Raw genomic sequence first — 56182 nt, forward strand, 5'->3', positions numbered from 1 at the left:
AAAATCGTCTGCGCGGTGCCCTCGGTGGTCGCGATCGCGGCGAATGTTGGGCATGACCAGGTCGAGTGGCGCGATGGCCGCCAGGCATTCGCGATCGCCGGCGAGAACGGTCACGTGTGTCGCATCGATCGGATCATGGCGCCCGCGGTCGACCGAGCGAACGACGACGACGCTGAGCGCTACATCGATGCGCGTGCCGCGACCGCGATGCGGCCGAATGGGCCGTTGTGTTGGCGGCCGGCAGTCGATGCGAGTCGTGCGCACTGGCGCACGCGACTTCGCCTCGGCCTCGAAAGTGTTTGCCTTGCCGCTGCCGGACTCTTCGCGCTCGCGGGTCGCGGCTATCGCGCCGAACGATTCGCCCGTCACGCGCGCGTGGAGCTCGCCCGCGCAGAAGATCGGCGCTCGGCGCTGGCGCGCGATCAGGCGGAGCTCAGACGAATCACGCAAACGCTGGCGCGTATCGAGGCGTTTCGCGGGGAGCGTGGCCGGGTGAGCAGCGTGTTGGGTGAGCTGAGCGAAGCGATTCCGGAGTCGACGGCGGTCCTGACGTTTCACGTGGATTCCGTGGATGGAAGCTTCGCTGCGATCGCCGCACAGGTCGCGGATGTGCTGCCCGAGCTGCAGGGCATGAGTGAGATCGTGGCGCCACGCATCGTGGGCTCGGTGACGCGTGAGGTGATTGGCGGCGTACGTGTCGAGCGCGCCTCGTTTCGGTTTCGGCGGCCGGGAAGGCGGACCGTTTCGCTGGCGCGAGCGGAACGGAGAGCACCGTGAGCACCGTGAGCACCGTGAGCACCGTGGGCGCGGTGAGCGTCGATCTCGGAATGTCGCGGCGCGATCGGCGAACATTGCTCGGCGGCGCGGTATCCGTGACTCTGCTGGTCGCGATCGCGCGCGGCGTGCCGGCGTTGCAGCGCTGGCAATCCGATCGTGTCACCGACGCGCAGGCCGCCGCGCAAGAGCTCGCGACCTATCAACAGGCGTTGATGTCCAGCGGCGCGGTTCGCGACAGCCTCGCCGCGCGTCGTGCGCGGCTCGCGGAAGTCGACTCGGCCATTCTGTCCGGACCGTCGCCGGCAGCGATCGCGGCCTTGCTCGCGTCCTCGGTCGAAGACCTGGCCGATGAGAATTCCATAAAACTCACCGCGCTTCAGCTTCGCGCCGATTCCGCCGCGACCGCGGGCCTCGCGCAAGTCGAGGTGCGGCTTACGGGACTCACGGATGTCACCGGCCTCGCTGGATTTCTGCACGCGATCGAGGGCGGCGGCGCGACGCTCGTCGTGCGCGAGTTGAGCGTGTCGCAGCCCGAGCCGGTCTCGAGTGCGCTGAAGGTCGAGACGCTGCGCATCGACGTGTTGGTGGCTGGGATCGGCGCGATCGTGCGAGATACCGGCCGATGAGTGCGTGGCGCGGGTGGCGCGCGTGGCGCGCGTGGCGCGCGTGGCGCGCGTGGCGCGGGTCAGCGTTTGGCGGTTTGGCGTTCGCGGCCCTCATGACGATCGGCGTCGTTCGGTGGCGTGACGCCGTGCCGGCGCTTCCGGTTGCATCGCTGAACCTGGACGTGGTGGCTCGCCCCAACACCGACTCGCTCGAGGCACATCTCGCCGAATCGGAGGCGCTCATCGTCTCCAACGATCCGTTTCGGATCGCGAACGAGCCGGCGGGCGTGCGATTCGACGCCACCGTGGAGACGAGTGCGGGCGCGAATCCAATCGTTGCGCCGCCGCCGCTCCGTCCAGTCATGACGTTGAAAGCGGTCATCGGGGGACCGCCATGGCAGGCCGTGATCGACGGGATTCCCGGACAGGCGCAGGGCACGCTCGTTCGGACCGGAAGCGCGTTCGACAAGCTCGTCATGCGCACGGTGACGCGCGACAGCGTCGTGGTGCAGGGCCCGGACACGACGTGGATCCTGAGCTTTCGGCGGCGGCAATGAGGCGCGCGATCCCAGCGCTCGCGTGCATCCTGAGCGCGAGCTCGGCGCCGCTGAGCGCGCAAACGCATCCGGACAGCGTGACGATTCGCATCGTGAACACCGATCTTCGCACCGCGGTGCAGGTCATTCAACAGTATCTCGATAAACCCGTGATCTTCAGCGGTTCGGGCCCCGGTCCGCAGGTGACGCTCGAGCCGCCGAGAGCGATTCCGCGCGCCGACGTGCCGCGTCTTCTGCGCGGGTTGCTCGACGCGCAGGGATATGAGTTCGTGGAAGACACCGCGAGTGGCGCGTATCGCGCACGGCCGAGGGAGGCGCCGCGTGCCTCATCGGCTTCGCCGGTCTCGTCCATGATGACGACCGCGCCCGGCGCCAGCGCAAAACAGCAGGTCGCGAGCCCCGAGTTGTTCGTGGTGCCGCTGAGTCATGCGCGCGCATCGGATGTCGCGTCCACGGTCAACGCGCTGTTCGGACGCGGCACACCGCAACAATCCGCCGCATTCGGCGGCAGTCACACGCCGACGCTCGCCGACGAGTTGCGCACCAACCAGGTGCCGCCGGTCGATGCGCCGCTTCCGCAGTCGATGCCCGGCACGATCGGCCGAACCGCCGCGTTGACGGGCGATGTGACGATCGTTTCGGATGCGCACGCAAACAGCCTGCTGATTCGCGCCAATCGCGCGGACTTCGAGCTCATTCGCGCGGCCGTGGAGCAGATCGACGTCCGACCCGCGCAGGTGCTCATCGAAGTTCTCATCGTCGAAGCGCGGCGCGATCGGAACTTCAGCCTTGGCGTCGCGGCGACGATCGGCCAGCAGCATGTCGCGGGAACCGAGAACACGACGATCGGCGGCGCCTTCACGCCGGCATCCGCCGGACTCGCCGATTTCACGCTGCACGTCATGGGCGTTGGCGGCTTCGACCTCGACGCTACGATCCAGGCGGCGGCCAGTCGCGGCGACGTGCGGATCGTGAGCCGGCCGATCGTGCTGACCGCGAACGACCAGCAAGCGGAAGTAAACGTGGGAAGCCAGCGGCCGTTCGTTCAGGTGTCGCGATCGCTGCCGACGGATGCGGCGGTCCGCGATCAAATCGTCGAATATCGCGACGTGGGCACGAAGCTGAGCGTGCGTCCGACGATCAGCGTCGACGGCACGGTCGCGATGTCGGTGACGCAGGAGGTGAGCAGCGCGACGACGGAAACCGCGTTCAACGCGCCCGTCATCTCGACGCGATCGGTGAAGACCGATCTGCTCGTGCGCGACAGCCAGACGGTGGTGCTCGGTGGCTTGAGCGACAAGGAGCGCGACGTGCAGGTGAGTGGAATTCCAATTCTATCGAGCATTCCGTTGATCGGGGGCTTGTTCGGCAGCCACACGCGGTCGGGAAACGAGACAGAGCTGTTCATCTTTCTCACGCCGCACGTCATTCGAAATGACGCAGACCTCGAGCGATTGACGGCGCCGATGCGAAAGCGGGCGACCAAGGTGATGCCGTGACTGCGCGACCTTCATCCTCACCACGAGAACGTCAGCGGCTCTGGTACTGGCGGTCCTTCCACTCGACCCGACGGCCGCGTCTCACGGCGCCCGCGGCGATGTACAAGAGCATCGCGAATCCCAACGGGTAGATGAGCGCGTATGCGACTGGTTCGCCCATGAAACGGTAGATCGCGCCCCAGAACACGAGCATCGCCCCAACGGCCATGGCCGACCAGATCAGCCACGCCGCCGACAACATCCCGAACAGAGCGGCGATCAATATGAAAACTGGAATGAGCCCAACGAGCGGAATGCCGAGCAGCATCGCGGGATAGAAGAATCGGCCGACGGCGCCGCCGAGGACGGCGTTGCGACCGCCGGCGAAGATGTTCTTGCGCCATCCGCCGATCAGCTCGCGCAGCGACGCGTACATGTGCGTGGAGAGTTGCTCGATCGCCGCCAGCATCGCGATCCGCCGCCCGGCGCGTACGAACTCCTGCGCGAGTCCGAGATCCTCCGCCACGCGATCGCGCACGATGGCGTGGCCCCCCATCGCGACGTACGCGTGACGCCGGACGAGAATGAACTGCCCGTTCGCGATTGCATTCTCCGGATGCCGCGTTCGGCTCACGTCCTCGCCGCCGCCGTAGCGCAGCGAGAGCAACCCAAACATCTGAGGCTGAATCACGCGTTCCCAGAAGCTGTGCATCTCCTGATGCCCCGCGACGCTGAGCAAGTCAACATCGCGCGCGTGAAGTGCGTTCACGGCGCGCGGCAACAAGTCCGGCGCATGTGCGGTGTCGGCGTCGGTGAACAACAACAAATCCCCGCGCGCGGCGCCCGCGCCGCTGGCGCACGCCCACTGCTTTCCGAACCAACCGGCGGGTAGTGGCGGCGCTTCGATCACGCGTACGCGACCGTCCGCCTCGGCGATCGCACGCGCGGCGTCGCCGGTGCCGTCAGTCGAGTGATCGTCGATCACCAGCACCTCGAACGCGGGATAGCTCGCCGTCAGAATCGACCGGACGCAACGCTCGATGTTGCGGCGCTCGTTGCGCGCCGGCACGATCACCGACACGACCGGCGCGTTCGCGCCGATCGCCACGTCGTACGCGGCGAGGGACGTGGTGCGCCGAGCTCTGAGCAGCGAGACGATGGGCGGCAGCGTCCACGGTAACGACCACAACACCGGTGCCGCGATGTTCATCAATTCATCGGTTGAACATCATCGACACGCGCGACGCTCCGCGGCTGTCCGCGCGCCACGATCGTTGCCGCCGCGAGTTGTCCCGTGACGTTCGCCGTCGTGCGAAACATGTCGGGAATGGTATCGACACCGAGCAGAATGCCGATGCCCTCGACCGGAAGCCCGGCCGCGGTCAGCACCGGCACCATCGCGATGATCGATCCGCCGGGAATGCCAGGAATGCTGAAGCTGGTCACGATCGCCGTCGCGACGACCGTCGCGAGCTGCATGCTACTTACCGGCGCGCCATAGATGCGCGCGAGAAACACCGCGCCCGTCGTGAGCCCCAGCGCCGCACCGACGCGAAACACGACGGTGGCCAGCGGCAGGAAGAATCCACTGATCTCTTCGGGCAGATGCAGCCGATTGCGCGATGCGTCGATGAGCGCGGGCAGCGCGGCGAGAGACGAGCGCGACGAGAACGCGACGGCCTGCGCGGGGAGTGCGGCGCGCGCGAACTCGCGAAGGCCAATCGCTCCGAGCCATGCGCCCGCCGGATACAACACCAGGAGAATGAAAACGCCGGCCGCGATCGACACGAGCGCGACATAGGCGGCCAGCGCGCCGATGGCCGCGAGCCCGAGTCGCGCGACGAGCGGCACCGCCAGCGCGAACACGCCGATCGGCGCGACGACGAGCATCCATCGCACCAGCACGAGCATCGCGTCGGCGATGCCGCGGAACAATGTCACGACGCGATCGCGAAGCGGCGCACTCACGCGGAGCAGCGCGAGACCGAGGAAGAGGGAGAACACGATGAGGGGGAGCATCGCGCCATCGACGGCGGCGCCCATTGCGTTCGGCGGCACGAGCGACACGAGCCATTGCGACGGAGTTTGAATCGATGCCGCGCCACGCGCGGGGTCGATCGAAGCCGATGCGGCGCGCACGCTCGCGATCGCCGCGGGCTCGAGCGTGACGTGCGACAAGACCGGCGGCGCCACGAGCGCGCCAACCAATCCGGACGCGACGAGCAGCGCCACGAAAATCACGAACCCGCGCCCGCCGACGCGTGCGACGATGGCCCCGCTCCCCGACGTCGCGATGCCGACGATCAGGCTCGCGACGACGAGCGGCACGACCGTCATGCGAATGCCGTTGACGAACAGCGTGCCGACGGGTTCGACGAGCGCGACGGCAATGCGTCGCGAGTCCGGCGCTAGAAACGTCAGCGCAAGCCCGGTCAAGAGGCCGAGGACGAGCGCGATCAGCACACGCGTCGAGAGAGACACGCCGCAAAGCTACGCCACTCGGGCAAAAAAGAAACGCGGAGTGCGTCGATGACGCACCCCGCGTTCACACGAGAGCCGCGGTGCTTCGCGGTGTACCGCGAGGTTTCGCGATACGACGCGCTGCTAGCGGTTGCCCGTGTTCCCGGTGTTTCCGGTATTGCCAGACGTGCCGGTGTTGCCGGTGTTGCCGGTGTTGCCGGTGTTGCCGGTCTTCCCCATGTCACCGGTCTTGCCGGTCGTACCGGTGTTTCCCTGCGAGCCGCTCGACGACCCGCTCATGCCGCCCTTGGTGCTCGAGCTGCCGATGCCTTCGTCGCCCTGGTTGCCGCGATCCGTGCGGCTGCCCGAGGTGCCGGTGCTTCCGGTGTTGCCCGTGCTGCCGGTCTGACCGGGGTTGTTGCCCGATGCACCGTAGCCGCTCTCGTTGCTGGACGAGCTGCCGCTGCTCGCTCCACGCGACGAGCTCGAGCCGCTCGACGACGAGCCGCTGAGTCCACCACTCCGCGAGCTGGAGCCCGACGAGCCGCTCAAGCCGCTCGACTGCGAGCTGCTCGACGAGCCGCTCATGCCGCTGTCGCGCGAGCTGCTCGATGAGTCACCCATTCCATCACCCTGGTTGTTCTGGCGATCCGCCATAAATCAGTTCCTCCGAAAGCGTCGAAAAAGTCTGGCGCCGGCGTCCTTCCCTCCGTCCCCGCCGGCTAGCGGTGGCTAAAGCGCAGCATCGGTGCCACGCCGCGTTGAAAACATCGAGTTGACGATGCGCGCGCGATGTCATTATCTCCGCAGATGCGATTTCCGCCCCCGCTTCACGTGGGATCACGCGTTGCCCTGGTTGCGCCCGCCGGCCCGCTCCGCGGTGAAGCCGATCTCGAGCGTTCGGTCGCCAACGCGCGCTCGCTCGGCTGGCAACCCGTCGCGGGCGATTACGTGCTCGAGCGTGACGGCTATCTCGCGGGCAGCGACGCCAACCGTGCCGCTGACCTCAACCGATTCGCCCGTGATCCCGACATCGAGGCGATCTGGTGCATTCGCGGCGGATACGGCGCCATGAGAATTCTCGAACAAATCGACTATGGCGCGTGGCGCGCTCAGCCGAAAACACTGATCGGCTACTCGGACGTCACGGCGTTACACGCAGCGATCGGACAACGTGCCGAGCTCGTCACATTTCACGGGCCGACGGCGCGCGCGGAGCTGAGCGAGATGACACGTCGATCCTTTCTCGACGCCGTGGCGCGGGAGAACGGCGATGCGCCGCCGCTCGGCATCCATGCCGAGGGCGCGACGACGTTGCGTGCGGGTGCGGCGCACGGCCGTCTCGTCGGGGGGAATCTGGCACTCGTCGCCGCGTTGGCCGGCACCCCCTACGCGTGGAATCTCGACGGTGCGATCGTGGTGCTCGAGGACGTGACCGAGTCGGTGTATCGCATCGACCGGATGTTGATGCAATTGTGGCTGAGCGGCGGGCTGCGGCGGTTGGCGGGGCTGGTGTTCGGGCAGTTCACGGAGATTCCGGACGACAGCGCAAACGCGGAGTGGCCGCTCGAACGGGTCCTTCGCGAAACAGCCGAGCGATGCGGCGTTCCGACGATTGCCAATTTCCCACTCGGCCATATCCATGATCAAGTCACGCTGCCGTTCGGTGCACCGGCGCACCTCGACGCCGACCGGCGAACGCTCACCATTTCTAATATTATAACACAGTGAAAACAGCCGCCGACATGATCGCCGCCGCGAAGGCGAAGATCCGCGAAGTCACGCCGCGAGAGCTGCGCGAGATGCAGGCCCGAAACGAGCCGGTCGTGCTCCTCGACTGCCGCGACCTGAACGAGGTCAACCTCGGGAAGGTGCCGGGCGCTGTCCACATCTCGCGCGGCAACCTCGAGACGAAGGTCGAGGCGCTGATTCCGCGCGACGCCAACCTCGTGATCTACTGTGCCAGCGGCAACCGCTCGGCCTTCGCGGCCGCGACGTTGCAGGAGATGGGATACCAGCACGTCGCGTCGCTGGCGACCGGGTTTCGCGGTTGGGTCGAATCCGGCGGAGAGGTGGACTAGCGGAGTCCGAGGAGTTTGCAGTCGATGCCTCTCGATGCACTGCTCGCGCACCCCGACGTCGCGCGCCTTGCGCGACGTCTCGCCCTGTCGCCGGGCAAGCCCATTCACGCCGAGGGCGCGATGCGCTACGCGGCGATCGCGCTGGTGCTGCGCGCGTCACCCGCGGGCGAGCCCGAGCTGCTGATGATTCGCCGCGCGGAATACGAGAACGATCCGTGGAGTGGCCACGTCGCGTGCCCGGGCGGCCGCATGGATCCGACCGATCGCGATCTGGAGCACACCGCCGTGCGCGAGACATGGGAAGAAACCGGCATCGACCTCGCGCGCGACGGCCGGATACTCGGCACGCTCGATGACATCACGCCGCGTACACCGTCCCTGCCGCCGCTCGTGATCAGGCCGTTCGTGGCGGTGGTGCGTCCCGACGTCGCGCTGATCGAGAGCGAAGAAGTCGCCGAAGTGTTCTGGGTGCCGATCGGCGCGATTCAGGAGACGGCGCGTTGGGGAAAGGCGTTCGTGCCGATTCGCGGCGTAGGCGAGCGCGAGGTGGATGTCTTCCGGCACGGTGAGCACACGGTGTGGGGGCTCACGCATCGGGCACTGTCGCAGTTCCTGGACCTGCTTACCGACAGCGGCGGAGAACTACCGTAGAACAACTGGAACAACTAGAACAACGACAAGGTCTGACAAGATCTGAGAAAAACAACAGAAGAGCCCAGCTGCCCAAGGAACGACCGGTGTCGCGGCAACCACCAAATTGTTTTTGTTTGCCGCAGTTTTCAGATGTTGTCAGATCTGGTCAGAACTTGTCGTAGTACCAGTTGTCGCCACCTCGAGCCTAGTCCGCCCGCAGAGCCTCGACCGGATCCACCCGCGCCGCCCGCACCGCCGGCCGGATGCACCCGATCAACGTGGTCGCGGCGCACAGAAACACCGCCAGCCCAAACGTGGCCGGATCGCTCGGGCTCACACCGACCAGCAACGAGCTCATCGCCCGCGCCGCCCAGTACGCGACGATCACACCCGGCAGAATCGCCAACAGCGAGAGCACGAGTCCCTCACGCAACACCATGCGCAGCACTTCGTCCGAGCGCGCGCCGAGCGCGACGCGAACGCCGATCTCGCGCGTGCGGCGAGCGACGGTGAACGACAGCAGGCCGTGAATGCCGATGCCCGACAGGAGCAGCGCGATCGCCGCGAGAATCATCAGCACGCGAAGCTGTGCGACGCGCGGCGCGGTTTCACCCGCGACGATGTCGGCCAGCATGCGCACGTCCGAGACGGGCTGCAGCGGATCGGCATCGTGCACGATGCGACGGATTTCACCCGCGATCGCGGTCGTGGCGCAACGGCATCGAATGGCGAGATTCTGCGGTACGTACCCGATCAGGTTGCCCTTCTCGACTTGCCTCGCCGGTATGTACATCTGCGGCTCACTCGTCTGCTCCAGACCGCGCACGCGCACGTCGGCGACGACACCCACGACCATGCGGTCGTGAAATGCCGAGAAGAAGTGCTTGCCGATCGGCGTTTCGTGCGGCCACATCCGCTCCGCGAACGACTTGCTGACGACGGCGGCATATGGCTTGTCGGGCGTGTCGGTGGCGTCGACGTCGCGGCCTTGCAGGAGCGGAATGCCCAGCGTCGAGAAGAAGCCCGGCGTCACGAAACGGAGGCTCGCGGTCTTCGACGCGTCGCGAATCTGCTGCTCCTGCTCGTTGTACGACACGGCCCAGATGCCACCCTTGCGCTCGATCGGCAGACCGCTGATGTACGCCGCGCTCGATACGCCGGGCAGCGCGCGTACGCGATCGAGCACGCTCGTGTAGAATCGCCAGCGGACTTCGGGATCACCGTAGCGTCTAAACGACAGTGCGGTCGTCGCGGTCAGCACATTCTCCGTGCGGAAGCCGACGTCTTCGGATTGCAATCGCCAGATTGCGCGAACCAGTAGCCCGCTCGAGATCAGCAGCACGACCGACGCGCCGATCTCGATCATCACGAGCGCGCCGCGCATGCGCCGCCGCGCACCGCCGCCCGACCGGCTATCCTCGCGCAACGCGCTGATCGCGTTAGCGCCCGCGCTTTGCCACGCGGGAATGATGCTGAACGCCAAACCGGTGACCAGCACCAGCAGACACGCGAACGCGCCGACGCGCAGATCGATCTTGGGTTGGCTCGCGATCGGCAACGTGAACGGCACGAGCGCCGTGAGTGCCGGCACCGCGACAATGGCCACGAGCACGCCGGCGACGCCGCCGATGAGCGCCAGCACGAAGCTCTCGGTGAGAATTTGCCGAATCAATCGTTCGCGCCCGGCGCCGAGCGCCGTGCGCACCGCCAGCTCACGCTCGCGCGACGCGGCGCGCGCCAACAACAGATTCGCGAGATTCGCGCACGCGAGCAGCAGGATGCACAGCGCCGCCCCGCACAAGGCGAGCAGCAGCGCGCGCGAGCGCGTCGACAGCTCGTCACGCAAGCGGATGACGTGCGCGCCCGTTCCCTGATTCGCCTTCGGAAACTGTTGCGCCAATCTCTCCGCAATCAGTCCCGTCTCGGCGCGCGCCTGCTCGAACGTCGCCCCCGGCTTGAGACGGCCGACGCCGGTGATGTAGTTGTCCGCGCGATCCGCAAGCTGGTCAGTCGAGAAGGCGAACGTCGTCCACATCGTCTCGTCGCGCGACGGAAAGTGAAAGTCCGCCGGCATGACGCCGATTACGACATGCGGCTGGTCGTCGAGCACGATGCTGCGCCCGATCACCGCCGGGTCGCCGCCGAAGTGGGACTGCCACAGCGCGTAGCTCAACATCACCGACTGATTCGCCACGGTGTCGCTCGCCGTAAATACGCGGCCGATCACCGGCTTCACGCCGAGGACGTCGAACAAATCCCAGGTGACGAGGCCGCGGCCAAGGCGCATCGGCTCACCGCTGCCGGTGAGATTCACCGGGATGTCGCTATACGCGCCCATCGATTCGAACGAACGCGCCTGCGCTTTCCAATCCTTATAATTGCCCGGGGACAGCTCCATGTAGCCGTAGCCCGGCGTGCTCTCGTACAGCTTGATCAACCGCTCTGCCTGCGGAAACGGCAGCGGCCGGATGAGCACGAAGTCCGCGACTGAAAACGCCGCGGTGTTCGCGCCGACGCCCAGGGCGACGACGAGCGCCGCCGTGATGGCGAAGCCAGGTGAGCGGCGCAGCACACGCGCCGTGTGCCGGAGATCGGCGCGCAGAATGTCCCAATGCGCGGCGGCGGCGTTCGGAACGACGTCGGTCAGCGCCGCGATCGCGACTCCTACTGCGCTCGCGTTCCGCATTCTCGCCTTGAATGCCGCCGCCATCTCGCCCGCATACTCGGCGCGGAACGACCGTGGATAGAGATGCAGCAGGAATTTGTAGAAGCGCATCACGGGATCTCCGGCGTGAGTCCGCGCGCCCGCGCCATTTTCACGAGCTGCGTCAACCGCCGCATTTCGGCGCGCGCGACCGCACGACCGAACGACGTGATCGAGTAGTAGCGGCGGCGCTCGTCATCGAGCGCGGGGGCGGGGCGCTTGTTCGCCTCGACGATCAGCCCCTGCTCCTGCATGCGCTGAATGGAGCGATACAGCGTTCCGGCGCTCAGCCGCAGCTCGTTGTCGGTGCGCGCGGCGACGTCCTGAATGATGGCGTAGCCGTGTCGATCCTCGTCCGCGAGCGCCAGCAGAATGTGAAACGTGGCCGGCGGCAGGGGCAGCAGTCCTTCGATCTCGTCTCGGGTCATGCGTCCAAACTATATCCACACTGGATATATTCGCAATGGATATACGCAGGCCGGACTGAGTCAGGGATGAAATGGAAAGGGAGCCGGCGACCGGTCGGTCGCCAGCTCCCGTCTGCGTTGTCGGACCCGAACCTCGACTTAGAAGCGCGCCGCTTCCACGCCAACCCGGAAGGTTCTCGGCAGACCCTGCGTGACGACCGTCGGATTCGCCGCCGTGCCCGCGCCGCCGATGTTGATCATGTACTGCTTGTTCGTGAGGTTCTCCACCGACACGAAGCCGCTGACGCCCCGCACGAGCTCGCGCTGCACGTTGGCGTCGACCACGGTATAGGGGTCGAGCCCAACACCCTGGAGCGTCGTCGTGCGGCCCTCGTGGCGCCAGACCGCCGTCCAGTCACCCAGCTTCGACGACGTCCACGTGCCGCGAATGGTCTGCTTCGGCGACGGCACGCGGTTCACGTGCGGCTTGTGATCGTTCGGTGTGCTCGCCGGCAACGCCGACTGCTGACGCGCGTCATCGTAGTTCACGCCGGCGCTCAGGTAGAGCTGCTGGATTGGCCGCACCGCGACCGACGCTTCGCCGCCCTGGCTGCGCACCTTCGTGACGTTGAGTCGCGTACGGCACGTCGCGACCGTTCCGCATTCCGCGGGACGCGGGGGCGTCGACGTCGGCGAGAGATTCGTCGGAACGTTGAAGTTGTTGTAATCGGCCACGTACCATGTGCCCTTCGCCTGCATCCAGTCGAGCGGCTGCCAGTCGAAGCCCGCTTCGCGACCGACCGCCGTTTCCGCATCGAGTGACGGGTTCGGAATCGTGATCGACGACGCGCTCACCTGCTTGCGATACAACTCGGCGAGATTCGGCGCGCGGAACGCCTTGTACACCGCGCCGCGCACGGAGAACGTCGACGTCAACGCGTAGCGGGCGCCGAGTCGCGGCGAGAAGGCGCTGGCCGTCTTGTTCGCGTACGTCGCGTCGCTGCGCACGCCGGCCGCACTCGTCGTGAACGAATGCCCGTCGTTGTTGTTCCACTGATCGACGCGACCGCTCAGCTCGATGCGCAGCGGCTGAAACGGTGCCGCGATCGCCTGCGCGAACGCGCCGCTCAACGCCTGATCGCCGCCCGACGACACGTGCTGCGTGACCGAGTGACAGGCCGCACCGTTCGCGGCACAGGCCGCAGTATTGAAATCAACTTCGTTGAAGTCGCCTTGATAGTGCCGGAGATCGGCGCCGAGGCTGAACGACTCGAGGTGCCACGCGTTGCTGCGCGTCCATTGCGCGGATGCGCCCCAATCATGGCTCGGGATCTGAGCGGTGAGCGAAGAGTCCTCGATCGCGCGCGCGGCGGCGGACCGGAACGCGCTCGACCGCTGCTGCTCGATCAGACGGCCATCCCAGCCGCGAACGGCCAGTGCCCCATTGAGAACTGCGTTATGAGTAAATCCGAAATCCAGGTTGCGCTGATCGCGATTGTCGAACGTGAGCGGGGTGCCGAGGCTTCGGCTGTCGCCGAACAGGTGTCCGGTCGCGAACATCGACCAGTCGGACGACGGAGCGTAGTTCAGCCGAAGAAACGCGTTGCGCTGAATGACGTTCGACTCGACGTCGCTCGGACCGGCCACGCACGGACACACGGCGGTGCCGAAACCGTTGGGGCTGATCAAGCGATAGCCGCCGCCGGACTGATAGTCGCCGTTGACGTTGGCCGTGAGGGCGCCGACGAGCGGAACCCCCGCCGCGACATAGGCGTGCTGCGCGCTGCGGCTGCCGCCATCGAGCTGAAAATCGACGGCGCCCGGCGCGAGCGGCCGCGAGAAGAACGAGATCAGACCACCCATCGCCCCGTTGCCGTACAGACTGGACGTGCCGCCTTCGACGACCTCGACGTGATCGAGCATCGACTTGGGTACGCGACCCCAATCGATCCACTCACCCCACGCGTCGTTGATCGGCACGCCGTCGAAGAGCACCGCGGTGCGGCCCTCGTCGACGCCGCGAATCGAGACGATCTGCGCCGTTCCGCCAACCAGGCTGCTCTGCCGCGGCAGCTCGACGGACGGCAACTCGCGCAAGAGATCCTGCGCTTCACGCGTGGGACTTTGCTTCACCTGCTCGGGCGTCAGCACGTCGACCGTCGCGGCGACCTTCGATGCCTCGACCGGCGTGCGCGTGGCGGAGACAATGACGCTCGACAACATCAGCGAGCCCTGCTTGAGTGCGATGTCGAGCGTCGCGCTGTTTGGCGCCGTGACGGTGACGGTAGCGCTGTCGGGCGAGCGTCCGATCGCGGAAACGAACACTTTGTACGTGCCCGCGGGAACGTCTCGCAGCAGATAGACGCCCGTCGGATCGGTGATCGCGATGCGCTGCGGCATCTGGATCTCTACCCGCGCGCCGGGGATCGCTGCATGCGACGTCGCGCTCGTGACCGTCCCGTGAATACTGCCGGTCTGTTGCGCGATTGCCGCTGGAGCGGCGGCGACCAGAAGGAGCGCGCCAAGTCGATTCATCGCGTGCATGAAAATGGGCGAGTGGAGAAGCGAAGCGGGGCGGGGGATTTCGACAATCAATATACGGTCGTGACCGCCCGGCCGCTGCTGACCGATGAGCCTCTATCACCGCTGCAAGTCGGGCCGCCGACATATGGGACACGGCATGAGTTTCGGATCGTGTCCATACGTGACGCTTACCGGGCCCAGCGTCACGGTCTGATGCTGCACTGTGTCGTTTACGGTGATCGTCAACGTCGCCGTCGCGCCGTCAAGTCGGCCGACGAAGCGAGCCGGCACGGCGGGACCGAGGGCGATCGGAAACGCGCGAAGCATGTAGCTGCCGTTTACGTCGAATCGATCGTTCGTCACCGGCACGCGTCCAGCGACGTCGCCGAAGGTGCAGCCGACGTGAATGTGCATCGCGGTGTCGCCGACGATCATCGCGGCGCTGTCGCCGCCCCAGGTGCCAATGGCCAGCGCGCCGTCGAACGGCGGCAGCGTCGTCGTCGAGCTCGACGAGCAGCTTGCGATCGCGACAACGCACAACGTCAACGCGACCGCGAAGAATTTCACGGCGTTGCGCGGTCGAGCGGAACGACGAGCGTGACCGGCACTGACTCCGGACATGGACCACCGGTCGACGCAACGTTCACGCTCACGTTTCGGTTCAGATAGCCGGCGCGCGACACGATGAGTTGATACGAGCCTGCCGATACGATCTCCAGAATGAAGGCACTCGTATCCGGATACGAAGCCGGCACGTGCTCGGTGAGCGCGACGTCGTCGCCACTTCGCGACCACGCAATTTGCGTCGAGCTCGTGATCGGCGCACCCGTCGCGTTGTCGATGACGCGCACGCCGACCGCCCGAATCGCGATATCGGGACATACCACCTGCTGCGCCGACCCGCAGCCGGCGGCGAGCGCGAGCAACGTCAATCCGAGTTGCGTGTATGTAGGTATTTGCATCTGATAGCCAAACATCGCGAGACGCCGCGGCGTCACTCTCGCGTGTCAGGCACTTCGCACGCGCTCTCCATGAGCGCGAGCACATTGTCTTCCGAATCGCGAAACTCGCACAGCCAGAGATCGTGATCGGGCATCTGCGCGATGACGTGCGGCGCATCGAAGAGGCGCGCGCCCTTTCCGGCGATCTCCTTCTGCACCGCCTCGATGTCCTGCACGAAGAAGTACAACACCGACGTGCCCGTCGCCTCGCCCTCGGCGGGACTGAGCATGAGACGCACGTCGCCGCAGCGAAAAAAGGAAAGGGTCGGTCCCGCCGCGAACAGGAACGAAAGGCCGAGGACGTCGCGGTAGAAGGTGGTGGCGCGCGCGACGTCTTTGCAGACGATGGCGATCTGACCGATGCGGCTGGACGCGAGGGCGGGCATGGGAATGGGCCGTGGTGAGAGGAGATAATTAGCTAAGCTAACTATCTCCAGTATTCACGGGATCGGCGATTCGCGCAAGGGTGAAGCGTGCCCCATTGCCTTCGTGGCAAAGTTAGCCTATCCTAACTTATGGCGGCACCGCACGAAACTCCCGAACCGACGACCAACTCCGAACCCACCGGCGAACCCACCGGCGAACCCACTGGCGAACCCACCGGCGACCACGCCGGCGAGCCCACGGGGGACCACGGCTGGCGCCGCTCGCGCGTCGCGCCCAGCCTGCAGGAGGTCTATCGCTCGGTCCCGGTAGGCGGCGGCAGCTTTCTCCGCAAGCTCCTCGCGTTCGCCGGACCCGGGTATCTCGTCGCCGTCGGCTACATGGATCCCGGCAACTGGGCCACCGATCTCGCCGGCGGATCGAGCTTCGGCTACTCGCTGCTCAGCATCGTCCTCCTGTCGAACATCATGGCGGTGCTGCTGCAGGGGCTCGCGTCCAAGCTCGGCATCGTCACCGGGCGCGATCTCGCGCAAGCGTGCCGCGATCACTACTCGCGGCCGACGACGATCATGTTGTGGCTCTTGTGCGAGATCGCGATTGCCGCGTGCGATCTGGCCGAGGTGATCGGCTCGGCGATCGCGTTGAACCTGCTGTTTCATCTGCCGGTCGCGATCGGCGTGCTCGTCACCGGCTTCGACGTGCTGCTGCTGCTCGCGTTGCAAAACCGCGGCGTGCGCGTGCTGGAAGCGCTCGTGGTGACGCTCATCGCGACGGTCGGCATCTGCTTTCTCTTCGAGATCATTCTCGCGCATCCCGACGTGCCGGCGGTGATGCGCGGCTTCGTGCCGACGGCGCGCATCGTCGGCGACCGACAGATGCTCTACCTCGCGATCAGCATCCTGGGCGCGACGGTCATGCCGCACAACCTGTATCTGCATTCGTCGATCGTGCAGACGCGCCGGTACGAGGAGACCGCGGACGGCAAGCGCGAGGCGGTACGGTTTGCGTTTCTCGATTCGACGATCGCGCTCAGCTTCGCGTTCTTCATCAACGCGGCGATCCTCATCATCGCCGCGGCGACGTTTCATCGGTCGGGCCACGCCGGCGTCGCCGAGATTCAGGATGCGCACAAGCTGCTGACGCCGTTGCTCGGCGCCGGCGCCAGTACGGCATTCGCGCTCGCGCTCCTGGCCTCGGGCCAGAACTCGACGCTGACCGGCACGCTCGCCGGCCAGATCGTGATGGAAGGATTTCTTAACATTCGCCTGCGGCCGTGGATGCGGCGGTTGATTACACGGCTCATCGCCATTGTGCCGGCCGCGATCGTCGCCATTTTCTATGGCGAAAGTGGAACGGCGCAACTTCTCATACTGAGCCAGGTCGTTCTCAGCTTGCAGCTGTCCTTCGCCGTGATTCCCTTGGTGCAGTTCACGTCGGAGCGCGCGAAGATGGGCCGCTTCGCGAATCCGGTCTGGCTCAAGACACTCGCGTGGGCGGTGGCGTTCATCATCGCCGTACTCAACGTATGGCTGCTCGTGCAGACCATCCGGGGATGGGTGAGTTGATGTACCGGCGCATTCTCGTTCCGCTCGAGCACTCGGATTACGATCACGCCATCGTCGAGCACGTACGCGCGCTCGCCGCGATGTGTCATGCGTCCGTCGTGCTGATTCATGTCGCCGACGGTTGGGCGGCGCGCAATGTGAAACAGCTCCATCTGCGCGAGTCCGAGGAAATGCGCCTCGATCGCGAGTATCTCGAGCAGACGTGCGCGTCGCTGAGCGCGGACGGCATCGAGGCGGACTCCCTGCTCGCCGGCGGCGATCCGGCGCGAGAGATCGCCGACGCCGCGGCGCGGGAAGGGTGCGACCTCATCGCCATGTCGACGCACGGGCACCGGTTTCTCAAGGACGTGATCTACGGCAGCGTCGCAAACGAAGTGCGGCATCTGTCCCGCGTGCCGGTGCTGCTCGTGCGCGGCGAACGCCGCGGCACGCCGCGCGATACACCGTCGCGCGAGGTGCCTCCGTCGTGACCGCGCTCAGACCGACGCCGGTCACCGCGCCGGTTGAGGATTATCTAAAGGTCATCTTCGAGCTGGGCGGCGACGGCGGCCTGGCATCGACGAACGACATCGCCGGCGCGCTCGGCTTCGCGCCGCCGTCGGTGAGCGGCATGATGCGGCGGCTCGCCGAGCAGCGGCTCATCACGTACGAGCGGTACCGCGGCGCGACGCTGACGCGCGCGGGCCGGCGTGCCGCGCTGCGCACGATTCGGCGGCATCGCGTGATCGAGGCCTATCTCACGACGGCGCTCGGGTACCCGCAGGATCGCGTGCACGACGAAGCCGAGCGGATCGAGCACGCGGCGTCGGACGAGCTGATTGATTTGATGGCCGCGGCGATCGGCGAGCCCGAGATCGATCCGCACGGCGCGCCGATTCCGACGCGTGAGGCGTGCGAAGCGTAGCGCGCCTGTCATCCCGAGCGAAGCGAGGGATCTAACTCGTGGTAAGAGGGCTGTCCCCGCTACCGGGACGTTAGATCCTTCGTCGCTTCGCTCCTTCGGGATGACGGCTACGCGACGACGACGCGGTCTCGCCCCTCTGACTTCGCGCGCGCCAACGCATCGTCCGCCACGCGATAGAGCGTCGTCCAGTCGGCGCCATTCTCCGGAAACTCGGCCACGCCCGCGCTGAACGACACCGTGAAGCCCTGACCGGCGCTCTCGAACCGCTCGCCGCGCAACTTCTCCAGCGCTTGACCCAGGCGGCGCGCGGCGGCATCGCCGGGCATCGAATACATGCCGACGACGAACTCCTCGCCGCCCCAGCGCGCGACGATATCTTCACCGCGGAAACACTTCGACAGAATCGTCGCGACGCGGCGCAGCACGAGATCGCCGACGAGATGACCCCAGCGATCGTTCACGGCCTTGAAGTGATCGAGATCGATCGCCGCCACCGAGATGGGCTGCCCCTGACGCTGCGCCAGGCGGAAGTAGCGCTCGAGCACCTCGATGCCGCGGCGGCGCGTGGCGACGCCCGTGAGGCTGTCGACGTCGGCGGCGAGACGCAGCATGCGCGTTCGCTCGAGACGATTGCGCACGCGCGCCACCAGCTCGGGGCCGAGCACGGGCTTGGCGACGAAGTCGTCGGCGCCCGCCTCGAACATGCGCATCACGGTCATCGGGTCGACCTGGCCGGTGAGAAACAACACCGGCACCGCGGCCCAGCGCGGGTCGTTGCGCAGCACGCGACAGAGCTCGATACCCGAGAGTCCCGGCATGTCTTCGTCGAGCATCACGAGGTCCGGCGCGTGCTCGACGAGCGCGTTGAGCGCGCGCAGCGGGTCGGTCACGGCGATCACGCGCGCGCGCAGCGGCTGCAGCATTGCCTCGAGCAGCGCGAGCAGGTCTTCGTCGTCGTCCACCGCGACGATCGTCGACACATGCTGTTTCGCGACGACGAGTGAATCGCGCAGCAGGTCGATGAGCTGCGAGGGACGCACGGGCTTCTGCAAAAACCCGCGTCCGCCAAGTCGCGCGGCTTCGACGCGATCCTGAAATTCGTCGCCGCTCGAGATCACGATCACGGGCAGCGTCGGCCGCGCGACCTGCAACTCCTCGAGGAACGGCAGGCCCGCGCTGTCGACCGAGAGATCGAGCACCACCGCGTCGATGGGGCCGGCGGCGAGGGTCGCGCGTGCATCGGCGACGTTCTGCGCGGCGAGGACGTCGACACCAAGACTCCGCGCCTCGAGCGCCACGTGATCTCGGAAATCGAGATCGTCGGCGAGAATCAGCAAATGCGAACGAATCGGCAGCTCGTCGGTATTCTCGTCATCCGACATGGCCGACGGACGTTCGTCCTGGTCGATCTGGCGCCGCAGCTCCGCCGCGATGGTGGAAAGGCGCAACACGTCGCGCGACGCGATCGGACCCGATCCCGTCAGCAGCTGCTCGGCTTCTCGTGCGAGTACCGACGCGTGCTGAAAGCCGAACGTTCCCGCCACACCAGCCAGCTTGTGCGCTTCGCGCTCGGCGTTGCGGCGCGCGTCTTCGTCGAGCGGCGCCGAGAGCAGCGACTGCGCGGCGCGCTCGATGGCCGCGACACGATTCAACACCGTGTCGCGCGAACGCTCCCACAGCGCATCCATCGCGCTTTGTACGGCGACGTCGCTCATCGCGGCCAGCCGAGCAGGTCGCCGACCTGGTCTGGCAGCATGATTGGATCGAACGGCTTGCCGAGGACGCCGGAGACGTCGAGTCCGGCGAGGCGGTCGCGCTCGGCAGGTCGTGATTTGGCCGTGAGAAACAGCACCGGGATGTCGCGCGTGCGCTCGTCTTCGCGGAGCGCGGCGAGCGTCGCCGGACCATCCATGCCCGGCATCATGACGTCGAGCAGAATCGCTTCGGGCGCGTTCGCGCGCGCGATCGACAATCCTTCCGCACCCGATGCCGCGCACCATACCGTCCAGCCGGCGCCAAGCTCCAGCGACAGCTGCGCGATCTCGCGAATGTCGTCATCGTCGTCGATGAGCAGGACGGTTCGATTCATCCGGCGTGTGTTGCGTTGGGCACGACCGCGCGCCCGACTTCGTCAGCCAGCGCCTCTGGAGTGCTGCGGGCCTTCGTTACGATAGTCGCTCCGATGCCGCGGATGAAGTCTCGCTCGGCGACGTCGAGGTACGTCGCTGTATACACGATGATGCGCGTCGTCGGCGACGACGCGTGAATGTGGCGCAGCAAACGGATGCCGCTGATATCCGGCAGTAGAATGTCGACCACCGCGACGTCCGCGCCTTCCGCGTCGAACAGATCGATCGCGGTCTTGCCGCGTTGCGCCCCGATGACGCGGAACCCGCGCTGCATGAGCGTCGCGCGCAGCACTTCGACCAGGTCGGCGTCATCGTCGCACACCAGGACACGTGGCGCGCCCGGATCTCCAGTACTCAGCCGCCGCCCTTCCACGAGCGGAATCGTGAACGTGAACGTCGAGCCGTCCCCGACCGTGCTCTCGACCCAGATACGGCCGCCGTGCTGTTCGACGATGCTCTTGCAGATGGCGAGGCCAAGGCCGGTGCCTCCCTTTTCCCGTGCGTCGGACGCGTCGACCTGCTGGAAGCGTTTGAACACGGCGTCGATCTTGTCCGCCGGAATACCGCGCCCGTGGTCGCTCACCTCGAAGATGGCGAACTGCCCGTCGCGCCGAACGTTCACGTCGACCGTGGACGACGGCTCCGAGAACTTGATCGCGTTGTCGACCAGGTTCGTGAGCGTTTGGGTCATGCGGTCGGGATCGGCCCAGATCTCGAGATCGTCAGCGGTCCAGCGCAAGTGGACGCCGGCGCGATCGGCAACCGTGCGCAATCCGTCGACGCTTTGCTCGAGGATGTCGCGGACCTTCACGTCCTCGCGGTCGAACGTGACGCCGCCCGAGTTCAGACGCTCGACGTCGAGAATGTCGTTGATGAGCCGGATGAGCCGATCGGTATTCGACGCGGCGAGGTCGATCATTCGGTCGCGCTTTTCGGGCGTCGCCTCGAGCCGGCCGCCCGCAAGCAAGCCAAGCGCGCCGCGGATGGAGGTGAGCGGCGTGCGGAGCTCGTGACTGACGATCGAGACGAACTCGTCCTTCGCGCGTTCGATTTCCTTGCGCTCGCTGATGTCGCGCGCGATCACCTGCACGCGGCCGTCCTCGAGCATGGTCGCGCGAATCTCGACGGGGATGCGCGAGCCGTCGGCCCGTGCGACCCAGAACTCGCCGGTCGTGACGTGGCCATAGCGCAGCATGGGGAGAATCGGGCCCGTGGCCGCGCCGTCACGACGAACGAATGCCTTCAGTGGAAGCCCCCGAATCTGTTCTTCGGGCCGTCCAAGAATTTCCGCGGCGCGGGCATTCGCCTCGACGCACACGGCATCCGAATTCACGATGAAAATCGCGTCGGCCGCCTGCTCCATGAGCACGCGGTACTTCGTCTCGCTGTCCTGCAGCGCGCGCTCCGCGAGCCGCCGGCGGCGCAGATCGCGGTGCAGCAGCTGCAGCGCGCCGCCCATGAGCAGGAGGGCCAGCACCGTGCTGGTCAGAATGATGACCGACGTGCGCGCCGCGGATTTGTCCGTCGCCGCGTTGCGTACGGTGAGCAATCGTTGCTCTTCGGTCTTGAGGCGGGCCACGACGCCCAACGCCTTGGCGCGCGGTCCGTTGATCGACGCCTGCAGCGTGTCCAGACGTTGTTGCTGGCGCGAATTGTCGCTGGTGAGCGCTCGAGCCTGGCTGAGCTCGCCCGCCAGTCGCTGCGTGACGAACATGTCGCGCACGGGCAGGCGAATGTCGTTCTCGACTTCGTCCAGGATATGGAGGACTTGATAGGTGTGGCTGACCCAGCCGGCCTCGGTGCGGAGGTGTTGGCTGCTGAACAGCGACGATCCTCCGACGATGACGAGCGCCAGGCCGGCGATCAGAAATCCGATGTCGATCGGCGAGCGAATGCTGGGCTTCAATCTGGGCGAGACGTGCATCGATAAAAGACGGCTATCCGCACCGCGAGGGCACAAACGCGGGCGCCTCAACCGAGGCGCGCAAACCCGGCGGCAAGAACTGGACGGAACGCTCTTTGCCCCCGGGGTTGGTTGGCGCAAGCGATGAGGAAGCCATGGGCGTGCAACGTATGCCGATCGATCCCGATATCGGCATTCCCGATCTGATCTCGAGACTCGGCGACGACTCCAAGCGGCTGCTTGGCGACGAAGTCCGGCTGGCGAAGCTCGAGGTCAAAGACAACCTCAAGGGCGGCGTCTTCGGCGTCATGTGGCTCGGCATCGCGTTCGGTGTCGGTGTGGTGGCGATGGTGGCCTTCACGATGTTCGTCGCGACGCTCATCGGCCGTCTCGTGGCGGGACACATGTGGCTGGGCGCCATGGTCGCCGCCGTCATCGATCTCGCGCTCGGCGCCCTGATGATCAAGAAAGGCTTCGCGGCGTACGCGGAGCCGTCGTACACGCTGGAGCAGACGCGCTCGACGCTGCATTAGCTTTTCGGCATGCCCGTCGCGCTGCTTCTTGCAGCAGTCGTCTTCCAGACAATCGATTCCGTCCCTCCGCGTCACGCGCCGCGCACGATCGCGATCGACGAGCGGCTCGCGGCGGACGGTCGTGTCTCGATCGGCGATCGGCTGATCGTCTCGGATATACCGGGCGGCGCGGGCGATACCGTCGTCGTCTCAGCCATCGTTCGCCGCCGTGCGGATCCGTCGGAGGTGGCGCGCGCCGAGTATCGCGTGCGGATGCACCTCGACGAGCTGCAGTCGCTCATCGGCTATGGCGATCGCGTCGATCGGTTTGCGGTCGCGACGCGGCCGGGCCCGGCGGTCGATAGCGCGATTCATCAAATCGATCGCGCCGCGTTCGGCTTCCAGGCGTATCGCTCGCGCGACATCGCGGTCGAGACGTCGCGCACGTTTCTGGTCGTGAGCCGATTTCATCGCGCGATCGGCGTCATTACCATCGTCGCGAGCGCGGTTTTTCTACTGTGCATCATGCTGCTCAAGGTCGACGAGCGGCGGCGCGACGTCGCCGCGCTGCGACTGCTCGGCATCTCGGCGCCGTCGATCGTGCGTTCGGTGATGATCGAATCGGCGCTCGTCGCGGTGGCCGGGAGCGGTGTCGGCGTCGCGCTGGGTTGGCTGTCGGCGGCGATCGTGAACTGGCATTATCGCGGCGTGTATCGTACGCCGTTGGCCTTCGCCGCGGTGACGCCGAGTGTGGTGATACTCGCGGTGTCGCTGTCGGTGGTGCTCGGACTTGGCGCCGGGTTTCTCGCGGCGCAGCGGCTGGTGCATGTGCCGCCGCTCGATTTGCTGACGGGCCGGCGCGCGGCGTGAAGATTTCCTGATGCTGCTGCGCCTGGCCTGGGCGACGCTCACGCGTCATCGCTCGCGCACGCTGCTCGCCGTGCTTGGTGTCGCGGTGTCCGCGGCGATGCTGCTCGACATGGTGATGCTGTCGAGCGGCATGCGCGCATCGTTTAAAGATCTCTTATTGTCGCGTGGCTTTCAGCTTCGTATCGCGCCGAAAGGAACGTTGCCGTTCGATACCGATGCGACGATTCCGGACGCGAGCGACGTCGTGCATGCGTTGCAGGCGATTCCGGGCGTGACGACCGTCAGTCCCGTGCTCGGAGGCCAGGTGCACGCGATCGTCGGCGATCGCACCGTGACCGCCAGCGCGCTCGGGCTCAATGCGGCGGTCCAGGGCGACTACGAGATCCTCGCCGGGCGGATTCCGGACGGGCCGAACGAGATCGTCGCGAACGACGACTTTCTTCGCGCGGCGCACGCGGCGGTTGGTGATACCATCCCCGCCGCCGCCGGGTACGATCCGCAGCTGCGCTCGTACTCGGGCCGGAGGACGTTGCGCATCGTGGCGCGCGCGCGATTCCTCTATCTCGCGGCCGGCCAGCGCGCGGTGGCGTTGCCACTGGCGACGCTGCAGGCCATGCAGGGCACGATTGGTCACGATCGCGTGTCGCTCGTGATGATTCGCGCCGCATCGAACGCGAACGTCGACAGTATCACGCGCCGCATCGAGGCCGCTTTGCCGCGCGTCAGCGTCATTTCCACCGAGAGCGCGCTTCAGCAGGTCGATCAGCGTCTGAGCTACTTTCGCCAGCTCGCGCTCATCCTCGGCGTGGTGAGCCTCGTCGTCGGATTCCTGCTCGTGAGCACGCTCGTGACCGTGTCGGTGAATGAACGGCTCGGAGAGATCGTCGTGATGCGCGCGATCGGTGTCGCGCGGGGGCGCATCGTGCTGCAAATCGTGGTCGAGGGTGTCGCGATCATGACGATTGGCGCGGCGGCGGGATTAGGGCTGGGGCTCGTCACCGCGCGCTACCTCAATTCGATCCTCGCGTCATTTCCGGGACTTCCCGCGGCGATCGACTTCTTTCTCTTCGAACCGCACGACGCGTGGGCGGCGCTCGGCATGCTGGTGGGCGCGGGGATTCTCGCCGGCATCTATCCCTCGTGGCGAGGTGCGTCGCTGCCGATCGCGGTCACACTGCGCGAGGAGGCGATCGGATGAGCGATCCGCTGCTGAGCGCCCGCGAGTTGAAGCGCGACTATCGCATGGGTGAAGAGCTCGTGCACGCGGTGCGCGGCGTGTCGCTCGAGGTGCGGGCGGGCGAGTATGTGGCGTTCGTCGGCCCTTCCGGTTGCGGCAAGTCGACCATGCTCAATCTGCTCGGCGGCATCGACAAGCCGACGTCCGGTTCGGTGTCGATCGACGGCGTGCGCGTCGACGCCATGTCGGATGCGGCGGCGACGCGCTTTCGCCTGATGCACGTCGGCTTGGTCTTTCAGCGTTTCTATCTCATGCCGGCGTTGACCGCGATGGAAAACATCGAGTTGCCGATGGCCGAGGCAAAGGTGTCGCGCGCGGAGCGGCAGAGGCGTGCACGCGAGTTGCTCGCCTACGTGGGATTGCGCGAGCGGCGCGATCATCGCCCCGCGCAGCTCTCGGGTGGCGAACAGCAGCGTGTGGCGATTGCGCGCGCGCTGGCGAATCAGCCGCGGCTGCTGCTCGCCGATGAGCCGACCGGCGAGCTCGATGCGCGTACGGGCGCGGAGATGATCGAGTTGCTCGGCCGGGTGAATGCGGATGGGACGACGATCGTCGTCGTGACGCACGATGAAGATCTCGCGAATGCGGCGAAACGCGTGGTGCACATGCGCGACGGGGTGATCGTCGACGATCGCCAGCGGGCGTCGCCGTGATCCACTTGCTGGCGCTGCGCAATCTCGCGCTCCGGCCCTGGCGATCCGCGTTCCTGCTGTTCGGCTACAGCCTCGGCGTCGGCGTGATGATCGTGCTGCTGTCGATCGGGGAAGCGTTGTTGAATCAGGCGCGCGACGAGAGGCTGGTCGGCGGCGGATCGATCACCGTGTTGCCTGAAGGCATCGACGTCGAGGTGATGAAGACCGGCGGCCTTGGCGGCATGTTCTTCTCGATCGATCACGCGCGCTTCATCTATCGGCAAGTGCTGGCGGCGCCGCGGCAGGCCGCATACGTCACCGCCGTCGCGCCGCAGGTCGAAGCGAAGTTGCTTTATGCGAGAACTGTGAACGGGCGCGAGGTTCCTGTTCTCGCTTCGGGCGAGATTCCGTCTCGCACGTCGATGGTGGGCGCCGCGCCATCATTGGCGGCGGGGCAGTGGGGCGATGACGGATTCGATCGTGCGTGGCGCGACCCAGCTCCCGGCGAGCTGCGCGATGCGATCGATCATTTCCATGTGCCGCCACCTGAAGTGCGCAACGATCCGGCGTGGGCGGAGTGGCACTATTTCAACGTGTTGTCGGCGGATGGGAAGAAGTGGGCGTTCATTTCGTTCATCGTCGGTGGTGCCGTACCGAATGGTGTGTGGGGTGGTCAGGTCTTGGTGACGACACACGAGCAAGGCGGGATATCTCGGCGATACGTCGCGAACGTGCCCAAAAGCGCGGTGAAGTTCTCGACGACGAGCGCGAACGTGGCGATGGGCGCATCGAGTGTCACGGTATTGACGGACGGGCGCTACGCCGTGCGCGCGCATGCGGTGGCCGAGCATGGAACAGATGCGCTCGATGTCGCGCTGGTCGTTTCGCCGGCGGAGAATGTGTATTTCCCGGGCGGTGCGCTCACGGGCGGCGAAGCGCCGTCGGGCTACGTCGTGCCGGGTCTTCGCGCGGAGGCGACGGGATCGATCTGTGTGAATGGGGTCTGTGAGCGCTACGCTCGCGCGCAGAGCTATCACGATCACAACTGGGGCGTCTGGCGCGGGGTGACGTGGGACTGGGGTGCGTCGCGCGCGGGGGCGTACACGTTGTTGTACGGACGCATTCAGGCGTCGGACAGCGCGACCGCGTCGCAACCGTTGTTCGTGTACGTGACGGATTCGCTGGGCTTTCTGTCGTTGTTTCGGCCGCGAACGATTTCGTATGAGGATGGACTCTCGGTGCGCGTTGGCGATGCGACGATTCATGTGCCGTCGCGCGCGACGATGGTCGATGTGCGGGGCGATGACAGTTTACGGATTGACCTGTCGATCGAAGACGCGACGGCGACGGATACGCGGACGCCGAAGGCGGAGCGCGGGGAAGCGTTCGCGGGGCGCGGACTGGAACGGCCCTATTTCATTCAGATGAAAGGGCGGATGAAGATCAGCGGGCGGGTGGCGGGGAAGGTGGTCGCGGGCGAGGGAGCCGGGTTCTTTGAGACGTACCGGTAGAGAGGCTGGTCGCAGCGGGCACATCGAATAAAACGACCACGTCTGACAAAATCTGATCAGATCCGGGTCTGTGATCTGAGAGGCGGGCGCCATGGCCAGCCTCGACGCACTGCAAGATTACAGATCTTGTCAGATGTGGCCAGACGTTGTCGTTGTTATCTTTTTTTAATACTAGTTCTTGCTATGGCCGAGATTCGTCCCGCTCCACCGGGACTCTCGCTTCCTGCTGGCCCTTCGCCCGCCGTGCCGCGTCATCTAGACGCGACCGGCCTCGATTGAACCCCTCCGCCGCATAGCCACGCACCGTCGGCCATGGGCCGTACTTCTCCGCATATGGGCCCCACCCGCGCTCCAGCTCCGGCTCCACTTCCTCGAACTCGCGCGCGGTAAAATTCGGGTTGTGGCTCGCGATCTGGCCCAGATAGTACGCGCCGCGCACGTCGTCGTACGCACGATCCGCCGGACGATCACGCACCGAATCGAAGTGCGAACGGAAGTACTCCTCGTCGTCGTGCGAAAGCGTGCCCGCCGCATCCGCGACCGCTCGGCCGGCCCACCATCCGCCGAGCGCGCCGGCAATGCCGCCGAGCAACGTGCCGATCGGTCCCGCCGCCGAACCAATCCCCGCTCCGACCAACACGCCCGTAATCCCACCGGTCGCCTCGCCCAGCTCCTCGCCAACGCCTGGATCGCCGTTGTCAGCCATTCTCGAATTCCTCGCCGTGTCGTTCTGTGTCGTTCTACCCGATAGGGCGGCAAGAAAGAGACCGCTTGGCTCCAGTCACCATCACCCACCATCGCCGCACTTGACTCGCATCGGCGCCGCGTGCCGATTCCATCCATGCCCGGGATGATTCGCGTTGGCACTCAAGGCTGGAACTACGATGCGTGGGTCGGACCCTTCTACCCACCCGCCACCCGCGCGACCGAATTTCTGGGCGTCTACGCCCGCGCATTCGATACCGTCGAGGTCGACTCGACGTTCTACGCCATTCCCGCGGTCAAGACCGTGCGCGGCTGGGCGCAGCGGACGCCCGATGATTTCACCTTTTCGCTCAAGCTCCCGCAGGAAATCACCCACGAACGCCGCCTCCGCGACGTCGACGAGCTCGCCAACGAATTCTTCGACCGCGCGCGCGAGCTCGGCCCCAAACTCGGTCCGATCCTCATCCAGCTCGGGCCCGATTTCGGACCGGTCGAGCTGCCGGCCATCGCGGCGTTTCTCCCGAAGCTGCCGCGCGACATCCGCTTCGCGATCGAGTTTCGGCAGCGCGGATGGATCCACGACGGCGTGCTCGCCCTGCTCGCCGAGCATAACGTGGCGCTCACGTTGAGCGACGGACGATGGATTCCGCGCAAGCAGATGATGCAGCTCGCGACACGCCCCACCTCCGATTTCACCTACGTGCGGCTCATGGGTGTCGATCAGAGCATCGTCGATTTCTCGCGCATCCAGGTCGATCGCACGCGCGATCTCGAGACGTGGGCCAACGTACTCTGGCCGTACATCGAGCAGCAGCGGATGGCGTACGTCTACGTGAACAATCATTTCGCCGGCCATTCGCCGCAGTCCGGGCGCGACTTGCAGCGGCTTCTCAAGCAGGACGCCGTCGAGCCCGAACAACTCGGCGAACAAATGAGTCTTTTCTAATGGCAACCGAGGTTTTCGTCCCACGCGTCGGGCCGGGCGCCGGTGCCGAGCGGGTCGAACGCGTTGAAGCGCCCGCCACATCGAAGCTCGCCTACGCCGCGGTGTTCGCGGCCGCCTGCGTGATGATCGGCGTCTACTGGGACATCTCGTGGCACATGTCGATTGGGCGCGACACGTTCTGGACGCCGGCGCATCTGCTCATTCAAACAGGCGGCTTGATCGCCGGGCTCGGATCGGGCGTCGTGGCGCTGCACACCACGTTTCGCGGTTCCGAGGCCGAACGCGCTGCCACCGTCAGCTTCTGGGGCTTTCGCGCGCCGCTCGGGGTGTGGATCTGCATCTGGGGCTGCATCGCCATGCTCGCGTCGGCGCCATTCGACAACTGGTGGCACAACGCATACGGCCTCGACGTGAAGATCATCAGCCCGCCGCACGCGGTGCTCGCGATCGGGATTTTCGCCATCGTCACCGGCGCACTGCTGTTGACGCTGGCCGAGCAGAATCGCGCGGCCGAGCGTGATCGAAGGCGGCTGGCGTGGGTGCTGTCGTTGACGGCCGGCTTTTTCCTCATGAACTACGCGCTGTTTCTGACCGAGTACAGCGAACGCCGCATGATGCACAGCGGCTGGTTCTATGCGATGTGCTCGGCCGCATTTCCGTTTGGTCTCGCCGCGATGGGCCGCGCGATCAAGCTGCGCTGGGCGGCGACCGCGGCGGCGGCGTGGTTCACGGCAATCATGGTCGTGCTGATGTGGACGATCGAACTATTTCCCGCAACGCCCAAGCTGGGACCGATCTTCCAGCACGTCACGCACATGGTGACGCTGCCGTTTCCGCTGCTCGTGATCGCGCCGGCCATCTGCTTCGATCTCATCACACAGCGTCTCGACGGCCGCGTCCCGACACTTGCGCTCGCGGCCATTCTCGGCGCGACGTTCGTGAGCGTGTTTCTCGCCGTGCAGTGGCCGTTCGCCTCGTTCCTGATGACGCCGGCGGCGGCGAACCGCCTGATCAACCCACAGAGCTTCGTGTACTGGATGGCGCCGGCGTATGCGGCGCTGACACGTCGATTCGATCCAGCCGCGCCGGGCGCGTGGTCGTTTGGTGCGTACATGCTGCTCGCCTTCTGCCTCGCGACAGCGTCCAGCGCGCTTGGCTTGGGACGCGGCGCATGGATGCGCCGTGTGCAGCGGTGAAGCGGCGCGCGTTCGGCGCGGTGCTGATTCCCGCCCTGTGGCTCGTCGCATCGGCCCACGTGGGAAGTCCCGACGTCGTATACGACGGATCGGCGGGCGCGTACGCGGTGCGTGTAATTGTCCGGCCTCCGAACGTCGTGCCCGGATTAGCCGACGTCGTCGTGCGCGTGAATGCGAGCGATGCGCGCCGCGTGACGATTCAACCGGTGTTCTGGAAGACCGGCGTCAGTGGCGCGCCGATCGGCGACGAAGCTCGCCGTGTCGCGGGTGAGGCGAATCTCTACAGCGGTCAGGTGTGGCTGATGTCGCGCGGCGCGTACAGCGTCTACGTGAATGTCGAGGGCGCCCGCGGTTCCGGCACCGCGGTTGTGCCGGTGAATTCGATCGCGACCGCGCGCCTCGGCATGTCGCCGTTCCTCGGCGGCATTCTCGTCGTGCTCGGCGGCGTGTTGATCGCGGGGCTCATCACGATCGTGCGCGCGGCGGCCGGCGAGGGTGTGTTGCCGCCGGGCCAAGTGGCCGATGCATCGGTGCGGCGCCGCGCGAATCGCTTCGCGCTGATCGCGACGCCGCTCTTCGCCGTTCTCGTATTCGGCGGCGCGAAGTGGTGGAATACAGTCGATGCGGCGTACCGCCGCACGATGTTTCGTCCGCCGGCAGTGGATGTTGCGCTTTCGGCGAATGGCCTGTTGCAGCTGAACGTTCACGACACGGCATCATATCGCGCGCTGTTCGCGCCCGTCGTGCCCGATCACGGCAAGATGATGCACCTGTTCATCGTGAGCGAGCCGGATCATCTCGTGTTCGCACATCTGCATCCGGTGCAGGGGGACTCGCTTCACTTCAGCACGACGCTGCCGCCTCTGCCGGCCGGCCACTACCGGTTGTTCGGCGATCTCACGATCGAAACGGGTGCGTCGTTCACGGTGACGAACACGTTCGACGTCGGCAGCTCGGCTTCGAATGGAGCGCCGGCAGATTCCGACGACGCGTGGCTGGAATCGCGGACGCTAGCGCCGGCCAATCGCGGAGCGATCGCGCGTCTCGGGGGCGGCTCGACGTTGACGTGGCTGACGAACGGTCCGATCGTCGCGCGGCGTCCTCTGGATCTGGCCTTCGAAGTGAAAGATTCGGCCGGCCGAGTAGCCGCGCTGCAGCCGTTTCTCGGCATGGCGGCGCACGCCGTCGTGCTCGCGAGCGATGATTCAGTTTTCATTCATCTACACCCGATGGGTACCGTCACCGCGGCCGCGCAGCAGATATTTCAGGCGCGCGACCGCGGCGACACGACCGCGCGCGGCCGTCTTCGCGCCGACGCAGTGATTTCGCCGGCGATGGACATGAGCTACTCGGGCTCGCTGTCCTTTCCATATGAGTTTCCTAAAGCGGGACGCTATCGCATGTGGGTGCAAGTGAAGCGGCAGAACCGAATTCTCACCGGAGCCTTCGACATCGACGTCCGCGGTAGCTCGAATTGAAAGGCGCGCGCCTCTGGCTGTTCGTGGCGATTGCCGTCGCGGCCGCCGCGGGCTGCATTCGCCTCGGCGTCTGGCAGTTGAGCCGACTGCATCAACGCCGCGCGCGAAACGCACTCGTGATCTCGCGGCTCGATTCAGCCGAAGCCGACGTGACTCAGCTTCCGCATGACACGGCCGAAGCCCGTTTTCGTCGCGCGCGCGTCACCGGCGTCGCGGACTACGCGCACGAGCTCATCTACGCGGCGCGGACGCACAATGGATCGCCAGGCGTGAATCTCCTCACGCCGGTTCGCATTCCCGGGCACGATACCGCCGTGCTGGTCAATCGCGGGTGGATCTACGCGCCGGATGGAGCGTCGGTCGACCAAGTGCGGTGGCGCGACACCGCCACGACGTTCAGCGGCTATGCGGAGGAGATTCCGTCCGTGTCGGGAACCGCGTTCGCCTCGAAGCCGAACGTCATTTCACGGCTGGGATACGCGGCCGTGTCGCACGCGCTCCCCTACCCGGTGTCGCCGGTGTACGTCGTGCTGCTCGGCGACTCGGTGATGCGGGCCGACAAGATGGCGCGCCTCACCGTGCCGCCGCTCGACGAGGGCCCGCACATGAGCTACGCGATCCAATGGTTCGCGTTCGCATGTGTGGCCCTCGGCGGCGCGGGCATCGTGATCACGCAGTCACGACGCGAGCGGCATCACCAGCATCACGGCGGCGCGTTCGACGATAACGACGCGCCAGATTGAGCAGCAGGTCGGCGGAAATCACGACGGCGACGATCACCGCCGGCCGCGGAACGTCGAACGCGAAGCCGAGCACGAGCAGCGCGAGTATCGTGAGCGTCGAGAATGGACAACTCGTCAACAGCCACTCGGCCAGCTGGTCGATCAACGACGTGCGTGTGGTCGAATTCGGACGGCTCGAGGCATGCATAGATCACTCGGGGAAGCGAACGGAAGAATTTCGAAACTGCGGCTGCATCGCCAACGCCGAAGGTTGCGCCTTTGCGCGCGGTTGAGAGAGTGGCCGGAGTCACACCGCGACGGTGATTTCCTCAGTCGTCGTCCCCGCTGTACCTTATGAACGACGGAACATCACGGCGAGCGTGTATGACGAATCCAGCGGCGAGTCCGGTTTCTGAACGTGAAGCGCGCGATGTGGCCGAAGCGGCGCGCGAGAGCGAATGGTCCGGCGAGAGCTTCGTGCGCGAGCTGTTTCTCGGCCGCTTTCGGCTGGATCTGATTCATCCACATCCCGCTGAAGATCCAAGCGAGGAAGCGCGCGCGAAGCCGTTTTTCGACAAGCTCCAGGCATTTCTCGAGCGCGTCGATTCCGACATGATCGACCGCACGGGCGAGATTCCCGAAGAGTACGTGCAGGAGCTGCGCGACATCGGCGCGTTCGGCATCAAGATCCCGACCGAGTACGGCGGTCTTGGGCTTTCGTACTCGAGCTACGTGAAAGCGATGGCGATGGTGACGTCGAAAGACGGCTCGCTCACCGCGCTGCTCTCCGCACACCAGTCGATCGGATTGCCGCAGCCGCTCAAGCTGTTCGGCAGCGACGAGCAGAAAAAAAAGTTCTTCCCTAGACTGGCCAAGGGAGCGATCAGCGCGTTCGCGCTCACGGAAGTCGACGCGGGATCGGATCCGGCGAACATGCACGCCCACGCCGAGCCGAGCGCCGACGGATCGCACTTCATCTTGAATGGCGAAAAGTTGTGGTGCACCAACGGCACGCGCGCCGAGCTGCTGCTCGTCATGGCGCGGACGCCGGACGCCGTCGTCAACGGCAAGCCGCGCAAGCAGATCACGGCATTCATCGTCGAGACGTCGTGGCCCGGCGTGGAAGTCGTGCACCGCTGCCGCTTCATGGGGCTCAAGGCCATCGAGAACGGCGTGATTCACTTCACGAACGTGAAGGTTCCGCGCGAAAACATTCTGTGGGGTGAGGGCAAGGGACTCAAGCTGGCGCTGATCACGCTCAACACCGGCCGGCTCACGCTGCCGGCGAGCGTCGCCGGCGGCGGCAAGGCGATGCTGCTTACCTCGCGCACGTGGGCGCAGGAGCGCGTGCAGTGGGGCGCGCCGATCGGCAAGCACGAAGCGGTGGCGCAGAAAGTCGCCATGATGGCCGCGAACACGTTCGCGATGGAAGCGATCTCCGGCCTCACCGTCGGCCTGGCCGAACATGGGCACTATGACATCAGGCTGGAAGCGGCGATCGCGAAGATGTACAACACCGAGCATGGGTGGCACATCGTCGACGACGCGCTGCAGATTCGCGGCGGCCGCGGTTACGAGACCGCCGACTCGCTGCGCGCGCGCGGCGAGCGTCCAATTCCCATTGAACGCGCAATGCGCGACGCCCGCATCAACCTGATCTTCGAGGGATCGTCGGAGATCATGCGGCTGTTCATCGCGCGCGAAGCGGTCGACCATCACTTCAAGACCGCGTTCGCGCTCGTCGACAAGGAATCATCGAAAGGCGAGAAAGCGGCGGCGTTCGGGCGCGTGATGAAATTCTATCCGACGTGGTATCCGGCGCGGTGGGTCGGCAAGGGACAGGTACCGGGATCATTCGGCGAATTCGGTCCGCTCGCCGGCCACATGCGATTCGCCGAGCGTCACACGAGAAAGCTCGGCCGCGCGATCTTCCATGCGATGGTGCGGCTTGGCCCCAAGCTCGAGCGGCGGCAGCTCGTGCTGTTCCGCGCGGTGGACATCGGCGCCGAGCTGTTCGCGATGAGCGCCGCGTGCGTGCGCGCGCGCAAGCTGGCGAAGGAAGGAAACAAGAACGCGAACGGCCTGGCGGATCTGTTCTGCCGTGCGGCGCGTGTGCGCATCGCGCGCCTATTCGATGATTTCTACGGGCACTACGACGCGGAGATGTATCGCGTGGCGCAGCAGGTCATGCGCGGCGAGCATGCGTGGCTCGAGACGGGGATCATCAGTCCGCTCGAGGATCGCGCCGATGGCGCGAACCTGACGCAGACGCAGGATAACATTCGCGTGGCCGCGGGCCGATAACGCGAGCGGCTCCGAGGCTTCCAGCTTCTTACAGCTCGCGGTACGCTTCCCGCTCGCGCGACCACGGGAACTGCGCGGGGTGCAGTATGTGGGCGAGCAGCTCGACGCCATCGACCAGTCGCGGTCCCGGCCGCGCGAAGTAGGCGTTGGCATCGACGGCGACGATACGCGGCGCATCGATGCCGAGCATTGGAGCTTGTTCGATCGCTCCGGCCAATGAGAATCCACATGGGCCGACGATGATCACATCGGGGGCGGCCGCGGGAATTTCGTCGCGATCGATGCGCACTGAATCGGCGTTCGGTCGTGCGATGAGCGGTACGCCTCCGGCGCGCTCGATCATCTCGGGCACCCAGTGTCCGGCGCAGTAGATCGGCTCGACCCACTCGGCGAAGAACACGGTCGGGTGACTTGTTCCTTTCATGCGTTCGGAGACATGCGCCAGACGTTGTTCCCGTTCCGCCAAGAGCGCCTCCGCGCGCGCTTCCGTTCCCGTCGCCCGTGCGACGGCGCGAAGGTTGTCGGCGACGTCCTCGAACGATCGCGGCGTGAGATACAGAATCTCAGGACGCGGCGACAGCGATGCGAGGAGTCGAGTAACGTCGTTGCCTGACGGCGCGCAGACCTGACATAGGTCCTGTGTGATGATCAGATCGGGCGCGAGCGCGCGCAGCAACGATTCATCGACGACATAGAGGCTCTCGCCACCGTGCAGTCGTTGTCGGACCGCATCGTCGATCGCGGCCGGGCCGAGCGCGGCCAATGCCATCGCCGAATGCACGACAACGGGCCGCTCGCGCGCGATCGCCGGATAGTCGCATTCGTGCGAGACGCCGACGAGCGACTCCTCGAGCCCAAGCGCGCATACGATCTCTGTCGCGGCCGGCAAGAAGGAGACGACTCGCACCTGGGCCCTCAATCGGCCACGAACGCCGTGTAGCCCTCGTCCGCGATCGCGTCCTCGATCGCGTCGACGTTCGTTTTCGCGGGATCGAACTTGAGCTTCGCCGAGCCGACCTGTACGTCGCCGACTCTCACGCCGTCGGTTTTCTCGAGGCGTCCACGCACCGCGCGGACGCAGTGCTCGCACGTCATTCCTTCGATCGTCAGGTTCAGCGCTTCCATCGTGGCCCTCGAGATTGTTCGCCGAGAAAGTTAACGCTTCGGCACGAACGAGCCGAGTTTTCCCGCGACGCTTGGCCGCGCCGCCGCGGTACTCGATGCCGGCTTGTTCGGCGTCGGCGGATGCGGCTTGGAGACGGTCGCCTTCGGTGGCGCCGCGAGAAGCGGTTTCATCACGCGCGGCACCGGTGGCTTCGGCAGTTTGGGAGGCAGCGGCAAGCCGCCGACGGATCGCGCCAGCGTTGGACGTGACTGCGCCGGCGGCTTCGGCCGCGGCGATCCAGGTTTGGCTTTCATCGCAACAGAATGTGCAACGCGACGTTGAAGTAAATGATCAACCCCGTCACGTCCACGAACGTGGCGATGAACGGCGCCGACGCGCTCGCGGGATCGAAGCCCAGGCCTCGGAAAATGAACGGCAGCATCGAGCCGACGAGCGTGCCGAACATCACGACGCCCACGAGCGCGACGGCGACGGTGAGCGCGAGTGGATTATGCACGATGTGCACGACGGGCACGCCGTTGGCGAACGTGATGTCGTAGTTGTGACCAAGCTTGAATCCGAGCACCGTCCAGCCGTGCTCCGCCATGTACTGCCACGCCTCGATGCGCGCGAAGCCGATGATCGCCAGGATCACGCCGAGCGTGAGCCCCGTCGCGATCTCGCGGCTCGCGACACGCCACCAGTCGCGAAGCGACACTTCGCGGAGCGCGAGCGCCCGGATGAGCAGCGACGTGCCCTGCGAGCCCGAGTTGCCGCCTGAGCTCACGATGAGCGGCAAGAACAACGCGAGCACGGTCTGCTCGTCGATCACCTTCTGATATGACGCGAGTGCGGTCGCCGTCAGCATCTCACCAAGGAACAGCGCGCTCAACCACCCCGCGCGCTTCTTGATCATGCGCCAGAAGCCGATCGTCGAATACGGCTCGTCCAGCGCCTCCATACCGCCGAGCTTCTGGACGTCTTCGGTCTGTTCTTCCTGAATCGCGTCGATGATGTCGTCGACGGTGATCACACCCATGATGTGGCCGGACTCGCTCACGACGGGCACCGCGACGAGGTCGTAGTTCGCGATTACGCGCGCGACCTCTTCGCGGTCGGCCTGCGGCGACACACTCACCACTTCCGACCACGCGATGTCGTTGATGCGCGCCCCCGCCGGCGCGGCGAGCAGCTCGCGCAGCGACATCACCCCGACCACGCGATTCTGTGCGTCGGTCGTGTAGATGGCGTGCATGGCCTCCCGGCGTCCGGAGCGCGCGACGGCGCGCACATTCTCGAGCGCCGCTTCCACGGTCATGTCCGCCGACACCGAGACGAACTCGGTGGTCATCAGACCGCCGCCGGTGTCCGGCTCGTACGCGAGCAGCTTCTCGGTTTCCTGCCGCGCTTCGGCCGGAATCTCCGAGAGGATCTCCTCGACGTGCTCCTCGTCGATCTCCTCGAGCGTGTCGGCGCGATCGTCCGGCGTCATGGCCGAGACGAGCTCCGCTGCCTGACGCGGCGTGATGCCTTCGAGGAATTCGGTTCTCAGCTCTTCGTCGAGATACTCCAGCACGTCGGCGGCGCGATCCGGTCCGAGCGCGGCGAGGAACGCCTGCAGCTGTTGGTGCTCCAGCAGCTCGGCGACGTCGGCGAGATCGGCGGGGTGAATCTCCTCCGTCTCCGCGCGGATGTCGGCCGGCGACTCCTCGAGGAGCGCGACGATATCGGGCGCGAGCAATGCCGCGACCGGACGGTCCTCTGGGTTGCGCTGTGCTGGGGCCATGGTGCCGTCCTTTACCGAGATCGTTCCTCGCGTCGGCGCTACGCACCTCCGCTTGGAATTCCGCCAGGACGGTTGAACCGTGGGCGGATTCGCGGCGGCAAGTTAGGCACGACGAGCGCGGCGGCACAACCCTGAATCGCGACGAATCTGCGCTAAGTGATACAAATCTCGTGGCGCATCGTGAGCCGGCGCATCGTGAGCCGCGGTGTCATCCTGAGCGAAGCGAAGGATCTCTCTCCTCGGCGACGCAGGGTCCTTCGCTCGCTGCGCTCGCTCAGGATGACAAGGACGGCGTTTGACGTTAGCCTCATGACGTGTCTTCCTCCGTCACGTCTTCGCTCGACGCCGCGCTCGACGCCGAGTTGGAATCGCTGCGACAGGCCGGCCTCGAGCGATCGCTTCGAGTCGTTCGTCGGACGCTCGGCGCCGACGTCGAAGTCGACGGTGCGCCCGCGATCGACTTCTCATCGAACGATTACCTCGGCCTTTCGACCGATGCTCGGCTCGCTGCCGCGGGCGCCGAGGCGGCGCAGGAATACGGAAGCGGCGCTGGCGCATCGCGGCTCATTTCCGGAAACAGTCCGGCCCACGAGGCGCTGGAGCGCGACCTGGCCGAGTTCTTCGGCACCGGGGCGACGTTGTCGTTCGCGACCGGGTACGCCGCGAACGTCGGCACGATCGGCGCCCTCGTTGGCCGCGGCGACGCGATCTTCTCCGACCAGCTCAATCACGCGTCGCTGATCGACGGATGCCGGCTCAGTCGCGCTGCCGTCCACGTCTATCCGCACGCTGACATGGACGCACTGCGCGGGCTGCTCGCTCGAGCGCGCGCGAGCACGCGGCGCGCCGTCATCGTGACCGACGGGCTCTTCTCGATGGACGGCGACCTCGCGCCCCTGCCCGAGATCGTCGCGCTCGCGCGTGCTTTCGACGCCTGGGTCTACGTCGACGACGCGCATGCGACCGGCGTCCTCGGTTCGCATGGACGCGGGTCACCGGAGCACTGCGGCGTCGAGGGCGACATCGACGTGCTCGTTGGCACGCTGGGCAAAGCGTTCGGCGGCGCGGGTGCGTACGTCGCGGGAAGCGAGACACTTCGGCGCCTGCTGATCAATCGCGCGCGCAGCTTCGTGTTTTCCACCGGACCGCTGCCGGCGCAGGCTGCGATAGCGCGCGCCGCGATCGGCATCGTCCGCGCCGAGCCGGATCGTCGAGCGCGTGTCGCGCGAAACGCCGATGCGATGCGTGCGGCGCTCACCGAGCGACGCATTCCGGGCGTCGCGCCGACGGGAACGCACATCATTCCGATTCACATCGGCCATGCCGCCGCGACAGCTCGTATCGGGAATGAGCTCGCGCGGCGCGGCGTACTGGTCGGCGCCGTTCGGCCGCCAACGGTTCCCGACGGAACGTCGCGGCTCCGCATATCGCTGAGCGCCGCGCACACGGACGATCAGATCGGGCGACTGGCGGATACACTCGCCGACGTGATTCACGAATGAAGCACACGCCTTTCGATGTGAGCGCCGCGGATGCGCGGCACGTTTGGCATCCGTACACGCAGCACGGGTTGCGCGAGCCGGCGGACGTCATCGTGCGCGCCGAGGGCGCCTATCTCTACGACGCGTCGGGCCGCGCGATCTTCGACGCCATCTCGTCGTGGTGGGTGACGCTGCACGGCCACGCGCAGCCGGAGATCGCCGACGCGATCGCGCGCCAGGCTCGCGAGCTGGAGCAAGTCATCTTCGCGGGTTTCACCCACGAACCGGCGGCGCGCCTGGCCGAGTCGCTGGTGAAGCGCGTGCCGTCCGGTCTCGAGCGCGTCTTTTTCTCCGACGACGGGTCCACCGCGGTCGAGGTCGCGGTGAAGATGGCGCTGCAGTACTGGCAGAATCGCGGTGAGAAGCGCCGCGTCATCGTGGCTTTAGAGAATGCGTATCACGGCGACACGTTCGGCGCGATGAGCGTCAGCGCGCGCGGCCTGTTCACCGACCCGTTCGCCGAGGAGCTGTTCGAGGTCGTGCATCTGCCCGATCCGTCGGAGGAAGACGTCGTCTCGGCATTCGAGCACGTCGTGGCGGTGCGCGAGGGGCAGGTGGCGGCGCTCATCGTCGAACCGATGGTGCAGGGCGCCGGCGGCATGCGTCTGTGGCCGGCCGAATCGCTGGCGGCGCTGCGCGAGATCGCGAAGCGTGACGGCGCGTTGTTCATCGCCGACGAGGTGATGACGGGCTTTGGCCGCACCGGCCCACTGTTCGCGTGCGAGCATGCGCGCGTAAGTCCCGATCTGATGTGCGTCTCCAAGGGCATCACCGGCGGCTTTCTTCCGCTCGGAGCCACGTTCGCGACGGACGAGATCTTCAAGGCGTTCCAATCGACGGATCGTAAGAGAACACTATTTCACGGACACTCATACACGGCCAACCCCATCGCGTGCGCGGCGGGGCTGGCGTCGCTCGCGTTGCTCGACGAGGCGTGTGGGTCACGCCGGCGCGCCATCGAGGCGGGCCATCGCGCGGCGGTGGGGCGTTTCGCCGGCATTCGTACCGTCACCAACGTCCGCGTCCTCGGGACGATCTTCGCGCTGGATCTCGTCGCGCCGGACACCGGGTATCTGAGTGGTATCGGTCCGCGCTTGCGCGCGTTCGCTCTCGAGCGCGGCGTGCTCCTCCGCCCACTCGGCGACACCGTGTACGTCCTGCCGCCCTATTGCTCCACGGCCGACGATCTCGGAAAGGCGTACGACGTCATCGCCGAATTCGCGGAGGGACTGTGATTCGACTCGGCATCACCGGAACGGACACTGGCGTCGGCAAAACCATGGTCGGTTGCGCGATCGCCGCCGGCCTGCGCAGGCGCGGGCTTCGCGTTGCGGCGATGAAACCGGTCGAGACCGGCGTCGCGTTCGATGATGAATCGCGCGACGGCATGCGGCTGGCGAAAGCCGCGGGCGCGGTGCTGCCGCTGTCGATCGTTGCACCGCTCGTTTTCGCCGATCCAATCGCGCCGCTCGCGGCCGCGCGTCGCTCGCGGTCGTCGGTCGATCTCAACGTGCTCGATCACACGATTCGCACCGCGGTCGCCGAATGCGACGCGCTGCTCGTCGAAGGCGCGGGTGGCTTGCTCGTTCCGATCGCCGACCGCTTGTCATTCGACGGGTTGTTCGCGCGCTGGAATCTCGACGTGCTGGTCGTCGCGGCGAATCGCCTGGGCGTGATCAACCACACCCGGCTCACGATCGCCGCGGCTCGTGCGGCGGGGCTGGTCGTGCGCGCCGTCGCGTTGAACAACGTCAAGCCGTCGAGCGACACGTCGGCGCGCGAGAACGGCCTGCTGATCGCCGAGCTCGAGGATGTTCCCGTCGTCGAGCTTCCGTGGCTCGCCGACACCGACGAACTTGATTCGATATCCGACCTCCTCCTTCCTCATGTCATTTCAGAATTGGAACTCGCTGGCGGACAAGGCGCTCGCCGGTGAGCTGATCTCGCGCGACGAAGCGCTTGCGGTGCTCAGCGCTCCGGACGACGCGATGCTCGACCAGCTTGCCGCGGCCTATCGCGTGCGCCGGCATCACTTCGGCAATCGCGTGCGCCTGCACTTTTTATTGAATGCGCAGAGCGGGCTGTGTCCCGAGGACTGTCACTACTGCTCGCAGTCCGCGGTGTCGGCGGCGGAGATCGAGAAGTATCCCTTCCTGGCGCGCGAAAAGATTCTCGCGGCGGCCGATCGCGCGGCGAAGCTCAACGTCGGCACGTTCTGCATGGTGATCTCGGGCCGCGCGCCCGGGGGCCGGGTGTTCGACAAGGTGCTCGACGCGGTGCGCGAGGTGAAGGCGCGACACGACATGCACGTGTGCGCATGTCTTGGATTGCTCACCGAAGATCACGTCCGACGGCTCGAGGAGGCCGGCGTCGATCAGGTGAATCACAACCTGAACAGCTCCGAGCGATTCACCGACGAGATCGTGACGACGCACACGTTCGGCGACCGCGTCGCGACGGTGAACAACGTCGCGCAGTCACGGATGAAGACCTGCTCGGGCGGTATCATCGGCATGGGCGAGAGTCGCGACGACGTGATCGACCTCGCGCTCTCGTTGCGCGAGCTCGGGGTGCGCAGCGTGCCGGTGAATTTCCTCATTCCAATTCCTGGAACGCCGTTCGAGACGTTGCGCGCGCTCGATCCGCGCTACTGCCTCCGCGTGCTGTGCTTGTATCGCTTCATCCTGCCGTCGCAGGAGATTCGAATCGCCGGCGGGCGCGAAGTGCATTTGCGGTCCATGCAGCCGCTCGGCCTCTACGCGGCGAACTCGATTTTCATCGGCGACTATCTCACGACGCCGGGCCAGGCCGCACGCGCCGACTACGAGATGATTCGCGATGCCGGTTTCGTGCTCGAGTCGCCGGATGGAGCAGCGCTCGACGCCGCACGGCTGGACGAGCTGTTGACGGCGGCGGACGTGCTGGTCGAGAGCGATCAGCTATCCAACGCCAACTCGATCAATTCGATCGTCTCACGCTGAAACCTCAGCAGCTCCGCCGCCAGCGGCTGGTCCTCCGGCGCGTAGCCGGGAAGCATTCGCTCGTCGAAGCTCAGTTGCATCCTCTCACTCGCGAGAATGGCGCGCGCGCGATCCGCATCGCTCAACGATCGGGGCGTGGCCAGCAAGTCCCTGTTCGCCTGACCGGCAGCTCGCCGCGCGTCGTCAATCCATCGCTGTTGTTTGGGCGTCAGATGCGCCGCGCGCCCTTCTCGCACTTGACGGTGATGGAGAATGCTTTCGGCAAACCGAGCGTACATCTTCTCGAATGTCGTCCTGCGCCGCGCAAGGAGCGTGAACAGGCGAGCGAGCTTCGGGTCACTGGCCTGCTTCGCGAAGACTCGTAACGGGTCAGGCGTCCGCGGCATGATTGAAATAGTCCAATGAGTTCCGCGGTCCGCCGGTCGCCGGCGGCCCCGGTCCCTAAACGACGGGGAGTACCCGTCGATCGGTCTTGCCGGCGACCACCGTGTAACCCGCCACCGCCACCGCCTCGCGCAACTGATCGACCGTCACCCGTCCGTCATGCTCCACCTCGATCGCGCCGATCGACACGTCCGCCCGCGAGATGCCTTCCAGCGCGGTGAGCGCGGTAAATACCGCGCGCACGCAATGCTGGCAGCTCATTCCCTCGACGCGCGCTCGCGTGATCATGCGTGAAAGATAGCGAACTGATAACGACGCGATAACTTCCCTCGCATGAACACAGCCTTCCTCGGCCTGGGCGCCATCGGGCGCCCGATGGCCGCACGCATCGCCGCGGCCGGTATGCCGCTCGCGGTCTGGAATCGCACGGCCGAGCGCGCCGAATCGTTCGCGACCGAGCACCGCGCGCGGCACGCGAAGTCGCCGGCCGACGCCGCGCGCGACGCCCAAGTCATCGTCATCTGCCTGTCGACGTCGCCCGACGTCTATTCGCTGCTCGACGGCGACGAAGGATTGCTCGCCGGCATCGAGCGCGGCGCGATCGTCGTCGATTGCACGTCGGGCGATCCGGGCACGTCGCGCAAGATCGCCGCGAGACTCGCCGAAAAAGGCGCCGACTTTCTCGACGCCCCGGTGAGCGGTGGCGTGAGCGGTGCGGAAAAGGGAATCCTCACCGTGATGGTTGGCGGCGATGCCGCCGTGCTCGACCGCGCTCGGCCAGTCATCGCGACGTTCGGTCAAAAAATTGTTCACTGCGGCGACATCGGCGCGGGCGACACCGTGAAGGCGGTGAACCAGGCCTTCCTCGCCATTCATCTCCTGTCGGCGGCCGAAGGGCTGGCGACGCTCGTGAAAGAAGGCGTGGATCCCGCGAAGGCGCTCGAAGTGATCAACGCCTCGAGCGGCCGATCGAACTCGTCGATGAATCTCATTCCCGAGCGCGTCCTCACGCGCGCCTTTCCGCGGACGTTTCGACTTGCGCTGCTCGAAAAGGACATCGGCATCGCCGCGGGATTGGCGCGCGACAATCGCGTACCCGCGCCGGTCACGCAACTCACGGCGGACGTGTTTCGCATCGCGCGCGGCGAGCTCGGTGAGCTCGCCGACCACGTGGAGATCGTGAAGCTCATCGAGCAGTGGGCAGGAGTGGAGATTCAATGACCGCGACCGCGCGCGATACGACGGCGCACGTCGCGAGCGTCGCCGAGATTCGCTCACGCTTTCCCGCGCTCGAACGAATGCACAACGGGCATCCCGTCGCGTACTTCGACGGGCCGGGTGGAACACAGGTGCCGCGCGACGTCGTCGACGCGATGGCGGAGTATCTCTATCACCACAACGCGAACACGCACTGGAAGTATCCGACGAGCGAAGAGACCGACGCGCTGCTCGCCGAGGCGCGGCAGGCGATGGCCGACTTCGTGAACGGCCGCGCCGACGAGATCGCGTTTGGACAGAACATGACGACGCTCACGTTCCATCTCGCGCGCGCGTTCGGCAGCGAGTGGGGCAAGGGCGACGAGATCGTCATCACGGAGATCGATCACCACGGCAACGTCGCGCCGTGGACGTGGCTCGAGAAGGAGCGCGGCGTCACGGTGCGCATGGTGCGCCTCAATACCGAGCGCGGGTGTCTCGATTGGAGCGATCTCGAGAAGGCGATCACGCCGCGCACCAAGCTGCTCGCGATCAACGCGGCATCGAACGCGCTCGGCACCATCACCGACGTCGCGAAAGCCGGTGCGCTCGCGCATGTCGTCGGCGCCAAGGTCTTCGTCGATGCGGTGCATTACTCGCCGCACGTCCTGGTCGACGTCCAGCAACTCGGCTGCGATTTCCTCGGCTGCTCGGCATACAAGTTCTATGGGCCGCACATCGGCATGCTGTGGGGCAAGAAGGATTTGATCGAGGCGCTGGACGCGCCGCGGTTGGATCCCGCGCCGCAGGATTCGCCCGAACGGCTGGAGACCGGAACGCAGAATCACGAAGGTATGGTCGGCGCGGCGGCGGCGGTCGATTTTCTGGCGTCGTTGGCCGGCGGCGAGATGAATCGGCGCGGCGCGCTGCGCCGCACGTTCGACACGCTGCACGCGCGCGGCGACTCGCTGCTCACGACGCTCTGGAATTCGCTCGCGGAGATCGACGGACTCACGTTGTACGGTCCGCCGCCGGGCACACCGCGCACGCCGACGCTGTCGTTCACGCTGCGCGCCTTCACGACCGACGACGTGGCGATCGCGCTCGCCAAGCGCGGCGTGTTCGTGTCGAACGGCGATTTCTATGCGGCGACGATCGTCGATCGCCTGGGCCTGCGCCCGCACGGGTTGGTGCGCGTCGGGTGCAGCTGCTACACGAGCGAGGATGAAGTCGGCCGGCTGATCGAGGGCCTGCGGGCGATCGCGGCCGGACGAACCTAGCGCGCGAACGATCGCCCGCTACTTCTTCCGCGACACCAGCGTTTTCTCCAGCGCCGGCATGTACACGTCGTAGATCGAGCCGGGGTTCCACATCACCCAGCCGTCGTAACCCGCGTCGTACACTGCCTGCTTTTCCGCCTTGAGCTGCTCCGGCCCGTATTCCGGCTTCCCGAGCGTGAAGGCCTGAAGCCAGGGACGGATGTGTTCAGGAGTTGTAATACCAATTCTCTTATCGCGCACCTTCGCCCGGTCGATCGCCCACTTGATCACCTTGTACGGCTCGGCGTTGGGATGCGGCACCCCCGGCACGTCGTCCGAGCGGTAGTGTGACGGGTAGACCATCGGCAGCACCACGTCGACGTTCGGCGAGATCTTCTCCCAGTCCTGACCAACTTCCAGCGGACCGGCGACCGTCGTCACCAGACCAAAGATGTCCGCCGTCACGCGCACGCCCAGCTTGTTCATGCGGGCCTTGGCTTCCTTGAGGTACGCGGCGAGTGCGTCCGGCTTCGACACGCCGCCGTTGTCGGGAAATACCTGCGGCGGAAGGCTCGGATATGGTTCAGGAAAGCGGATGTAATCGAACTGAATCTCGCCGAAGCCCATCTTCGCCAGCTCTTCGGCGACGCCGATGTTGTACGCCCACAGCTCGCGATGATAGGGATTCACCCACGCGATGCCTTTCTTGTCGCGCCAGATCGAGTTGTCCTTGCGGCGAATCGTCCACTCCGGATGGACGCGCGCCGTCACCGAATCCTTGAACACGACGATGCGCGCGATCGCCAGGATGTGATGGGCCTTGAGCGTGTCGAGCAGCGCGTGCAGGTCGCGCACCTTGTTCGCGGTGCCGGCGTTCTTCGCGAACTCGGGATTCTCGGTCTTGTAGTTCAACCCGAACTCGTCCTTCATGTCGATGACGAGCGCGTTGATCTCGGTTTCATCCGCGGCGGCGAGCAGCTTCGCCATGCGCTTCTTGCTTTGCGAAGCCCAGCGATTCACGTACAGCGCGCGCACGGTCGTCGGCGCGGACTGTTGTGCGACGAGCGGCGTGGTGACAACGAGAGCGATCGACGCGAGCAGCGAGAGAACGGCAAGTGAGCGGCGCATGCGCAGAATTCTAGCGTATATTTGCCCGCAATGAGGCTCGCTCCGCGTCGTTTGCTCGCCTGGGTTCCGCTCGCCGCGGCTGTCGCTGCCATCGCGTGCGCGCGGCCGCACGAGGTGTCACGCAATGCGGCTCCTCGCTCGGAGTTCCTCGTGAGCGGCGGCGATTCGACGTACTGGGTCACGACCGGGACAGAGGCGCGCGCGCACGTTCGCGGCGTTCCGCTCACACTCGCGCGCTACGAGGGCAAGTTCTTCGAGCTGTATGTCGCCGACGAGGATCTCTCGTACGACGACGCGCTCCTCTTGGGCGAGCGCGTTTTTCGCCGCGACCTCTCGACCGGCGACAGCTTGCTGGTGTTCGCCGACACGACGGTGCCGCGCATCGCGGAGGCGTACGGACGTGCGCACCCCGACGAGCGGCCGCTGGATCCGAACGAGGACGGCGAGGCCGATCCCAGCACCAGCGCAACGGCCGAGTTCGATATCCTCGAGGTGCTTGGGCCCTACGTGTCGTTCGAGTACCACGTCGACATCTCGCTTCCTCACGCGCGGCCGTTCCACACGACACGTCGCGGCGTGCTCGACCTGCGCACCGCGAAGACAGTGTCCGTCGCCGACATCGCCGGCGCATCCGCGGCGAGCCATCTCGAATCACTCGGCCGCGATTCCTATCAAACCACGCGCGATTCAATCATCGCCACGCGATCGACGTTGAGCGGCGAGGATCGCCGCGCGGCCGATGCACTGCTCCGCCTCTCGTTCGATCCCTCGAGCTTTACATTGACGTCGATGGATGGCGCGCCGGCGGTGCAATTCGCCGTGCCCGGCTCGGGCCGAGGCGCCGAGGGCGACGTCGTGCAACTCGATCCACTGAAGTTGGATGCGGAGCCCGCGTGGTGGCGCGAAGTGCGCCGGTCGCTGCCGGTCACCGACGACGAAGGTACCGATCGGTGGACCACGCCGGCCTATCGCGTGATCGCCCGCTATGACACCTCGGGCGAAGTCGCGCATCTGTCGCTCGCCGACACGTCGCGGCGTGAATGGCCGATCGGACCGATGTCGGGACCCGTGCATCGCATCGACTGGCTCGATCGTCCAGCGATCGGCGACACCGATCGCCGCGCCCTCGTGCGCGCATTCAACGCAGCCGCCGCGTACGATGAAACTGCCCGTGTCGCATCCTTTTCCTCGCCCATACGCCCATACGTCCATTCGCCCATACGCCCATCAAATGCGTCCTTCCAAAACCGTTCGCGAAAGCCAGCACGAAACGTCCGAGCTCATGATGCCGGAGCATGCCAACAACATGGGGCACGTGTTCGGCGGTGTCATTCTCTCGATGATGGACAAGTGCGCCGCTATCGCCGCGTTTCGGCACAGTCGCGCGGCGGTCGTCACGGCGTCGATCGACCGCGTCGACTTCCGCGAGCCGATTCACTTGGGCGACCTCGTGGTGATGAAGGCGAGCGTCAACTTCGCCGGGCGGTCGTCGATGGAAGTCGGCGTGCGCGTGGAAGCGGAGGAATTGCTCACCGGAAGGCGGCGGCACACTAACTCGTGCTATCTGACGTTCGTTGCCGTGGATCGAAATGGTCGTCCCATCGAAGTACCGGAGTTGAGGCCGGAAACTGACGATGAGCTGCGCCGGAATGGTGCGGCGCAAGAGCGTCGCCGGCGGCGGCTCGAGGAACGCCAGGCGGAGGATCTCCGCAAGCAGCGCCGCTCGACCGAAAGCCCCCGAACCGAGTAGCTTTGTCGTATGCAGTACTTCACCGTCGAGCAGGCCAACAAAACGCTTCCGTTGGTGCGGAAGATCGTCGAGGACGTCGTACAGCAGCACAAGCGCTGGCGTGAGACGATTCTCGAGCTCGACCTGGTGGCATCGACCGCGCGTGCCGACGAGCCGCGCGAACGCGCCGAAGAACTGGAACGTCAGGCGCTGGCGCTGGCGCGCGAGCTGGACGGTTATCAGCGCGAGCTCGAGGACCTTGGCATTCAGCTGAAGGACCGCCGGCTTGGGCTCGTGGACTATCCCAGCGAGATGGGCGGGCGCACGGTGCTGCTGTGTTGGCGTTTAGGTGAGCCCGAGGTCCAGTTCTGGCACGAAGTCGACGCGGGGTACGCGGGCAGGCAGCCGCTGTCGCCCGAGCTGGTCGGCTAACTCCTCCGTAGAAGACGTTCAAGACCGTACACGACCTCACACGGCACGTAAAAACAGACATGGCGAAGAACAGAGTCTGGCACTCGCCGGACGGTATCCAGTGGGTCGTCGACGTCGATCTTCCGGGATCGAGCAACGCGATGGTGATCTTCCGTCACCCCGGCGGATCGACGGGTCGCAAGGACAAGTACGCGTGGTACATCAGCAATGGGCCCGAGGCGCGCAGCGTGACGTCGCGCTTGAGCAAGTCGAAGGTGCTCGATGCATTGACTGATGAGGATATCGCGCGGCTGTTTCGGCGGGCGATGAATATTTCGCGACCGGATCCGTTGCTTCCGTCGCAGGCGTCCGACGGCTAGCACTACGGCCAGGTCCGACAAAATCTGACAAGATCCGTTGCGCCGCGCGCGGCACTCGCAGGGTGTCGCGGAGCAAACAGATCTTGTCAGATCTTGTTAGATCCGGTCGTTTTTAGTTTGTTAATTCGCCTGCGAAGCCAGATCTCGAAACGGAACCTCCACCTCGAGACCATCCTTCCCGACGACGGTCTCCGAAAAGACCCCGCACGCCTCTCGATACAAATCAGCGGCATCCCGGGAATAGCGCGCCGAGAAGTGCGTGAGGACGAGCCTCCGAACGCCGGCGTCGCGCGCGACTTGTGCCGCCTCGCGCGCCGTCGAATGACCCGTCTCCACCGCACGCTCGGCTTCTTCATCACCGAACGTTGCTTCATGAATGAGTAAGTCGGCGCCGCGTGCCGCGTCGATGGTTGCCTGGCATGGACGCGTATCGCCGGTAATTACGATAGTGCGGCCGGGGCGCTTGTCCCCAACCAGCACGCCCGGACTTATCACGCGGCCGTCGTCGAGTGTCACACTCTCGCCGCGGTGGATCTTGCCCCACAGCGGCCCCTCGGGAATTCCGAGCTCGCGCGCCATGTCCGGATTGAATCGGCCTTTGCGCTCCTCTTCAATGAGTGCATAGCCCAGCGACAGCGCGCCGCGGTGATCGACCGGAAACGCGGCGATCGCGTAGCCGTTGCGCGCGATCCGCGCATCCGGGTCGACTTCATTGATCGCGACGTTGAACGCCGGCCGCTCGAACCCGAATTCCAGCGCGCGTTTGAGCACCCGCGCCGAGCCGCGCGGTCCCCACAACCGCAGTGGCTCGACGCGGCCCTGGAGCGCCATCGTGCGCATCAAGCCGATGACACCCAGGAGGTGGTCCGCGTGCATGTGTGTGAAGAAGATGTCCTCGAGCGCGAACGAGATGCCGTAGCGCATCATCTGCCGCTGCGTGCCTTCGCCGCAATCGAACATCAGCGTCTCGCCTTCGCGATGCACGGCGAGCGACGACACGTTGCGCTCGACGGTCGGGCGCGACGCGGATGTTCCAAGCAAGCGAACACTCAATGACATAACAGCGGAATTCCGAGCGAAGGTGCGAGCGGAGCGAAGCGCCGCCGCGAGGAACCATCAGCAGAACACGAGCGCTCGCAGAATATAGCAGTCTCTTCGGTCTGCTTCTTGCGGCGGCCCACTGCATGCCGAACACGAAGCATCGCAGTAGCAAGAGTGGCAGCAAAAGTCGAAAGAACGCGAAGCGCGGCAATCGTCGCCCGAAGCCGCCGTTCAAGGCACAGCATCAGCCCCGTCCTGGGTTGGAGTCGCAGATCGATCCGAGCCCGCGTTTCGAGGCGCCGGACTACAAGGGAGCGGGGAAGCTCGATGGACGCGCCGCGCTGATCACCGGCGGCGACTCGGGCATCGGACGCGCCGTGGCCGTGCTGTTCGCGCGCGAAGGTGCCGACGTCGCGATCGTGTATCTGCCCGAAGAAGAGAGCGACGCCCAAGTGACCGAGAGCGCGGTCGTCGCGGAAGGACGCCGCTGTCTCCTCATTCCGGGCGACGTGCGTGATTCCCAATTCTGTGAAGATGCCGTGCAGGCGACGGTCGACGCCTTCGGGTTCATCGACATTCTCGTGAACAACGCGGCGTATCAGCATCATCAGGAGACGATCGAGGACCTGACCGACGAGCAGATCGATCGCACGTTCCGCACGAACATCTTCGGATACATGTACATGGCGCGCGCCGCGGTGCGGCACATGAAGCGTGGCAGCGCGATCGTGAATACGGGATCGATCACGGGCCTGCAGGGCAGCGGAGGCCTCCTCGACTACTCGGCGACCAAGGGCGCCATCCACGCGTTTACAAAATCGTTGGCGCAGAATCTCGTGGCCCAGGGCATTCGTGTGAACGCGGTGGCGCCGGGGCCCATCTGGACGCCGCTCAATGTGGCGGACAAGCCGGCAAAGAAAGCGGCCAGGCACGGAGAAGCGGTGCCAATGAAGCGGCCCGGCCAGCCCGAGGAGGTGGCTCCGGCGTACGTGTTCTTCGCGTCGAACGTGGATTCGAGCTACATCACCGGCGAGGTACTGACCTTGCTAGGTGGAGAGACGACTGCGGCGTAGCGCTGGGAGTTGAGCGCTGGACGCTGGGCGTGGACTGTAACAACTACGAAGTTGCCCATCGTCCAACACCCATCGTCCATCGCACGACGGCAAGCAGTTTGCATTTGATTTGCTCGCAATGGCCCGGGGGGGCCTGGAGCACACGGCGTCGGACCCGAACGCACGTGCGGGACTGTACGTCCACGATCGGTTAGATCGGTTTAGCCAATTTTTAGGAGGAGCAGGATGCCGAATAGACCGGGCAACGACGATCGCATCACGGCGGGCGGGATCGGATCGAACGGTGGAAGCGCGAACAGCTCGCAGAACGGCAACTCGCGCTCGCGCAGCAATCGCGGTTTCGCGTCGATGGATCGCGAAAAACAGCGGGAGATCGCCAGCAAGGGCGGTCGCGCCGCTCACGCCAAAGGCACGGCGCACGAATTCGACTCGGGCGAAGCGCGCGAGGCGGGACGCAAGGGCGGCATGGCGGTGAGCCGCAACCGCGAACACATGGCCGCGATCGGCCGTCGCGGCGGTGAAGCGCGCGGACAGGCGCGGACTCGCACCACGTCGCAGGTGAATTCCGGCGGCGCGGGCAGCAACGCGGAGGGCGGATTCCAGAACTCGCGTGCGGGATCGAACGGGGCGGATCGCCAGGTCGCGATCGACACCAACAGCGACGGCGTCACGGGCAACACCCAGGGCACCCGCGGTGGAAACAGCTCACTCGGCGGCGAGCGCCGGACGAACGTCGGCGGCAATGAAGCCAGCAGCGGCAGTGAGACGTTCGGAAATCACTAATCTCGGCGTTCGTTAGTCGGGCAGCGCACAACCAGCAGAAGGGGAGCCGCGGCGTGCCGCGGGCTCCCTTTTGTTATGGGCGTATGGGCGTATGGGCGGCAACGACATAAAGGGCGATGAAATCTCTCCGTCGCCCTTCGCAGTTTTCGCCCATACGGCCATGCGCCTATACGCCTATACGCCCGCCTTTAGCAATTTCTCATGCCTCCCCGCATCGATATTGCCGCCGCTGATCACCACAACCGCCGGCCCCTCGATCGCCTTCACGTACCCGCCCCGCACCGCCGCCGCCGCGCACGCACCCGCGCCCTCGACCCGCTGCTCGTGCGTCCGCCACAGCCACGCGATCGTGTCGCCGATCTCCGCCTCGCTCACCGTCGCCATGTCGTCGAGCCCGTGCCGGCCGATGTCGAACGCCTCGTCGTCGATCTGACCCGCCAGCCCATCGGCGAGTGTCGGCAGATTGTCGATCTCGATCAAGCGTCCCGCGGCGAGTGACTTCGCCATCGCCGCCGTGTTCTCGCTCTGCGCGCCGACGATCCGCACGCTCGGCGACACGGCCCGCACGAGACTCGCGCATCCGCCGAGCAGCCCGCCGCCGCCGACGTTGAGAACGAGCGTCGCGAGGTCGGGCAGCTCGCCCAGGATCTCGAGCGCCACGGTGCCCTGACCAGCAAGCAGCATTTCGCCGAGGCAGGGATTGATGAACGTCGCCCCATGCTCGCGCGCGAATGCCTTGGCCGCGTCCATCGCCGCGTCGTAATGCGGCTGCGTCGTATCGAGCGTGGCGCCGAGTGCGGCGATGCCGTCGCGTTTCACTTGCGGGGCGTTGGTCGGCACGAAGATCGTGGCCGCCGTGCCAAAGTGCTTGGCCGCGTACGCGACCCCCAAGCCGTGATTGCCCGCTGATGATGCGACGACTCCGCGCTTCCGCTGCTCGGGCGTGAGCGTCGCGAGCACGTTGAGCGCGCCGCGCAGCTTGAACGATCCGGTGGTCTGCTGATTCTCGAGCTTCAGGTAGACGTCGGCGCCGGCGATCGCACTCAGTGGTGCGCTTCGAATGAGCGCCGTTCGCGTGATGAACGGCCGGATGCGATCGGCGGCGGCGATGACGTCGGCGGGGCGGAGGTCGGCGAACATGAGTCGAAACTAAAGTGATTCGGGAACCGTTGTTACCTTCAGACGGGTTGGCAGTCTTCTTGACGCAAGCCACGCCGCGCTCTAGATTTAGCTTGTCGGGAGCGGCCCCGCTTTGCGGGGCTTTTTCCATGACGGGACCCAGAGAAAGGGGCTGTAGCTCAGCTGGGAGAGCGCTGCAATCGCACTGCAGAGGTCACCGGTTCGATCCCGGTCAGCTCCATTAGACGCATAGAAATTCGTGGAATGTCTCCGACTTCCACCGGCATGCTTCTCGCCTTTTTGAAGTTTTGCCCGCCGCCGCTCGGTAGGACGCAGAGTTCCAATGACGGTGAGCGAGGCAGCTTCGGCGAGGGCCTCTGCCTCAAGCGACAGCACGCCGCAACAAAGCCGATCACGCCGCGAGCTTCACGCTTCGCGGCGTTTTTGCTGTTCGGTAGTGCGACGTGCCGAGCCTGCGATCAGCGCCGCAGCGCGATCAAGTCGTTCTGGAGCGCCACGAAGCCGTCGTGGAGGAAGCGGTGCTCGTCGAGCTCCACGCGGTCGTCGATGTCGCCCACCGCGTGCGAGGCGAGCGATCCGATGAATCGCATGATCGAGCTTTCCTGCACGTCGAGCCGCGCCGAGCGCTCGAAGATCGACTGCGCGCCAGACGTATTAGAGGTACTCGACGTACTACCGCTGTCGCGGATCGCGAGGCGAATCATCGCGCCCGGTGCCTCGAACGGCCGGCGGAGCGGCGAGCGGATGAGCCGCTCCGTGATGAGCGGCAGGTTCCAGTCCGGTTCGCGCTGCGCGAGCACCGTCCACGCCCGATCGTGGGCGTTATTAGACGTGGTATTAGAGATCACGAAATCCGTGATCAGGTTGTGAAACCCGACGGTGAACATCTTGACCTTGAGCGTCAAGTCGGCGTTGAGCACGAGGGTATCGCTCCACGGCTTCGGCGGTCCGAGCAGGGACACGAGCTTGCCCTGCTGCACGCGATAGCGAATCGTCATCGCGCGGTCGCGCCCCGTCACTTCGAACACCGCGCCGCCGGTCCGCTCGGCAAGCAGAAAGTGGTACTTCGCGGGGCCCAGATATTTGTCGAGATATCCGGCGAGCCCGGGATATGATGCGCGCATGAGCTCAGGATGAAAGCCGATGGTCATGCTCACGGCGGTGCTGCCCGATCCACCTGAAATCGTGCGGAGTGAGTCGAGTGAGAATCCCTTGCCGAACGACGCCATGGCGCGCGGGAATGCGGCGCGATAGTCGTCGCGCAGCGCACGCTCGTCACGATTCTGCGCGCTCGCGAACAATGCAGTGAACACGTCGCTCACGTCCTGGGCGGTGATCGTACCGATCGCCATGTCGACGCGCGTCTGCCACCGATAGATGCTCGGCTCGAGTCGATCGAGCGTGATCGTGTGACGCGTGTCGCCGAGTCGTGACGCGGGGGTGAGTGATGGACGTTGGTCGAGGCGATAGCGCCCGTCGACCAACCCGCCTTGGACGAACACTTCGCGCCGCGTGGGCGTCGGCCGCGCGTCCCAGACTGAGGTGTCGTCGAACACGCGCGAGGGCACGAGGGCGCCGCTCGCGAGCTTGAGGCGCGTGGTCTTGTATCGGGGTGAGAAGTCGTTCGGGGAGAAGCGCGTCGCGCCCGCATCGAACATCTGCTCGGCTCGCGCGCCGACTATGGTTGGGCCCGCCGATCCGGCGCGAAACGTCTCGGCGCACGCGGCGATTCCCGCGATCAGCAGGGCAGCGGCGAGGGGGCCAGCGAGCCGGGCTGATGCGTGGGTGCGCGAGGCGCGCAAATGATGATGTGTGATTGGGTTACCGACTGAGTGGCGCGGTGTGCCGGGCGGTGCCGGGGATTGATCGAGGGTGCTAATTGAAATATATTCAAAGGGTTGCGGGAAACCGTGACGCGTTGCGCATTTCGGGTGGTTTGGGATGTTCGGTGGGTCGGAATGCGCGGAAAAACTGCCCCTTGGTGTAACTGGCAACACGCCTGACTCTGGATCAGGAGAGTCCTGGTTCGATCCCAGGAGGGGCAATTGATAGCCAGACAATCACTTAGCTGATTGTCTGGCTTTATCATTTCTGAGGATCTTGCGCGGCTGGGAAGCGCTTGGGAAGCGTTGACGATTGATTCGTCTCGAGTTGTCAGTCGTCGAAGCGACGCCGCGATAACGAGTGCTATCTCGTTGATGCCCGCCGACTTGCTAGTCGAGTTCGCCCCCTCGATGTTTTCGCATCAAGGTCGTACTGTCAAAGCGGCGGCCGAGCCAAATGAACAGAAGGGGGATCAGAGTGCCGGACCATCTCGTTGACGCGGCAATAGTCGAGACCGCGGAAGCACAGATCGTCGAGGAATCGAAACGGATTGAGTTCTATTTGACCGAGTACTCCGTCGAACTACTCGCCTCTAAAATGCGGAACGGCGATTTTGTCGTGCCCGCGTATCAGCGCGAGTTCACGTGGGAGGATCAACGCAAGTCCCGGTTTCTGGAGTCACTGATTATGGGACTTCCGATTCCATTCCTCTTTTTCTGGGAAAGCCCTGAAACGGGAAAGCTAGAGGTCGTCGACGGATCGCAGCGACTGCGCACGATCGAGGAATTTGTATTGGGCGATTTCTGTCTCGGAGAACTCGAGCAGCTTTCCCTCACGTCAGGCTTGCGGTTCGCCGATCTGCCGGAATCACGTCAAAGGAAGATCAAGAATCGCTCAATTCGGGGAATCGTGCTCAATGAGCACGCTGACGAACAATCTCGGTTTGACTTGTTCGACCGCATCAACACCGGAAGCAAGGCCGCGAACAAAGCTGAGGTGCGCCGCGGCGCTTTGGGCGGCCCCTTCTTGAACCTGGTTATCGAACTAGCGCAGTACCCGGCCTTTACCGAGCTAGCGCCTGTCTCAGAAAAACAGGAAAAGGAGCGAGAGAGAGAAGAACTGGTTACGCGTTTCTTTGCGTACAGCGACGGTCTGGCGGGATATAAAGACCGAGTCTCGCCGTTCTTGTACGCGTACTCGAAAAAGATGAACGCGGAATTCGAAGCAAATCCCCCGCTGGCGGAACAATATCGTCAGCGATTCATCTCGACTCTTGAGTTCGTAGCCAAGAAATTCCCATACGGATTTAGAAGACGGCCAAATGGTACAGCAACTCCACGCGCTCGTTTTGAGGCGATCGCGATCGGAAGCTATTTGGCTCTATTGGCGCGACCTGCCCTAACGGACGCGCCGATTGATGTCACCAGCTGGATAAATGACCCGGCGTTCCTCAGTGTGACCGGCTCGGACGGAGCAAATGCTATCGCGCGGCTTCAAGGGCGCATGCACTACGTGCGCGACAGACTCCTCGGGGCTGTGCAATGAACGAGCTCGGCGCCGCGTTTGAAGAGCGTCTCCAGGAGATTCAGACATACTTAGACCTGCTCGAAGGCGTCGAAAAGCAGGTGCAAGATGGTCCTCCTCGCCTCGGTGAGAACGGGCTGACCATAAGCGCTCAACAGCAGAGAATACTGTATTCGAGCGTCTATTTGCAGCTCTACAATCTGGTTGAAGCGACTATCACCAGATGCATTGACCAGCTTTCGAAGGCTGTTGCGGGCGACGGGCGCTGGTTCCCGTTGGATCTTTCCGATGCACTGAGGCGCGAGTGGGTGCGCTTTACAGCCCGCACTCACGTTGAGCAGAGTTCTGACAAGCGGCTCGATTCTGCGTTGGCCCTGTTCAACCAGGTTGCCGAGCGACGGCCGGTTTCTCGTTTGCACATCGTGAAAACGAGTGCTGGAAACTGGGACGACCACGCGATCGACGAGTTGGCTGAGCGGCTCGGACTCCCCCTGCGCATTCCTGACGAAACGGCCAATTCAGTTAAGCGGCATTATAAGAACGATCAAGGCCCTCTAAAATTCATCAAAGTCACCCGGAACGATCTCGCGCACGGAATTCTATCCTTCGCGGAGTGTGGAGAAGGTGTCACGGTCGCCGAGCTTCGCGACCTGACCCAAAAGACCAGCGTCT

Annotated in this window: 58 protein-coding genes and 2 tRNA genes (1 of these 60 cut by a window edge); 36 read left to right on the plus strand and 24 right to left on the minus strand. The window is 65.5% G+C overall.

The features are described from left to right. The 4 genes from VN706_23695 to VN706_23710 all read left to right on the plus strand — a co-directional run. Positions 1 to 777: hypothetical protein (locus VN706_23695; protein ID HXT18651.1), on the plus strand; the 777-nt coding region annotated here is incomplete at its 5' end. Further along, positions 774 to 1403, plus strand: coding sequence for a GspMb/PilO family protein (locus VN706_23700; protein ID HXT18652.1), 630 nt, complete (start codon positions 774 to 776; stop codon positions 1401 to 1403). The genes VN706_23695 and VN706_23700, both read left to right, overlap by 4 nt. Further along, positions 1400 to 1939: a hypothetical protein gene (locus VN706_23705; protein ID HXT18653.1), complete on the plus strand. Its 540-nt coding sequence runs from the start codon at positions 1400 to 1402 to the stop codon at positions 1937 to 1939. Before VN706_23700 ends, VN706_23705 begins: the two co-directional genes overlap by 4 nt. Then, positions 1936 to 3438 (plus strand): secretin N-terminal domain-containing protein, encoded by a 1503-nt coding sequence (locus tag VN706_23710; GenBank protein ID HXT18654.1) that lies wholly within the window; start codon positions 1936 to 1938, stop codon positions 3436 to 3438. The genes VN706_23705 and VN706_23710 overlap by 4 nt, the downstream gene beginning before the upstream one ends. Before the next feature lie 31 nt (positions 3439 to 3469). On the opposite strand, the gene VN706_23715 is transcribed toward VN706_23710, so the two are convergent. The 3 genes from VN706_23715 to VN706_23725 form a co-directional block, all read right to left on the minus strand. Continuing rightward, complete coding sequence (locus VN706_23715) at positions 3470 to 4627, minus strand: glycosyltransferase family 2 protein (protein ID HXT18655.1); 1158 nt, start codon at positions 4625 to 4627, stop codon at positions 3470 to 3472. Next, positions 4627 to 5898, minus strand: coding sequence for a dicarboxylate/amino acid:cation symporter (locus VN706_23720; protein ID HXT18656.1), 1272 nt, complete (start codon positions 5896 to 5898; stop codon positions 4627 to 4629). Before VN706_23720 ends, VN706_23715 begins: the two co-directional genes overlap by 1 nt. A gap of 123 nt (positions 5899 to 6021) precedes the next feature. Next, positions 6022 to 6534, minus strand: coding sequence for a hypothetical protein (locus VN706_23725; protein HXT18657.1), 513 nt, complete (start codon positions 6532 to 6534; stop codon positions 6022 to 6024). Between the two features lie 177 nt (positions 6535 to 6711). Between VN706_23725 and VN706_23730 the strand changes: the two genes are divergently transcribed. The 3 genes from VN706_23730 to VN706_23740 are packed head-to-tail and all read left to right on the plus strand — an operon-like array spanning position 6712 to position 8609. After that, the gene (locus VN706_23730) at positions 6712 to 7608 is read left to right on the plus strand and encodes an LD-carboxypeptidase (GenBank protein ID HXT18658.1); all 897 of its coding nucleotides are present in this window, start codon (positions 6712 to 6714) and stop codon (positions 7606 to 7608) included. Then, entirely contained in the window at positions 7605 to 7958 is a 354-nt protein-coding gene (locus tag VN706_23735) for a rhodanese-like domain-containing protein (protein HXT18659.1), read from the plus strand. The genes VN706_23730 and VN706_23735 overlap by 4 nt, the downstream gene beginning before the upstream one ends. A gap of 24 nt (positions 7959 to 7982) precedes the next feature. After that, positions 7983 to 8609, plus strand: a complete 627-nt coding sequence (locus VN706_23740; GenBank protein ID HXT18660.1) for a CoA pyrophosphatase — start codon at positions 7983 to 7985, stop codon at positions 8607 to 8609. A 187-nt stretch (positions 8610 to 8796) separates the two neighbouring features. Here VN706_23740 and VN706_23745 read toward each other — a convergent pair whose 3' ends face one another. From VN706_23745 to VN706_23770, 6 genes are all read right to left on the minus strand, one after another. Further along, a complete protein-coding gene (locus VN706_23745) occupies positions 8797 to 11367 on the minus strand; it encodes an ABC transporter permease (protein HXT18661.1) in 2571 nt (856 codons plus the stop codon). After that, entirely contained in the window at positions 11367 to 11723 is a 357-nt protein-coding gene (locus VN706_23750) for a PadR family transcriptional regulator (GenBank protein ID HXT18662.1), read from the minus strand. Before VN706_23750 ends, VN706_23745 begins: the two co-directional genes overlap by 1 nt. A gap of 138 nt (positions 11724 to 11861) precedes the next feature. Then, positions 11862 to 14237 carry a TonB-dependent receptor gene (locus VN706_23755; GenBank protein HXT18663.1) on the minus strand — a complete coding sequence of 792 codons (2376 nt, stop codon included), beginning with the start codon at positions 14235 to 14237 and terminating at the stop codon, positions 11862 to 11864. Positions 14238 to 14342: 105 nt separating this feature from the next. Further along, positions 14343 to 14792, minus strand: a complete 450-nt coding sequence (locus VN706_23760; protein ID HXT18664.1) for a hypothetical protein — start codon at positions 14790 to 14792, stop codon at positions 14343 to 14345. Next, a complete protein-coding gene (locus VN706_23765; GenBank protein ID HXT18665.1) occupies positions 14789 to 15187 on the minus strand; it encodes a hypothetical protein in 399 nt (132 codons plus the stop codon). Before VN706_23765 ends, VN706_23760 begins: the two co-directional genes overlap by 4 nt. 32 nt (positions 15188 to 15219) lie before the next feature. After that, positions 15220 to 15612 carry a VOC family protein gene (locus VN706_23770; GenBank protein ID HXT18666.1) on the minus strand — a complete coding sequence of 131 codons (393 nt, stop codon included), beginning with the start codon at positions 15610 to 15612 and terminating at the stop codon, positions 15220 to 15222. Positions 15613 to 15741: 129 nt separating this feature from the next. On the opposite strand from VN706_23770, the gene VN706_23775 reads away from it, so the two are divergent. Genes VN706_23775 through VN706_23785 form a run of 3 tightly spaced genes read left to right on the plus strand, consistent with a single transcriptional unit; the run spans position 15742 to position 18079 of the window. Continuing rightward, entirely contained in the window at positions 15742 to 17175 is a 1434-nt protein-coding gene (locus VN706_23775; protein ID HXT18667.1) for an Nramp family divalent metal transporter, read from the plus strand. Further along, positions 17136 to 17645 (plus strand): universal stress protein, encoded by a 510-nt coding sequence (locus tag VN706_23780; protein HXT18668.1) that lies wholly within the window; start codon positions 17136 to 17138, stop codon positions 17643 to 17645. Before VN706_23775 ends, VN706_23780 begins: the two co-directional genes overlap by 40 nt. After that, on the plus strand, positions 17642 to 18079 hold the full coding sequence (locus VN706_23785) for a metal-dependent transcriptional regulator (protein ID HXT18669.1): 438 nt from the start codon (positions 17642 to 17644) through the stop codon (positions 18077 to 18079). The genes VN706_23780 and VN706_23785 overlap by 4 nt, the downstream gene beginning before the upstream one ends. A gap of 107 nt (positions 18080 to 18186) precedes the next feature. On the opposite strand, the gene VN706_23790 is transcribed toward VN706_23785, so the two are convergent. Genes VN706_23790 through VN706_23800 form a run of 3 tightly spaced genes read right to left on the minus strand, consistent with a single transcriptional unit; the run spans position 18187 to position 22132 of the window. Beyond that, complete coding sequence (locus VN706_23790) at positions 18187 to 19794, minus strand: diguanylate cyclase (protein HXT18670.1); 1608 nt, start codon at positions 19792 to 19794, stop codon at positions 18187 to 18189. Then, positions 19791 to 20168, minus strand: a complete 378-nt coding sequence (locus VN706_23795) for a response regulator (protein ID HXT18671.1) — start codon at positions 20166 to 20168, stop codon at positions 19791 to 19793. The genes VN706_23790 and VN706_23795 overlap by 4 nt, the downstream gene beginning before the upstream one ends. Beyond that, complete coding sequence (locus tag VN706_23800; protein ID HXT18672.1) at positions 20165 to 22132, minus strand: ATP-binding protein; 1968 nt, start codon at positions 22130 to 22132, stop codon at positions 20165 to 20167. Before VN706_23800 ends, VN706_23795 begins: the two co-directional genes overlap by 4 nt. 134 nt (positions 22133 to 22266) lie before the next feature. Between VN706_23800 and VN706_23805 the strand changes: the two genes are divergently transcribed. The 5 genes from VN706_23805 to VN706_23825 are packed head-to-tail and all read left to right on the plus strand — an operon-like array spanning position 22267 to position 26873. Then, positions 22267 to 22644 carry a phage holin family protein gene (locus VN706_23805; GenBank protein HXT18673.1) on the plus strand — a complete coding sequence of 126 codons (378 nt, stop codon included), beginning with the start codon at positions 22267 to 22269 and terminating at the stop codon, positions 22642 to 22644. A gap of 9 nt (positions 22645 to 22653) precedes the next feature. After that, complete coding sequence (locus tag VN706_23810) at positions 22654 to 23493, plus strand: FtsX-like permease family protein (protein ID HXT18674.1); 840 nt, start codon at positions 22654 to 22656, stop codon at positions 23491 to 23493. A 10-nt stretch (positions 23494 to 23503) separates the two neighbouring features. Then, entirely contained in the window at positions 23504 to 24691 is a 1188-nt protein-coding gene (locus tag VN706_23815) for an FtsX-like permease family protein (protein ID HXT18675.1), read from the plus strand. Next, a complete protein-coding gene (locus VN706_23820; GenBank protein HXT18676.1) occupies positions 24688 to 25383 on the plus strand; it encodes an ABC transporter ATP-binding protein in 696 nt (231 codons plus the stop codon). Before VN706_23815 ends, VN706_23820 begins: the two co-directional genes overlap by 4 nt. Next, on the plus strand, positions 25380 to 26873 hold the full coding sequence (locus VN706_23825) for a hypothetical protein (protein HXT18677.1): 1494 nt from the start codon (positions 25380 to 25382) through the stop codon (positions 26871 to 26873). Before VN706_23820 ends, VN706_23825 begins: the two co-directional genes overlap by 4 nt. Positions 26874 to 27054: 181 nt before the next feature. On the opposite strand, the gene VN706_23830 is transcribed toward VN706_23825, so the two are convergent. Then, a complete protein-coding gene (locus tag VN706_23830; GenBank protein HXT18678.1) occupies positions 27055 to 27579 on the minus strand; it encodes a hypothetical protein in 525 nt (174 codons plus the stop codon). Positions 27580 to 27714: 135 nt separating this feature from the next. On the opposite strand from VN706_23830, the gene VN706_23835 reads away from it, so the two are divergent. The 6 genes from VN706_23835 to VN706_23860 all read left to right on the plus strand — a co-directional run bounded on the left by VN706_23835 (position 27715) and on the right by VN706_23860 (position 34224). Beyond that, the gene (locus VN706_23835; protein ID HXT18679.1) at positions 27715 to 28524 is read left to right on the plus strand and encodes a DUF72 domain-containing protein; all 810 of its coding nucleotides are present in this window, start codon (positions 27715 to 27717) and stop codon (positions 28522 to 28524) included. Beyond that, the gene (locus VN706_23840; GenBank protein HXT18680.1) at positions 28524 to 29720 is read left to right on the plus strand and encodes a hypothetical protein; all 1197 of its coding nucleotides are present in this window, start codon (positions 28524 to 28526) and stop codon (positions 29718 to 29720) included. Before VN706_23835 ends, VN706_23840 begins: the two co-directional genes overlap by 1 nt. Beyond that, entirely contained in the window at positions 29696 to 31198 is a 1503-nt protein-coding gene (locus VN706_23845; protein HXT18681.1) for a hypothetical protein, read from the plus strand. The genes VN706_23840 and VN706_23845 overlap by 25 nt, the downstream gene beginning before the upstream one ends. Further along, entirely contained in the window at positions 31195 to 31941 is a 747-nt protein-coding gene (locus VN706_23850) for an SURF1 family protein (GenBank protein HXT18682.1), read from the plus strand. The genes VN706_23845 and VN706_23850 overlap by 4 nt, the downstream gene beginning before the upstream one ends. Then, a complete protein-coding gene (locus tag VN706_23855; GenBank protein ID HXT18683.1) occupies positions 31938 to 32213 on the plus strand; it encodes a hypothetical protein in 276 nt (91 codons plus the stop codon). Before VN706_23850 ends, VN706_23855 begins: the two co-directional genes overlap by 4 nt. Before the next feature lie 91 nt (positions 32214 to 32304). Continuing rightward, a complete protein-coding gene (locus VN706_23860) occupies positions 32305 to 34224 on the plus strand; it encodes an acyl-CoA dehydrogenase family protein (GenBank protein ID HXT18684.1) in 1920 nt (639 codons plus the stop codon). A 28-nt stretch (positions 34225 to 34252) separates the two neighbouring features. On the opposite strand, the gene VN706_23865 is transcribed toward VN706_23860, so the two are convergent. Genes VN706_23865 through mgtE form a run of 4 tightly spaced genes read right to left on the minus strand, consistent with a single transcriptional unit; the run spans position 34253 to position 37115 of the window. Next, positions 34253 to 35131, minus strand: a complete 879-nt coding sequence (locus VN706_23865; protein HXT18685.1) for a cobalamin-binding protein — start codon at positions 35129 to 35131, stop codon at positions 34253 to 34255. Positions 35132 to 35139: 8 nt separating this feature from the next. Next, positions 35140 to 35349 (minus strand): cation transporter, encoded by a 210-nt coding sequence (locus VN706_23870; protein ID HXT18686.1) that lies wholly within the window; start codon positions 35347 to 35349, stop codon positions 35140 to 35142. 30 nt (positions 35350 to 35379) lie between these two features. Further along, positions 35380 to 35643: a hypothetical protein gene (locus VN706_23875; GenBank protein HXT18687.1), complete on the minus strand. Its 264-nt coding sequence runs from the start codon at positions 35641 to 35643 to the stop codon at positions 35380 to 35382. Continuing rightward, the gene (gene mgtE, locus VN706_23880) at positions 35640 to 37115 is read right to left on the minus strand and encodes a magnesium transporter (GenBank protein HXT18688.1); all 1476 of its coding nucleotides are present in this window, start codon (positions 37113 to 37115) and stop codon (positions 35640 to 35642) included. The genes VN706_23875 and mgtE overlap by 4 nt, the downstream gene beginning before the upstream one ends. 314 nt (positions 37116 to 37429) lie before the next feature. Here mgtE and bioF point away from each other — a divergent pair, with 314 nt between their 5' ends. From bioF to bioB, 4 genes are read left to right on the plus strand one after another with little or no spacing between them, the layout of a single operon-like run. Beyond that, the gene (bioF, locus tag VN706_23885) at positions 37430 to 38617 is read left to right on the plus strand and encodes an 8-amino-7-oxononanoate synthase (protein HXT18689.1); all 1188 of its coding nucleotides are present in this window, start codon (positions 37430 to 37432) and stop codon (positions 38615 to 38617) included. Continuing rightward, complete coding sequence (locus tag VN706_23890) at positions 38614 to 39891, plus strand: adenosylmethionine--8-amino-7-oxononanoate transaminase (GenBank protein HXT18690.1); 1278 nt, start codon at positions 38614 to 38616, stop codon at positions 39889 to 39891. The genes bioF and VN706_23890 overlap by 4 nt, the downstream gene beginning before the upstream one ends. Then, complete coding sequence (gene bioD, locus VN706_23895; protein ID HXT18691.1) at positions 39888 to 40592, plus strand: dethiobiotin synthase; 705 nt, start codon at positions 39888 to 39890, stop codon at positions 40590 to 40592. The genes VN706_23890 and bioD overlap by 4 nt, the downstream gene beginning before the upstream one ends. Then, entirely contained in the window at positions 40543 to 41637 is a 1095-nt protein-coding gene (bioB, locus tag VN706_23900; protein HXT18692.1) for a biotin synthase BioB, read from the plus strand. The genes bioD and bioB overlap by 50 nt, the downstream gene beginning before the upstream one ends. Here the strand turns inward: bioB and VN706_23905 are convergent. Next, complete coding sequence (locus tag VN706_23905) at positions 41592 to 42023, minus strand: hypothetical protein (protein HXT18693.1); 432 nt, start codon at positions 42021 to 42023, stop codon at positions 41592 to 41594. The genes bioB and VN706_23905 overlap by 46 nt on opposite strands. Before the next feature lie 55 nt (positions 42024 to 42078). Beyond that, positions 42079 to 42309 carry a cation transporter gene (locus VN706_23910; GenBank protein ID HXT18694.1) on the minus strand — a complete coding sequence of 77 codons (231 nt, stop codon included), beginning with the start codon at positions 42307 to 42309 and terminating at the stop codon, positions 42079 to 42081. A gap of 45 nt (positions 42310 to 42354) precedes the next feature. Between VN706_23910 and VN706_23915 the strand changes: the two genes are divergently transcribed. Then, positions 42355 to 43242 (plus strand): NAD(P)-dependent oxidoreductase, encoded by an 888-nt coding sequence (locus tag VN706_23915; GenBank protein HXT18695.1) that lies wholly within the window; start codon positions 42355 to 42357, stop codon positions 43240 to 43242. Beyond that, entirely contained in the window at positions 43239 to 44498 is a 1260-nt protein-coding gene (locus VN706_23920; GenBank protein HXT18696.1) for a cysteine desulfurase-like protein, read from the plus strand. The genes VN706_23915 and VN706_23920 overlap by 4 nt, the downstream gene beginning before the upstream one ends. Positions 44499 to 44516: 18 nt before the next feature. On the opposite strand, the gene VN706_23925 is transcribed toward VN706_23920, so the two are convergent. Both VN706_23925 and VN706_23930 read right to left on the minus strand, forming a co-directional pair. After that, positions 44517 to 45605, minus strand: a complete 1089-nt coding sequence (locus VN706_23925) for a putative glycoside hydrolase (protein ID HXT18697.1) — start codon at positions 45603 to 45605, stop codon at positions 44517 to 44519. 117 nt (positions 45606 to 45722) lie between these two features. Further along, entirely contained in the window at positions 45723 to 46250 is a 528-nt protein-coding gene (locus tag VN706_23930) for a hypothetical protein (protein ID HXT18698.1), read from the minus strand. A gap of 697 nt (positions 46251 to 46947) precedes the next feature. Here VN706_23930 and VN706_23935 point away from each other — a divergent pair. Genes VN706_23935 through VN706_23945 form a run of 3 tightly spaced genes read left to right on the plus strand, consistent with a single transcriptional unit; the run spans position 46948 to position 48125 of the window. Further along, positions 46948 to 47355: an acyl-CoA thioesterase gene (locus tag VN706_23935; GenBank protein HXT18699.1), complete on the plus strand. Its 408-nt coding sequence runs from the start codon at positions 46948 to 46950 to the stop codon at positions 47353 to 47355. A 9-nt stretch (positions 47356 to 47364) separates the two neighbouring features. Further along, entirely contained in the window at positions 47365 to 47766 is a 402-nt protein-coding gene (locus VN706_23940; protein ID HXT18700.1) for a DUF2203 domain-containing protein, read from the plus strand. Positions 47767 to 47825: 59 nt separating this feature from the next. Continuing rightward, positions 47826 to 48125: a hypothetical protein gene (locus VN706_23945; protein ID HXT18701.1), complete on the plus strand. Its 300-nt coding sequence runs from the start codon at positions 47826 to 47828 to the stop codon at positions 48123 to 48125. A gap of 120 nt (positions 48126 to 48245) precedes the next feature. Here VN706_23945 and rnz read toward each other — a convergent pair whose 3' ends face one another. After that, positions 48246 to 49184, minus strand: coding sequence for a ribonuclease Z (rnz, locus tag VN706_23950; protein ID HXT18702.1), 939 nt, complete (start codon positions 49182 to 49184; stop codon positions 48246 to 48248). Positions 49185 to 49309: 125 nt separating this feature from the next. Between rnz and VN706_23955 the strand changes: the two genes are divergently transcribed. Next, the gene (locus VN706_23955; protein ID HXT18703.1) at positions 49310 to 50239 is read left to right on the plus strand and encodes an SDR family oxidoreductase; all 930 of its coding nucleotides are present in this window, start codon (positions 49310 to 49312) and stop codon (positions 50237 to 50239) included. Positions 50240 to 50464: 225 nt separating this feature from the next. Further along, positions 50465 to 51022 (plus strand): KGG domain-containing protein, encoded by a 558-nt coding sequence (locus tag VN706_23960; GenBank protein HXT18704.1) that lies wholly within the window; start codon positions 50465 to 50467, stop codon positions 51020 to 51022. A 174-nt stretch (positions 51023 to 51196) separates the two neighbouring features. On the opposite strand, the gene VN706_23965 is transcribed toward VN706_23960, so the two are convergent. Next, positions 51197 to 52162 carry a threonine/serine dehydratase gene (locus tag VN706_23965; GenBank protein HXT18705.1) on the minus strand — a complete coding sequence of 322 codons (966 nt, stop codon included), beginning with the start codon at positions 52160 to 52162 and terminating at the stop codon, positions 51197 to 51199. Positions 52163 to 52309: 147 nt separating this feature from the next. Between VN706_23965 and VN706_23970 the strand changes: the two genes are divergently transcribed. After that, positions 52310 to 52382: transfer RNA gene (locus VN706_23970), tRNA-Ala, on the plus strand. Between the two features lie 238 nt (positions 52383 to 52620). Here VN706_23970 and VN706_23975 read toward each other — a convergent pair. Next, on the minus strand, positions 52621 to 53964 hold the full coding sequence (locus VN706_23975) for a hypothetical protein (protein ID HXT18706.1): 1344 nt from the start codon (positions 53962 to 53964) through the stop codon (positions 52621 to 52623). A 170-nt stretch (positions 53965 to 54134) separates the two neighbouring features. Here VN706_23975 and VN706_23980 point away from each other — a divergent pair. The 3 genes from VN706_23980 to VN706_23990 all read left to right on the plus strand — a co-directional run. Next, positions 54135 to 54207: transfer RNA gene (locus VN706_23980), tRNA-Gln, on the plus strand. A gap of 256 nt (positions 54208 to 54463) precedes the next feature. Further along, complete coding sequence (locus tag VN706_23985; protein ID HXT18707.1) at positions 54464 to 55531, plus strand: DUF262 domain-containing protein; 1068 nt, start codon at positions 54464 to 54466, stop codon at positions 55529 to 55531. After that, positions 55528 to 56182, plus strand: the 5' portion of a protein-coding gene (locus VN706_23990) for an MAE_28990/MAE_18760 family HEPN-like nuclease (GenBank protein ID HXT18708.1). Its footprint extends 92 nt past the window's final position; only the first 655 of its 747 coding nucleotides appear in the window; its start codon is at positions 55528 to 55530; the stop codon falls past the right edge of the window. The genes VN706_23985 and VN706_23990 overlap by 4 nt, the downstream gene beginning before the upstream one ends.

The sequence above is a fragment of the Gemmatimonadaceae bacterium genome (genome assembly GCA_035606695.1).
Taxonomy (GTDB): domain Bacteria; phylum Gemmatimonadota; class Gemmatimonadetes; order Gemmatimonadales; family Gemmatimonadaceae; genus JAQBQB01.

Bases quoted from the DNA above. Each gene is read 5' to 3' on its own strand.
- VN706_23705 (HXT18653.1), top strand. From the start codon at position 1,400: ATGAGTGCGTGGCGCGGGTGGCGCGCGTGGCGCGCGTGGCGCGCGTGG.
- VN706_23710 (HXT18654.1), top strand. From the start codon at position 1,936: ATGAGGCGCGCGATCCCAGCGCTCGCGTGCATCCTGAGCGCGAGCTCG.
- VN706_23715 (HXT18655.1), bottom strand. From the start codon at position 4,627: ATGAACATCGCGGCACCGGTGTTGTGGTCGTTACCGTGGACGCTGCCG.
- VN706_23725 (HXT18657.1), bottom strand. From the start codon at position 6,534: ATGGCGGATCGCCAGAACAACCAGGGTGATGGAATGGGTGACTCATCG.
- VN706_23740 (HXT18660.1), top strand. From the start codon at position 7,983: ATGCCTCTCGATGCACTGCTCGCGCACCCCGACGTCGCGCGCCTTGCG.
- VN706_23745 (HXT18661.1), bottom strand. From the start codon at position 11,367: ATGCGCTTCTACAAATTCCTGCTGCATCTCTATCCACGGTCGTTCCGC.
- VN706_23750 (HXT18662.1), bottom strand. From the start codon at position 11,723: ATGACCCGAGACGAGATCGAAGGACTGCTGCCCCTGCCGCCGGCCACG.
- VN706_23755 (HXT18663.1), bottom strand. From the start codon at position 14,237: ATGAATCGACTTGGCGCGCTCCTTCTGGTCGCCGCCGCTCCAGCGGCA.
- VN706_23765 (HXT18665.1), bottom strand. From the start codon at position 15,187: ATGCAAATACCTACATACACGCAACTCGGATTGACGTTGCTCGCGCTC.
- VN706_23770 (HXT18666.1), bottom strand. From the start codon at position 15,612: ATGCCCGCCCTCGCGTCCAGCCGCATCGGTCAGATCGCCATCGTCTGC.
- VN706_23775 (HXT18667.1), top strand. From the start codon at position 15,742: ATGGCGGCACCGCACGAAACTCCCGAACCGACGACCAACTCCGAACCC.
- VN706_23780 (HXT18668.1), top strand. From the start codon at position 17,136: ATGGCTGCTCGTGCAGACCATCCGGGGATGGGTGAGTTGATGTACCGG.
- VN706_23790 (HXT18670.1), bottom strand. From the start codon at position 19,794: ATGAGCGACGTCGCCGTACAAAGCGCGATGGATGCGCTGTGGGAGCGT.
- VN706_23795 (HXT18671.1), bottom strand. From the start codon at position 20,168: ATGAATCGAACCGTCCTGCTCATCGACGACGATGACGACATTCGCGAG.
- VN706_23800 (HXT18672.1), bottom strand. From the start codon at position 22,132: ATGCACGTCTCGCCCAGATTGAAGCCCAGCATTCGCTCGCCGATCGAC.
- VN706_23805 (HXT18673.1), top strand. From the start codon at position 22,267: ATGGGCGTGCAACGTATGCCGATCGATCCCGATATCGGCATTCCCGAT.
- VN706_23810 (HXT18674.1), top strand. From the start codon at position 22,654: ATGCCCGTCGCGCTGCTTCTTGCAGCAGTCGTCTTCCAGACAATCGAT.
- VN706_23815 (HXT18675.1), top strand. From the start codon at position 23,504: ATGCTGCTGCGCCTGGCCTGGGCGACGCTCACGCGTCATCGCTCGCGC.
- VN706_23820 (HXT18676.1), top strand. From the start codon at position 24,688: ATGAGCGATCCGCTGCTGAGCGCCCGCGAGTTGAAGCGCGACTATCGC.
- VN706_23830 (HXT18678.1), bottom strand. From the start codon at position 27,579: ATGGCTGACAACGGCGATCCAGGCGTTGGCGAGGAGCTGGGCGAGGCG.
- VN706_23835 (HXT18679.1), top strand. From the start codon at position 27,715: ATGCCCGGGATGATTCGCGTTGGCACTCAAGGCTGGAACTACGATGCG.
- VN706_23840 (HXT18680.1), top strand. From the start codon at position 28,524: ATGGCAACCGAGGTTTTCGTCCCACGCGTCGGGCCGGGCGCCGGTGCC.
- VN706_23845 (HXT18681.1), top strand. From the start codon at position 29,696: ATGGATGCGCCGTGTGCAGCGGTGAAGCGGCGCGCGTTCGGCGCGGTG.
- VN706_23860 (HXT18684.1), top strand. From the start codon at position 32,305: ATGACGAATCCAGCGGCGAGTCCGGTTTCTGAACGTGAAGCGCGCGAT.
- VN706_23870 (HXT18686.1), bottom strand. From the start codon at position 35,349: ATGGAAGCGCTGAACCTGACGATCGAAGGAATGACGTGCGAGCACTGC.
- VN706_23875 (HXT18687.1), bottom strand. From the start codon at position 35,643: ATGAAAGCCAAACCTGGATCGCCGCGGCCGAAGCCGCCGGCGCAGTCA.
- mgtE (HXT18688.1), bottom strand. From the start codon at position 37,115: ATGGCCCCAGCACAGCGCAACCCAGAGGACCGTCCGGTCGCGGCATTG.
- VN706_23890 (HXT18690.1), top strand. From the start codon at position 38,614: ATGAAGCACACGCCTTTCGATGTGAGCGCCGCGGATGCGCGGCACGTT.
- bioB (HXT18692.1), top strand. From the start codon at position 40,543: ATGTCATTTCAGAATTGGAACTCGCTGGCGGACAAGGCGCTCGCCGGT.
- VN706_23905 (HXT18693.1), bottom strand. From the start codon at position 42,023: ATGCCGCGGACGCCTGACCCGTTACGAGTCTTCGCGAAGCAGGCCAGT.
- VN706_23910 (HXT18694.1), bottom strand. From the start codon at position 42,309: ATGATCACGCGAGCGCGCGTCGAGGGAATGAGCTGCCAGCATTGCGTG.
- VN706_23915 (HXT18695.1), top strand. From the start codon at position 42,355: ATGAACACAGCCTTCCTCGGCCTGGGCGCCATCGGGCGCCCGATGGCC.
- VN706_23920 (HXT18696.1), top strand. From the start codon at position 43,239: ATGACCGCGACCGCGCGCGATACGACGGCGCACGTCGCGAGCGTCGCC.
- VN706_23925 (HXT18697.1), bottom strand. From the start codon at position 45,605: ATGCGCCGCTCACTTGCCGTTCTCTCGCTGCTCGCGTCGATCGCTCTC.
- VN706_23930 (HXT18698.1), bottom strand. From the start codon at position 46,250: ATGGCTCGCCGCGGATGCGCCGGCGATGTCGGCGACGGACACTGTCTT.
- VN706_23935 (HXT18699.1), top strand. From the start codon at position 46,948: ATGGACAAGTGCGCCGCTATCGCCGCGTTTCGGCACAGTCGCGCGGCG.
- VN706_23940 (HXT18700.1), top strand. From the start codon at position 47,365: ATGCAGTACTTCACCGTCGAGCAGGCCAACAAAACGCTTCCGTTGGTG.
- VN706_23945 (HXT18701.1), top strand. From the start codon at position 47,826: ATGGCGAAGAACAGAGTCTGGCACTCGCCGGACGGTATCCAGTGGGTC.
- rnz (HXT18702.1), bottom strand. From the start codon at position 49,184: ATGTCATTGAGTGTTCGCTTGCTTGGAACATCCGCGTCGCGCCCGACC.
- VN706_23955 (HXT18703.1), top strand. From the start codon at position 49,310: ATGCCGAACACGAAGCATCGCAGTAGCAAGAGTGGCAGCAAAAGTCGA.
- VN706_23960 (HXT18704.1), top strand. From the start codon at position 50,465: ATGCCGAATAGACCGGGCAACGACGATCGCATCACGGCGGGCGGGATC.
- VN706_23965 (HXT18705.1), bottom strand. From the start codon at position 52,162: ATGTTCGCCGACCTCCGCCCCGCCGACGTCATCGCCGCCGCCGATCGC.